The following is a 57,671-nucleotide window of genomic DNA, read 5'->3' as shown; positions in this document are numbered from 1 at the left end:
AGAGCCCTTAAAATGGGCTGACTATCCCCCTTGACCGGATTAATCACAATCACATTTACTTTTTGAGCGCAAAAATCATCGATCTGCTGGCTCTGCCTTTTTTCGTCCAATTCTGGATCTCGAACAGATACAAGAGCTCCTTTCTCATCAGCAATTCGACTAATTTCCGAATGAATACTTTTATAGAACTCATTGTTCATGGTCATATAGGTGACACCGATCTTGGTCTGTCCCTTCATGCTACTGGTTTGACAAACAGCATAGATCCACAAGAGGATGCAGGCCACTGGAATCACCAGTAGAACCCGTTTTATCAGCCATTTTAACAGTTCTTTTCTTTCTTCTTTCCTCTTCAAACTCCGTTCCTTTTCTGAAAATTTTGAATATATATTACTTTATTTTACTACTTTTTCAAGAAAAGTGCTGGCTTTTATTGTACAGATGCATATTTTTGATTTATTTTTAAAAGACTTGTTCCTGAATGAAATCCCTAGCAAGTATCAAAAAAGCTGGTCTATAAACGAACCAGCTTTCTTTTTTGATCCTAAAAGGGAAGATCTTCTTCTTCTAAGATGATATCGGCTAAATCTCCCGTTCCACCATTTTCACGCATCGCTCGCTGAGCGCGGCTCTCTAGCAACTGAAAACTTTGGCAGAGGACCTCTGTCACATACTGCATGACCCCATTTTTCTCGTAGCGGCGCGTCCGAATCTCTCCATCCAAAGAGATCAGGCTCCCTTTGCTGGCATAACTAGCCATGGTTTCAGCCAATTTCCCCCAGACAACGACATTGACAAAATCAGTCTCTCGCTCCCCGTTTTGGTCCTTGTAGCGACGATTGACCGCAACGGTCACTCGGGCAACGGATTTGTCTGTGCTGGTTTTATGCAATTCTGGGGCCGCCACCAGGCGACCGATTAAAATAACTTTATTATACATCATTTACCTCCTATCTATTTATTCGAAAAAATTTCAAAAAATGGAGGTAGCAAATCAAAATCATCAAAAAAATCTAGGATTCAAAACATCCTAGATTCTTCTCTTTATTCGTTCCAGTGACGAGCAGGATCAAATGGTGTCCCTGCTACTTCTGCGTCATCCAATTCAATAATGCCTCGTTTTTGAGGAGCATTTGGCAAGTGCAATTCACGCGGACTGCACATCATGCCATAACTTTTTTCTCCACGAAGGGCCCCAGGGAAAATCAAGCTGCCATCCGGCATCATAGCACCTGGAAGAGCGACAATGGTCTTTAGACCCACCCGCGCATTTGGAGCGCCTGCTACGATCTGAACCGTCTTATCTGGTCCAACTGCTACTTGGCAGATATTCAAGTGGTCACTATCTGGATGGGCCACCATTTCAAGGATTTCGCCCACCACAAATTTTGGTTCCCGATCGTTGACCAAACGTTCTGCGAAGCCTTCTCTTTCCAATTCTTGGTTCAAACGATCCACTTGCTCATCTGTCAAAAAGACTTGACACTTGCCTTCGATGGCGAAGAAAGATGAGGCATCAAAGATATTCCAGGCAACGGTTTCTTGGTTGTCCTCACGGTAAACGCGAGCCACTTTTCCTTTTCTCTCCACCGCGAGCTTTGCATCTCCACTATTTTTCAAGGTCAGCATCAAGACATCGCCGACTTGTTCTTTGTTGTATGTTACAATCATGATTTTCTCCTATTTTAATCCTGCTAAGAATGCTGTAATCTGCGCTTTGGTTTTCCGATCCCGATTGACAAACCGACCGATTTCCTTATCCTTTTCCAGAACCACCAAACTAGGGATCCCATAAACATCCCAGACTTTCGCCAGATCCATATAGGCATCTCTGTCAATCAAGATAAAGGTAAATTCAGGATTTTCAGTCTCAATCTCCGGCAAAAAAGGCTTGAGGTAACGACAATCCCCACACCAATCTGCTGAAAAGACAAACACTTTCTTGCCCTCTTGCTCTACATATGAAGCAATTTCTTCTATAGAACTCGGTATAATCATAGTTTTTCCTCTTCATAATGCAAGAGACCATCCTCATAGACAAAGCGGTAATGGCGCTCATCTTCAAAAATGACACCACCTACTAAGCGCTCTTCACTCGACTCGTAGAGTTCCACGTACAGGGTCGCAATCCTTCCCATGGCTTCCATTTGCTCCCGTACTTCTGCTACCAATTCTTCTTGGGTACGGAGACGCTTTTGATCTTTGGCAATTTTATAAACACCGGCCGCAAGGGCTCCTGCACTTGCTACAGCCAGACTAGACAAAATAATTTTTTTAGCTTTCATAGTGCCTATTGTAACACAAAATAAGCAGAGGGACAACGGTCTAGGCTGGATCTCTCCCTCCGCTTTTAGAGACTGATTTCCATAATAACGCTACCATCCTTGTAGAAAAAGTGATAAAATAGCATCAGAAAGAAGGTAACCTATGACTGATTTATTTTCTAAAATCAAAGAAGTAACTGAAATCCCTGCTATCTCAGGTCATGAAGCTCCTGTACGGGATTATTTACGCCAACAATTGACCCCTCATGTGGACGAAATCGTAACAGATGGTCTCGGTGGGATCTTTGGTGTCAAACACTCAACAGCTGCCGATGCTCCTCGTATCTTAGTAGCTGCTCACATGGACGAAGTTGGTTTTATGATTAGCGAAATCAAAGCTGACGGAACTTTCCGCGTTGTCCCAATCGGAGGTTGGAACCCGATGGTCGTCAGCAGCCAACGCTTCAAACTCTTTACACGTGACGGACGTGAATACCCTGCTATTTCAGGATCTGTTCCTCCTCATTTGACACGTGGAACAGGTGGACCAACCGTACCTGCCATTAGCGACATCGTCTTTGATGCTGGCTTTAGCTCTAAAGCCGAAGCTGAAAGCTATGGGGTCCGTCCTGGAGATACTTTGGTCCCAGATAGCTCTGCGATTCTCACTGCTAATGGTAAAAACGTCATCTCAAAAGCATGGGATAACCGCTACGGCGTCTTGATGGTCAGTGAATTGGCCAAGAACCTTTCTGGACAAGCCTTAAACAACGAACTGTATGTAGGGGCCAACGTTCAAGAAGAAGTGGGATTGCGTGGAGCTCACACTTCAACCACTAAATTTGATCCTGAAATCTTCCTTGCTGTAGACTGTTCGCCAGCAGCTGATGTCTTTGGAGACCAAGGTGCGATTGGGGAAGGAACACTGCTTCGCTTCTACGATCCAGGTCACATCATGCTACCAAATATGAAAGATTTCTTGCTCACTACTGCTGAAGAAGCGGGCATCAAATTCCAATACTATTGTGCCAAAGGTGGTACCGATGCAGGTGCAGCACACTTGAAGAATGGTGGAGTCCCATCAACCACCATTGGTGTCTGTGCACGTTACATCCACTCTCACCAAACCCTCTATGCCATGGATGATTTCTTGCAAGCGCAAGCCTTCTTACAAGCATTGGTTAAGAAATTGGATCGCTCTACAGTTGATTTGATCAAACACTATTAAGTAGCATCGATCTGAAGCCCCGTAAGGGGCTTTTTTAGGGGGGAAACAAGGTTCTCTTTGAAACTTTCCAGCGTGAGTCACCATTGAGTCCCTTGGCATCCACACTCCCCTTAGGAAAGTATCTTAGAATATTTTATCTTCCATCTGTTTTCTGATATAATATGAAAGAATGAAATGGTAGGGAACGGGACACTCATCCTTGGATTCGTATGGCAGCCCCTTCCCTTATATACAGGAGTTTTACATGAAAAAACAAGCTTTTAGTTCTGAAAAGTATTTGAACTTGCAACGTGACCACATTATTGAGCGGATCAACCAATTCGATGGCAAGCTCTACCTTGAATTTGGTGGTAAGATGTTAGAAGACTTTCACGCTGCTCGTGTCCTCCCTGGATACGAACCAGACAATAAGATCAAGCTGCTCCAAGAATTGCGCGACCAGGTGGAAATTGTCATTGCCATCAACGCCAACAACATTGAGCACTCAAAAGCCCGTGGGGACCTAGGGATTTCTTATGACCAAGAAGTACTGCGTTTGATCGACAAATTCAATGAATTGGGGATTTTTGTAGGCTCTGTCGTCATCACCCAATATGCTGGACAAGCTGCAGCAGATGCCTTTCGCAAACAACTGGACAAGAGCGGGATTGCCTCTTATCTCCACTATCCGATCAAGGGCTATCCGACTGATATGGACCACATCATCTCTCCTGAAGGAATGGGGAAAAATGACTACATCAAAACTAGCCGCAATTTGGTCGTTGTGACAGCTCCTGGACCTGGTTCTGGTAAGCTGGCAACGTGTATGTCCAATATGTACCATGACCAATTAAATGGGATCAAATCCGGTTATGCTAAGTTTGAAACCTTCCCAGTATGGAATCTTCCTTTGCACCACCCAGTTAACTTGGCTTATGAAGCAGCGACTGCAGATCTAGACGATGTCAATATGATCGATCCTTTCCACCTCCAAACCTACGGGGAAACAACGGTCAATTACAACCGCGATATCGAAATCTTCCCTGTCTTGAAGCGCATGTTGGAACGCATCTTAGGAACCTCTCCTTACGCTTCTCCAACAGACATGGGCGTCAACATGGTTGGCTTTGCCATTGTGGACAATGACGCTGCGATTGAAGCTTCCCAACAAGAAATCATCCGTCGCTATTACCAAACCATTTTGGATGTTAAAGCAGAGCGTGTCGGTGAAGGAGCTGTCAAGAAGATCGAGCTCTTGATGAATGATTTGGGGATTACTCCAAATGATCGGAAAGTGACCGTGCTTGCCCGCCAAAAAGAAGAAGAAACAGGTGAGCCAGCCTTGGCCCTTGAATTACCAAACGGCGAGATGGTAACCGGAAAAACCTCTGATCTATTTGGCCCAACCGCAGCCCTCTTGATCAATGCGATCAAGAAATTGGCACATATTGATAAAGAAACCAAATTAATCGAGCCAGAATACGTCCAACCTATCCAAGGCTTGAAGATCAATCATTTGGGTAGCCGTAACCCTCGTCTTCACTCAAACGAGATCCTCATTGCCCTAGCCATTACAGCTATGACCAATGAAGACGCTAAGCTTGCTATGCAAGAATTAGGCAAGTTGAAAGGCAGTGAAGCCCACTCAACCGTGATGCTAACAGACGAAGACAAGAATGTCCTTCGCAAGCTCGGTATCAACGTCACTATGGACCCTGTCTACCAATACGATCGCTTGTATCGTAAATAAACTCAGACAAACAAAAACAATCCCTGCTCGAGGGATTGTTTTTTTATGATGCAAAGAAGAAAGATTATTTGACGGCATCCCATAATTGGCGAATGGGCTTTCTTTGAACAGGGTCCACAAAATGAGGAGCAATTTCATTCAAAGATTCTAGGACAAAGGCACGTTCTGCCACATAAGGATGTGGCAAGATCAAGCTCGGACTGTAACAAATGGTGTCCTCCATATAGAGCAGATCTAAATCAATCACACGTGGTCCCCACTTGACCTCACGGATACGTCCCATTTCCTGCTCAATGGCAAGTAAAGCCTCTAATAAATCCTCTGGGGTCATCCAGGTTTCAACTTCTGCCACTTGATTCAAAAAGGTGTCCTGCTCCACTCCTCCCCAAGGTTCTGTTTCAATCCTTGTGGATGTCTGAAGAAGGCGAATGCCTCGATCCTTGATTTTTTCTAGCGCCGTCTCTAGTTGCAGTTGTTTATCTCCCATATTGGTGCCAAGCCCAATAAAGGCCCGTTTTTTCTCCCGTTCGATTGTCACCGAACAAGTCTCTAGTGGCAAGGAAACAGGAGCCCAAGGTTTTTTCAACTCCAGACGAACTTTTTTTACAAAGGCATAGCTTTCAAAAATCTTTTGCACCAACTGAAAGGCCACCGTTTCAATCAGATCGATCTTTTCTGCCTGCATCCACTCGGTCAACTGTTCCGCCAAGATCCCATAATGGATCGAAGCTTCCAAATCACCTGTGCGGGCAGCACGGGTCATCTCATAATCTACCCATAGGTCTAGGACAAAGCGTTGTCCTAATTCTTTTTCTGCTGGAAAAACACCGTGATAGGCGTATACCTCTAAGTCCTTGATCCGTAATTGATCCACTCTCTTCACCTCTTATAGCCAGCCATTAGTGGCCCATGAGTTTATAAGCTTCATTTTTTAAGTCTTTATCTGTCGCAAGCAGTCCACGCGCAGCAGTTGTCACTGTAGCGGTCCCAGGTTTACGGACACCACGCATGTTCATACACATATGCTCTGCTTCTACCCAGACAAGTGCTCCTTGTGCTCCAAGATATTCCATCAAGGCATCTGCAATTTCTACCGTCAAACGTTCCTGAATCTGTGGTTTTTTAGCGTAAACTTCAACCGTACGAGCCAGTTTGGAAAGCCCAGCCACACGGCCATTTGGAATGTAGGCAATGTGCAGTTTTCCATAAAATGGTAAAAAGTGATGCTCACACATGGAATGGAAGAAGATATCCTTCTCGACCACCATATTGTTATCAATGATTTCAAATGATTTAGACAGGTGCTCCTCTGCTGTCTGCCCTAGTCCTGCAAATATTTCTTGGTACATCTTGGCAATGCGGGTCGGCGTTTCCTGAAGTCCCTCACGGTTCTCATCTTCACCGACTGCCTCGATGATCATTTTCACTGCTTCTTCAATTTTCTTTGTATCCATATCATCTCCTAGTTGGATTTTTCTGTTTTTAATAAATAAGGTCGTACCTGGCTAAGGAAGTAGAGCGACCCCGTTACAATGAGGAGCTCATCGCCTTTTGCTTGCCAGTTTTGTAGAAACTCTTGCCAGTTGACTTCCTCAAGCTGATGGTTTTTCGCAGCAGCTGTCATCTCTTCTTGAGAATAAGCTCTTGGATCTTCAAAGCTCGTGAGGATCAAGCGACTATTTTCTAGCTCCTGCCACTGAATGAGCATCTCTTCTAAGGCTTTGGTCCGGATGCAGGTAAAAAGAATAGTCTTTTTTTGACTTGGAAAAAGTTCCCGAAGGCTTGCGATCAAAGGCGCAACGGCGTGGGGGTTATGGGCCCCATCAAGCAAGAGCATGGGATTTTGCGAGACCACTTCCATCCGGCCAGGCCAGACGACTTGATGCAAGGCCTCATCCACTAACTCTCTTGACAAGAGTTCACGCCCTTCTCTTTCAAAAAGTACATCACAGATACTGATCGCAAGAGCTGCATTTCTGGCCTGGTGATGACCTAAGAGCGCTACTTGATAAGAGGCTTTTTCTCTTTTAGAACTGTGATAAGAAAAGGATTGGCCTGATAGACAAGAGGCCTCTAGCTCAACTTGGTAATCTCTGTCATAGGCTGTTATCGGTACCTGCTTCTGAATCGCAATACCTTCAATGACTTGGCTGGCTTCTGCTTCTAATTTCCCTAGAACCAGAGGAATTCCTGGCTTAATGATACCAGCCTTTTCACGGGCGATGGAAGCCAGATCTGGCCCCAAAAGGGCGACATGATCCAAGCCAATCGAAGTGATCGCGGTCAGAACAGGCTGACAGACATTAGTACTGTCAAGTCGTCCCCCCATACCGACTTCCATGATCACATAATCCAGCTCCTCATGAGCAAAATAATCATAGGCAATCGCCGTCATCACTTCAAATTCCGTCAACCCTTGAAAGACGGCCTTTGATTGTTTAGCTTGCAGGAGCTGCTGGTAACTATCCAGGTAGGTTTGCAGGTCTTGATCCAAAATGGCTTCGCCATTAATGGTGATTTGGTCATTGTAATGGATCAGATAAGGAGAGGTAAAGACTCCAACCCGTAAACCTGCCTGCCTCAAGAGTTGGGACAAGGTAGCAATGGTAGAGCCTTTGCCATTGGTCCCCGCAACATGAATAACCCGACAGTCTAGGTGAGGATTTCCTCTCAAAGCTAAGAGAGCTTCCATGCGCTCCAAACCGAAATGAGGATCTTGGGAACGATAGGCTTCTAGCCAACGAAGATCCAACTGATGTTCTTTTGTCTTCATTTACTTGTATTGTTTTAAATTGGTATCTGCTGCCTCTTGGGCTTGGAAAATGGCTTGGCCCAGACTAGCTGCCATCTTGTGAAGGGGAATATCATGCACCCGCACCACTTCGACTCCTTGACTGGCTGCAATACTCGTCAAATGGCTCGAAGCCAGGTCCCGATTCCAAAAACCAGTCTCCGTTGCAGGATCTGTCTCAAATCCAGCTTCCTCAATAATGTTGACCACAAAGCGTTTGCGGGAGACCCCTAGAAAGATCGGATACCCCTTTTGGTGAATCGTCTCGAGTTCTTGTAATAAGAGTAAGTTCTCTCGCTTGGTCAAACCAAAACCGATCCCAGGATCCAGCATAATACGATCTGTCTGGACACCGGCTGCTTTCGCTACCTCAAGCGAGCGGTCAAAGAAGGCCCACATCAAGTCTTGAATCGGTTCTTGAACCATCTGTTGAAGCTCTTGCTCTGAAAAGACTGGTTCAAAACCAAAACTTGGAAAGATAGTGGAACTTGGATGATGCGGTCTTGCCATCACTGGATTAAACATGAGAACTGCGCTCGCTTCATGCTCCGCAACCACAGCAGCCATCTTAGGATCTCCAAGAAAACCAGTAATATCGTTGACAATATCAGCTCCAGCTTCAAGCGCTGCGGCTGCCACCTGGGACTTCCAGGTATCCACTGAAATCAAGACATCACTTTCTTGCCGAATGGCTTTAATCACCGGAACCACGCGGTCAATCTCTTCTTGGATCTCCACATAATGACTTCCTGGTCTGGTTGATTCTCCTCCGACATCGAGGATCTGAGCTCCTTCTTGGATCAGTTTTCTCGCCTGCTGCAAGGCTGCATCCACACTCGTATACTTACCGCCATCAGAAAATGAATCCGGAGTGACATTTAAGATCCCACAAAGAAGGGTCCCTTGGCCACTCAGCCATTTTTTATCAATCATTTTCGTTCTCCTTTGATTCCCTTACTACAGCATGATTGCGAACAAAAGAGGCTAGAACAAGTGTTCTAAACCCCTGAGTCTACTCTCCATACGGATTTCTGATTTTATCTGACCTTCTGTAGGATGGTTCTGCATCAAAACTCATTGGTACCTACCATTTTATCATAATTTATCATGGAAGAAAACTCTCCATACTGGCAATAAACAAAGGAGTATGACCACCGGATAATAATAAGCCAGCGCATTCAAGGTCATGTGAAGGTAAATGCTATATTCGATCCGCTTGTAGCGATAAGCCACCCAAGTTAAGATCAAGGACATGCCTCCGTAAGCTACCCATTCCCCTAGGGTACTCGGTCCATGCAAGTACGTAAAAAAGAGAGCACCGGCTAGATAACCGATCGGTTCTGCCCCTCGAAAGATCAAATGAGGGATAATGGCCCGACAGAGCAGCTCTTCTAGAATCGGAGCAACAAGGATCACGACCATGCCCATAGCGAGAAAAGGAGCATGAGATTGCAGTTCATTCAGAGCCGCTTGGTTTGCCGTCGTACCACCTGCCTCTTGTTTCAACAAGGGATAGGCGAGCAGGTTATTAGCCATCAATAAGAGAAGAAAAAGAAAATTTCTCCCCAGAGCCGGCCAGGTTATGACCCGAACATCTAAGTTCTCCAGAGGGCTCATCTTAATGACCTTATAAAAAACAAAGAGCACCGCCACTGTCACCAAGAGAGTGAGGATAGTGATCCACCTTGCATCCATTCCTTCTTGAAGGGAATAAACCATAGTGATGAGGGGGAATTGTGAGAGAAAGAACAAGGGCACAAAAATAAGGAGCCAGAGGGCATTCTTACATAATGGGTGCTTTCGAACAAAAGACTGTATATTTTTCAATGGACAACCTCTTTCTTGTATAAAATAAGAAGACTGGGGCTTTCGCCTCTAGCCTTCTCACTTTATTTCAGTTTACTGATTTTTGAAACGTTCAACGTCACGCGCAATCACCAACTCTTCATCAGTTGGAATCACCAATACCTTCACACGGGAATCATCTGTGGAAATGTCTCCGACAACTCCAAAGACGTTCTTTTCAGGATCGACCTTGCAGCCAAACCAGCTGATTCCATTGATAATAGAAGAACGAACGTTTACTGCATTTTCACCGATTCCTGCTGTAAAGATGATGGCATCTGCACCATTCAAAACAGCCAAGTATTGACCGATGTATTTTTGCAAACGATCGATAAAGATATCGTAAGCCAATTTGGCTTTTTCGTCTCCATTATGCATCGCTGTATGAATATCCCGCATGTCGCTAGAAGATCCAGAAACACCCAGAAGACCTGATTCACGATTGAGGATACGGCTAATATCTTCAGGCTTATTGAAATCCTCTGTATGCTCCATCAAGTAAGGAATAATCGCTGGATCGAGATCCCCTGTACGGGTTCCCATCATGACTCCACCTAGAGGGGTGAAGCCCATTGAGGTATCCACAGAGATTCCCTTGTCAACCGCTGTAACAGATACACCATTTCCAACGTGGCAGGTGATCAATTTCAATTCTTCTAATGGTTTTCCAAGAAGTTTAGCAGCTTCACCAGCTACATACTGATGACTGGTTCCATGAGCGCCGTACTTACGGACCTTATTTTCTGTGTAATATTTAGTTGGAAGAGGGTAACGATAAGCTTTTTCCGGCATGGTTGTATGGAAAGAAGTATCAAATACCACAACACTGGTAATATTTGGACAAATCTCTCTAAAGGCACGAATTCCGGCTGCATTTGCAGGATTATGAAGAGGTGCTAACAAAGACAATTCTTCTACTTTTCGAAGGACTTCGTCATCTACCAAGGCAGAATCCTTGAAGTATTCTCCACCAGCAACGACGCGGTGGCCCACACCTGTAATCTCATCGTAAGATTTGATAATATCAAAACGAATCAAATCATCCAACAAAATTTTTACAGCTTGTGTATGGTCCTGGATATCTAATACTTGTTTTTCAGAGCGTCCATCAAATTTAACAGTTGAAATAGAATCCTTCAAACCGATCCGTTCAATCAACCCTTTTGCAAGAACAGTTTCCTCTGGCATTTGGTACAATTGCCATTTCAAACTAGAGCTTCCTGCATTAATAGAAATTGTTTTCGACATATATTCACCTCATTAAGCGTTTTCACTTCCTCTATTATATCAGATCTTTGATCAAATTTCACTATCCTTTAACCAGTTTTGGAAACTTTCCATAAAGTGAACCACCTGGTCTTGATCCTGGAGATCGGTAAACGGATAGACAAAGGGCTGAACAGACTCTTCTTCTTGTTTTCGTAGGACGAAAATCGTCTTAGCATAGGCTGGATTTGAAAAAAGAGATTCTGGCAAGGTCAGCATGGCAAGGATTTGGGCTTTGTCTGTTAGCCAAGCTTTCAACAGGTCACTCTGAGGGCTTGTCAAGAGGTTATTGGGGGCTAAAAAGATAGCTACTCCTTGAGGTTTCAGGTATTTCAAAGCCTGTTCCATCATGAGATGATGGGCATAGGTATGGCCTTCGGAGCTCGCTACCTGATATCGCTGTGCAATCGCATCATCTGGATAGTAACCAATCGGAAGATCACTAACGATCAAGTCACTTTCTTTCAACACTTGCGGACGCACCGCATCTCCTTGTGCAAAGACAACGCTAGACTCCATCACATCTGCGATACTAGCAGATAAGTCAATCAAGAGATCATCCACTTCCAACCCTAAGTAATCGATCTTGAGACGGCTATTGTTGACAATAGTCTCAGCTAGATTTCCGGTCCCACTTCCCACTTCTAAGACATCCAGTTGGTCGCCTTTGGCCAACTGATCGATCAAAAATGTAATGATAAAACCAATCGCATCTGGTGTGAACTGGTGATTCGCTTGTAAAGGTTCTGTCTGAGCAGCTTTCATAAATAGGAATTGGTAGGCTCTGCGCCATTCTTCCTTACTTAAACCTAGCTCTTTTAATTTTTGGCTATTGTTTTTAACAATGTCTAAATCCGTCTTGCCCTCCAAATACATGGCATTTTGTTCAATCAAGGCGTCATAAAAGTTGGTCGACAATTCATTTTGAATACTTTGAGTGTTTTCCAATAGATAGGTATAGGCTTGTTCAATTTTTTCGAAATTCATGATTTCCTCCGCACCCTATCATACCAAAAATTAGTCTTTTTCGCTATTTTCTGATGGCTCCTTCGTCTCTTTTGACGTCTCTTCAGAAGGCTTTTCGCTCCCTGTCTTCTCTTTTTCTTTCCTCGTCTTCTTCTTTTCTTTTTGACTCTTGCTACTTTCTTTTTCTTCCCTTACTGGAAGGACAAACTCATAGCTTTCGCCATTCATCTCAGCTTGGGCATGAAGAAAACCGGTGTCCTGCTGTAGCTGAACAACTCCAGATTTTAAATGAATCTCTGATGTCTTCTCATCACTCTTTCTCTTTTCAAGAGCCAATTGCACCAACGCATAGGCCCGAAGACGCTCTTGACTCGTCTTTAAGATTCGTCTTTCCGCAACCTGACGGTGAAGGTAAAACTGAAGCAAGAGACTAAAAATCGCCGCCATCAAGAGGGCGTAGAGCAAGACCCCAGCCTTAACTTTTTTCATTTTGTATCGCTGGTACCACATGGTAGACATACTCCCTTTCTAGACCTTCTTCGAAATTCAATCGCAGATGAAGCAACTCTCCCTCCTGCCAAATCTGACTGGAGTGAACCCCTGAAATCATAGGCTGATAGCCCCTGCCCTTATCATCTGTTTTTCGGATATCATCTCCTTTAGATTGACCAATGGCAATTGGTTTTTGATCCTGAACCAAGTAGATATGGTTATTCTCCACTTTTTCAAAATGACTCCGGTCCAATTCCACCTGCAATTGTTGCTGAAAAAGTATCCATTCTTCCTGCTTTTGATGCGCCTGGTAGTCCAATTCAGCATGCAGGAGCTTGGTCAAGCCTTGAAAGACCAACACACCCCCACTGAGCACCAAGAGAGCGACCAAGGCTTCGAGCAGGGTAAAGGCCTTGACCTTTCCTTTATTCCACATGCAGTACCACCTTCCCTTGATGATAGACCGTGAGCTGATCGGCATCTTTTTCGACTTGAACTTGAATACCATTGGCCTCTAGATGATTTTGCCCTGTCTGAAGCGCCATTTGAGCGACAGATAAGACCTCTACCTCTTTGAAATCCGCTAGTCGCTCCTTGCGCGAACGCCGGATCTCCCCTAACAATAAGGTCGTAATCATGGCAAATAAACCCAAGGCAACTAAGGATTCTATGAGAATACTAGCGGGAACGGATGCTTTTTTTAATTTTCCCATTTCCAAGCGACAGTTGATAGGTCACCACTCCTCTCTGTGTCTGAAAGTGAACATTGGCCAGGGATGAATTGCCACCTGCACGGTCTAAACGAATAGTTTTAGGATCTTGCAAAATGACAGAATCAGGAATCTCCACCGTCTGGTAGGGCGTTTGAATCTTCCTTGCAGTCACTTCAACATCCAATTCCGTTTGCCTTGCCAAGGCTATCTTTTGGCTTTCTTGATAGAGGTGTTCAAACTCTGCAAAAAATACTTTTTCTTCCACCTGCTGAAAGCTCGTCTTGATCGATCCCGATAAGCCCAGATAGATAAAACTGACGATCATCAAGGTCAGAAGGGTCTCCACCAAGGTGAAGGCCTTAATCTGCAACCGCACGAGTTTCTCCACTATTTTTCGCATAATAGGCACGATAAGATTCTGCTTGTTTGTTGGTAATATTTCCATCAGCAATTAGCTTTGATAGAGTGGCTTGGTCATTGGTATGATTGAGCTCGTACAATTCAGCCTGACTTTCGACCACCTTCACAACCGCTGCATTTCCTGTCTCTTTCACGGAGTCTTTTTGCTTGGTCAAATTCGGCACAAAGAGCAATAAGAGCACACTGATGATCAATAAGACCACCAACATTTCAATAAGTGTAAAAGCTTTAACCTTATAAGTTTTTAATTTTTTCATAAATGAACCTCCATATTTTGATAAATCGGCAGCAACATGGTTGCATAGAGTAACACAATCACAAGAGCTACAAAGACAAACACCAAGGGTTGTATCACATTCATGGCCTTGTGAACCCGACGAAAGAAATCTTCCCATGTTTTTTCAGCGTAGATCTCTAGCTCACTTCCGAGCTTTGATTTGACTTCACCATATTCAATCATAAGGGGCAATTCTTTTTTGAAAAAAGGATACCCCCTGACCGTCTCTGAAAAGGACTGGCCACGATCTAAAGAAAGAGCTAAGTCCCTTCCAATTTCTTGAAAAAGCTGGGATTTTTGCTCCTGCATCATGGAAAAAATCTGAGACAATTCCAAACCTTGCCCAATCAGATTGCCCCATTCTCTGGCATAATAGGCTGTCAAATAAGCTTGAATCATGCCTTTTCCGAAAGGCAGATGAGACAAGGTTCTAAAAACCTTGATCTTGCCTGACTGTCGATAATAGAGAAAGCCGAGTAAGAAGAAGGTCACCAGTCCCGCTCCTAAGGCCAAAAAGAGTTGGGGAAAGGAACTGATCAATTGCGTCCCAATATTTTGAGCATCCATTTGAGGGAGCAAGTAATTGCGCAAGCCAAGCATAATTAGAACTAAAAATCCAAGCAAGATAAGAGGATAGGTGCTCACCTCAATCAGCTTTTTCTTGACCTTGCGCATGTTTTCTAGGTAAGCACTGATTTTCTCCAAGCTCAATGCAAGATTGCCATGAAGCTCAGCGAGAGACAGCTGTGTCGTGACCGTATCTGAAAAACCGATCCCCGCCATCATCTCTGAAAAACTCCGCCCCCGCGAGAGATCCTCTCGCATCTGGGAAACCAAACGACTCTCCACTAGGTGAGAGCGATCCAGAAAATCGACAATCTCAGATAGGTGAAAACCACTCGAATAAAGATTCAAAAACAATTCGATGATTTGCTTTTGTTTAGCGGTAGATAATTTTTTCGGCTTGGGCCTGAGCCAGCTGGATATATCCCGATTGAGCCAAGAGATCCATTTGTTGGTTCCAGCGGCTGGCTGAGTGCTCTTGGTAGTTTTCCGTCGCAAAATCGACCACACCTCCTCCTGCAATTAATCGTTGGTAGCAAATACCTTGTAAAACAATTTTGAGCTCTTCCTCACTCACTCCAAGTTCTAAGAGCCTCTCATAAACACCTCGAACGCTCTTGGCATGAATCGTAGAGAAGACGGTGACTCCTGTCAAACTAGCTCGTACGACTGCACGAGCTGTTTCCTTATCTCGGATCTCTCCAATAATGAGAAGGTCCGGCCGATGGCGCAAGGAGAGTTTGATCAGGTTGTCATAGGTCATGCCAATCTGGTCATTCAGCTGAAGCTGAAGCATATTATCCTGCTTGATCTCGACAGGATCTTCAATAGACATGACTTGCTGATCTGCAAAGCGCTCTTGCGCTAAAGCATGCATGAGAGTGGTCTTTCCCGAACCAACAGGACCCGCAAAAAGATAAAGCCCACGACCAGCCAATTTCTTCTTCAACTCAGGTAGTTGATCAAACCAAAACCGTAATTCGCGTTCCTCATCATGCAAGAGCCGAATAACCAAGCTTTCATAGCCACGATAATCTCCCACCGTCGACAAGCGAATCGAAACCACTCCATTCTCCAAAGGGTAATCACACGATCCTAGCTGGCTGCGCCTTTTTTCTCCCACATTCATCCCTGCTACGAACTTAAAGTGGCTGATCATAGCCGTCATCTCCTCAAAAGGAAAGGACTGCACAAAGCGCCTATCGTCTCCCACCCTCATAAAAACTTGGTACTCCTCCTTCCGAGGAATGAAGTAAAGATCCTGAGCTTCTTCCTTTTTCCCCATACGGATCAGTTTTTTTGCAATTTCTTGAACCATAGTTCCTCCTCTCACTTATACTATTCGAAAAAGAAGACAAAAAAAGAAGACTTTCTAGATCACTCTAGAAAATCTTCCGAATGTCTCTTATAACAGGGTTGTCCCCTTTTTTGAATCGAGTGTATATTGACAAGAACGGTGCTTGCGACTGCCTTTTTCCTTTTCGTAGCCTGGGCGGAGCTTGCTTTTAGGGATCTTGTGCTCGTCTTCTAAGAGGACAATCGAGTGGAAAAGCTGCACATCTTCACTGCAGTCCTCACACCACTCTTGCTCCTTGTTATCCCAAAATATCGTCATGAGGTCACTCCGACTCTTATAACTTGGAAAATGCTCATTTAACTCCAACCATTTCTGCTTGTAGTATTTCAAAGCCTGGTAATAGTCTTCAAACTTCCGACTACTCACGATATCATCTTCCCAACCTTCTAAAAACCACCAGGGTTCACAGTCCCCGTACATTTCAATCACTCGATACATAAACTCTTCCATCCTTTGTATCCTCTATTATATAGAAAATCCTTTGAGAATAAAAGTTTTCTGCTCAGAGCATGATTTTTCAGGTAGTTTTCAGGCGATTTTCACCATTATTTTTCAAAAATAGACTGCCTAATTGCTATTGGGTCCTTTTTTCAAAAAAAGCCGGAACTTGTAGTTCCGACTTTTTTTCTTATTCTTCTACGACTTCAGCTGTTTGAACTTCATCGACTGTTCCATCTGTTAATGGCACTTCTTCGATGATTTCAACTTCATTAATCGCTTGTGGTTCCAAGTTACGGTAACGAGCCATACCTGTACCTGCAGGAATAATCTTACCAATGATAACATTTTCCTTAAGTCCAAGGAGATGGTCTTTCTTACCACGGATCGCTGCGTCAGTAAGGACACGAGTTGTTTCCTGGAAGGAAGCCGCTGACAAGAAACTGTTGGTTTCAAGAGAGGCTTTGGTAATTCCCATAAGGACTGGACGAGCAGTTGCAGGAACTCCACCAGAGATAAGGACATCCTTGTTGGCATCTGTAAAGTCTGTAATGTCCATCAGAGTACCCATGAGAAGGTCTGTATCTCCTGGATCCATGACACGTACTTTACGGATCATTTGACGCACCATTACCTCGATGTGTTTGTCGCCGATTTCTACCCCTTGGCTACGGTATACTTTTTGTACTTCCGCAAGAAGGTAAGTTTCAACAGACAAGACATCACGAACGGCAAGGAGACGTTTTGGTTGGATAGACCCTTCTGTCAGAGCCGCACCACGAGAGACTTGATCTCCCACTTCGACTTTCATGCGAGCAGTGTAAGGGACAACATATTCGCCTTCACCAGTTGCTCCGCTAACAAAGACTTTCTTGGTCCGAGTAGAAGCATCTTCTTCAATGGCTGTGACTTCCCCTTTGACCTCAGTGATGACCGCTTCCCCTTTTGGATTGCGGGCTTCAAAGATTTCTTGGACACGAGGAAGACCTTGCGTGATATCGGTATTTGAGGCAACCCCACCCGTGTGGAAGGTACGCATGGTCAACTGTGTACCAGGTTCCCCGATAGATTGGGCTGCGATGGTTCCGACTGCTTCACCCACTTCAACCGCATCACCAGTCGCCAAGTTGATACCATAACAGTGACGGCAGACACCATGGCGGGTGTTACACGTAAAGACAGAGCGGATAGTGACTTCTTCCACACCAGCTTTGACAATTTCACGTGCTAGGTCTTCTGAAATCAAGGTATCTGGACCAACGATGACTTCACCTGTTTCAGGATGTTTAACAGATTTCTTGGTATAACGACCAGTCAAGCGTTCTTCGAGTGGCTCGATCATTTCCTTACCATCAGTAATGGCACGAATCACAAGTCCACGGTCTGTTCCACAGTCGTCTTCACGGATAATCACGTCTTGGGCCACGTCAACCAAACGACGAGTCAAGTAACCTGAGTCGGCGGTCTTCAAGGCCGTATCGGTCATCCCTTTACGGGCACCGTGAGTTGAGAAGAACATTTCGAGTACTGACAAACCTTCGCGGAAGTTTGACAGGATTGGCAATTCCATGATCCGTCCGTTTGGAGCGGCCATCAAACCACGCATACCGGCAAGTTGCGAGAAGTTTGAGATGTTACCACGGGCTCCAGAGTCCATCATCATAACGATTGGGTTCTTCGGATCTTGGTTATCTACCAAGCGTTTTTCCAATTTCTCACGGGCTGCACGCCATTCAGCTGTAACGGCATTGTAGCGTTCGTCATCTGTGATCAAACCACGACGGAATTGTTTGGTGATTTGTTCCACACGTTTGTGAGATTCTTCAATGATTTCTGCCTTGTCTTCAACGACCGGAATATCAGCAATCCCCACTGTCAAACCAGCAAGGGTTGAATGATGGTAACCCAAGTCTTTCAAGCGGTCCAAGAAAGCAGACGTTTCAGTTGTACGGAAGCGTTTGAAGATTTCTGCGATGATATTTCCAAGATTTTTCTTCTTGAATGGAACATTTAATTCCAATTTCTCAATCGCTGCTTTGACATCTTGACCAGGCTCCAAGAAATACTTAGCTGGAACGCCTTCTGTCAAGTTGGCATTATTTGGCTCTTGAAGGTATGGAAGTTCTGCAGGCATGATATCGTTAAAGAGGATCTTACCAACAGTTGTCAAGAGAATCTTGTGTTGTTGCGCTTCTGTCCATGGTTTGTTCAAGCTATCGGTCGCAATTCCGACACGGGTATGCAAGTGAACATAGCCATTGCGAAGAGCCATGACTGCTTCATCACGGTCTTTAAAGACCATGCCTTCCCCTTCACGACCAGCTTCTTCCATAGTGAGGTAGTAGTTCCCCAATACCATATCCTGAGATGGGGTAACAACTGGTTTTCCGTCTTTTGGATTCAAGATGTGCTCAGCAGCCAACATCAAGATACGAGCTTCTGCTTGAGCTTCTTCTGAAAGCGGTACGTGGATGGCCATTTGGTCCCCGTCAAAGTCGGCATTGTAGGCTTCACAGACAAGTGGGTGCAAGCGAAGGGCTTTCCCGTCAATCAATACAGGTTCAAAGGCTTGGATTCCCAAACGGTGAAGGGTCGGTGCGCGGTTCAAGAGAACTGGGTGTTCTTTGATCACTTCTTCTAGGATATCCCAGATGCGTTCATCTCCACGTTCGACCAAGCGTTTTGCAGCTTTGACGTTTTGCACGATATCACGCGCAACGATTTCACGCATGACGAATGGTTTGAAGAGCTCGATCGCCATTTCACGTGGCACACCACATTGGTACATCTTCAGAGTTGGACCAACGGCGATAACAGAACGTCCTGAGAAGTCCACCCGTTTACCGAGCAAGTTTTGACGGAAGCGTCCTTGTTTCCCTTTGAGCATGTGGCTCAATGATTTCAATGGACGGCTACCTGGTCCTGTGATCGGACGACCACGACGACCGTTATCGATCAAAGCATCAACGGCTTCTTGGAGCATCCGTTTTTCGTTTTGTACGATGATACCAGGGGCATTCAACTCAAGCAAACGTGCCAAACGGTTGTTCCGGTTGATCACACGGCGGTAAAGGTCGTTCAAGTCAGAGGCAGCAAAACGGCCACCATCCAATTGGACCATCGGACGAAGATCTGGTGGAATAACCGGAAGGATGTTGAGGACCATCCATTCTGGCTTGTTGCCAGATTTGTAGAAGGCATCCAAGACATCCAAACGACGCACAGCCTTCACACGTTTTTGACCAGTTGCAGTCTTCAATTCTTCTTTCAAGAGAGCAATTTCAGCTTCCAGATCCACTTGTTTCAAGAGGTCTTGGATCGCTTCCGCACCCATCTTAGCTACAAAGGAACCTGGTCCGTATTCACGCAAGCGTTCACGGTATTCACGTTCTGTCATGATGGATTTATGCTCAAGTGGTGTATCTTTTGGATCGATCACCACGTAAGCTGCGAAGTAGATAACTTCTTCAAGGGCACGAGGGCTCATATCTAAGGTCAATCCCATACGAGAAGGGATGCCTTTGAAGTACCAGATGTGTGATACAGGCGCTTTCAACTCGATGTGCCCCATGCGTTCACGACGAACTTTCGCACGTGTTACTTCAACCCCACAGCGGTCACAAACGATCCCTTTGTAACGGATCCGTTTGTATTTCCCACACGCACATTCCCAGTCTTTTGTAGGTCCAAAGATGACTTCATCAAAGAGACCTTCACGTTCTGGTTTCAATGTACGGTAGTTGATTGTTTCAGGTTTCTTGACCTCTCCATAAGACCATGAACGGACCTTGCTTGGAGAAGCTAGGGTGATTTGCATACTTTTAAAACGATTTACATCAACCACTATTTCTTACCTTTCCTTGTTTTCATACTTGTTTCATTTGGATACAGCTTAGGTGGGGAAAGAAAGAAAACTTTCTTGCCACCTCCTTGTGGTCTGTATCTTGTTATCGAATCATCCTGTCAGAAGCATTGGTTTCTCACAAGACAATCATTTTTACTGATTATTTTTCTGATTCTTCAGCATCAAAGGCTGCTTTTGCTTCCTTGGCTGCTTTTTCACGTGCTTTTTCAAGGTCGTCCACATGAATCACATCATCGTCTTCCCCTTCATCGAGGTCACGAAGTTCTACTTCTTGATCATCTTCGTCCAAGACACGCATGTCAAGACCAAGAGATTGCAATTCTTTGACAAGAACGCGGAAGGATTCTGGTACACCTGGTTTTGGAATTGGTTTACCTTTGGTAATCGCTTCATAAGCTTTCAAACGTCCGTTGACATCATCTGACTTGTAAGTCAAGATTTCTTGAAGGACATTTGATGCACCATAAGCCTCAAGGGCCCACACTTCCATTTCCCCGAAACGTTGTCCACCAAACTGAGCTTTCCCTCCGAGTGGTTGTTGGGTAACCATTGAGTACGGTCCGACTGAACGGGCATGGAGTTTATCATCAACCATGTGGTGAAGCTTGATCATGTACATGACACCGACAGAAACACGGTTGTCAAACGGCTCACCTGTACGTCCATCGTAAAGGATGGTCTTGGCATCGCTATCCATACCAGCTTCTTTCACAGTATCCCAGAGGTCTTCTGAGCTTGCTCCATCAAAGACTGGTGTTGCGATGTGGATACCCAAGTTACGAGCCGCCATACCAAGGTGAAGTTCCATAACCTGACCGATATTCATACGTGATGGCACCCCAAGAGGGTTCAACATGATATCAACTGGTGTACCGTCTGGAAGGTAAGGCATGTCTTCAACTGGAACAATACGAGACACAACCCCTTTGTTTCCGTGACGACCGGCCATCTTATCTCCGACGCGGATCTTGCGTTTTTGTGCGATGTAAACACGAACCAACATGTTGACACCAGATTGCAATTCATCTCCGTTTGCACGCGTAAAGATCTTAACATCACGAACGACTCCATCTCCACCGTGAGGTACACGAAGTGATGTATCACGCACTTCACGAGATTTATCTCCAAAGATCGCGTGCAGGAGACGTTCTTCAGCAGAAAGGTCTTTTTCACCCTTCGGTGTGACCTTACCGACAAGGATATCTCCTTCTTTTACTTCCGCACCAATACGGATAATACCTGTTTCATCCAAGTCACGAAGAGCATCTTCCCCAACGTTTGGAATTTCACGGGTTATTTCTTCAGGGCCTAACTTGGTATCGCGTGTTTCTGATTCGAATTCTTCCAAGTGAACAGATGTGTAGACATCTTCTTTCACCAAGCGTTCGCTCATGATAACGGCATCCTCGAAGTTATACCCTTCCCAAGTCATGTAAGCGACGATTGGGTTTTGACCAAGGGCCATTTCCCCTTTTTCCATCGATGGTCCGTCAGCGATAAAGTCGCCTTTTTCAACAACATCGCCAACTTTTACAAGGGTACGTTGGTTGTAAGCCGTACCTGAGTTTGAACGACGGAATTTTTGGATATGGTAAACATCCAAAGAACCATCTTCCCGACGAACTTCTACCTTGTCTGCATCTGCATAAGTAACTTTACCATCGTGTTGAGCAATGACTGCAGCTCCTGAGTCATGGGCTGCTTGGTATTCCATACCAGTACCCACGTAAGGGGCTTTTGGATCGATCAATGGCACAGCCTGACGTTGCATGTTGGCACCCATGAGGGCACGGTTGGAGTCATCGTTTTCCAAGAAAGGAATACATGCTGTCGCAACGGCCACTACTTGTTTTGGAGATACGTCCATGTAGTCGACTTGATCAGATGGGAATTCTTGGTTGTTACCACGGTGACGTCCCATGACGATTGGCTCAGCAAAGCCACCTTTTTCGTTCAACTTAGAGTTGGCCTGAGCGACGATGTACTCATCTTCTTCATCGGCTGTCAACCAAACGATTTCGTTGGTGACTACACCTTTTTCACGGTCCACTTTACGGTATGGCGTTTGAATGAAACCATATTTGTTCAAGTGTCCATAAGATGACAAGTTGTTGATCAAACCGATGTTTGGTCCTTCAGGTGTTTCGATCGGACACATACGACCATAGTGGGTATAGTGTACGTCACGCACTTCATATCCGGCACGGTCACGTGTCAAACCACCAGGCCCTAAGGCAGACAAACGACGTTTGTGAGACAACTCAGAAAGTGGGTTGTGTTGGTCCATGAACTGTGACAACTGTGAAGATCCAAAGAATTCTTTAATTGCTGCAGTTACTGGACGGATGTTGATGATTTGTTGTGGTGTCAAGACATCGTTATCTTGTACAGACATCCGTTCGCGAACGTTTCGTTCCATCCGTGAAAGTCCAAGACGCACTTGGTTGGCAAGCAATTCACCAACGGCACGAATCCGACGGTTTCCAAGGTGGTCGATATCATCCACGCGACCAATACCTTCTGCAAGGTTCAAGAAATAGCTCATTTCTGCCAAGATATCAGCTGGAGTTACGATGCGCACTTTGTCAGATGGGTTGGCATTTCCGATGATGGTAACAACGCGGTCTGGATCTGTTGGAGCGACAACTTTGAATTTTTGCAATTCTACTGGTTCTGTCAAAACAGCAGCATCATTTGGAATGTAGGTAATTTTGTTCAAACCGTTATCCAATTGTTCTGAGATGCTGTCGATCACATCGCGCGTCATGACAGTACCAGCTTCTACAAGGATTTCCCCTGTTTCAGCATCTACCAATGGTTCTGCGATTGTTTGGTTCAACAAGCGGTTCTTGATATTGAGTTTCTTGTTGATCTTGTAGCGACCAACTGGTGCCAAGTCATAACGACGTGGATCAAAGAAACGAGCCACCAACAAGCTACGTGAGCTTTCCGCTGTTTTTGGTTCACCTGGACGAAGACGCTCGTAGATTTCTTTGAGGGCTTCATCTGTCCGTGAATCCATTGGATTTTTGTGGATATCTTTTTCAATGGTATTGCGAACCAATTCGCTGTCCCCAAAGATATCGATGATTTCATCATCTCCAGAGAATCCAAGAGCACGCACAAGGGTTGTAAATGGAATCTTACGTGTGCGGTCGATACGTGTGTAAGCAATGTCTTTTGAGTCGGTTTCAAGCTCTAACCAAGCCCCACGGTTAGGGATAACAGTTGATCCATAACCAACCTTCCCATTCTTGTCCACCTTATCATTGAAGTAGACACCTGGTGAGCGGACCAACTGAGATACGATAATCCGTTCTCCACCATTGATGATGAAAGTTCCCATTTCAGTCATGATTGGGAAATCACCAAAGAAAACTTCTTGGGTCTTGATTTCACCTGTTTCTTTGTTGACCAAACGGAAGGTCACAAAGATTGGTGCTGAGTAGCTGGCATCGTGGATGCGTGCTTCTTCAAGCGAATACTTAGGTTCGCGGATTTCATAACCCACAAATTCCAATTCCATTGTATCCGTGAAGTTTGAGATGGGAAGCACATCTTCAAATACTTCCTTCAAGCCATGATCCAAGAAATCTTTGAATGAGTCTGTCTGGATTTCAATCAAGTTTGGTAAATCAAGAACCTCTTTGATTCTTGAAAAACTACGACGGGTCCGATGTTTCCCGTATTGAACGTCATGTCCTGCCAAAGTTTTTAGCTCCTTTTTCTATACTAGGATAGCTTGGTAACATCACACCTACCACCTATCCGGTTTTAACTACAATTGTGTGATTTGCATCACGTGAAGAGCTGTCTCTTCACCTTATTCGTCGCTTTTTGTAATTTTTAGAAAAATTAAATTTGTGTAACAAACTAGGGTTTTCCTGAAAAATAGGCACAAAAAGAGCAGCTAAATCGACTTATTCAAGTAAGATTTAACTGCTGTAAGCTCTTATTTGGACAATATTTCAAATAAAGCACACGACAAATTAGTTATCACTATTATATCGTTTTTTGCTCCAAAAATCAAGGCTTTCTCTAGGTTTTCTACTGGATCAGACTAGCGTCGATTGCCGCGATTGGAACTATTTCGATTTGAATTATTGCTTGATGAACTATTGGTTGTCGAATTGTTCTTATTATTCGACTGATTGCCACTGGTATTGCCGAGAATTGCTGCCCAAGCACTTTGATAATCGCTATCCGATCCCCCGATGGCAAAGCGGTATTGAGTGGTTGGCGCTCCGTTTTTAGCCCAAAGACTGGTTACCGTTTGACCGCTCACATCGATATCCCGGCCATTGACATTGACGCGGCCCGGTCTTTCACCAGTCGATTTGAGCACTTCAGAGCGGATCACACTCTTATCGAGAGTGAATTTATCCTGAATCCCAAAGAGACTTGGATCTGCTTGGTAGATCGCATTCGCCAACTGCGCCATGTATTGGGCATTGTTGTTGTATCCAGTCAAGGTCTGCATAGAAGCATTGTTGTCATGGCCAATCCAACCTCCTAAAGAAACATTAGGGGTGGACAGCATGAGCCACATATCTCCATTTGAGTTGGTCGTACCGGTTTTTCCAATCCAGTCAGCACCCGCCAGTGTTGGATTGATTTGGCTAATCCGTGACTTAAAGGTCGTTGTAGCACCAGACGTAATAACCCCGCGCAAGAGATCCTGCATAATCGTTGCCGTTGCTGGAGAGTAAACACGAACAGGATCTGCCTCGTGCTTGTAGACTACGTCCCCATCTCGATCAATGATTTGCTCTACCATATAGCGTTTGAGGTAGTTCCCATTGTTAGCAATGGTTTGGAAACCATTGGTATGTTGGGCAACAGTGACCTCAATTCCTCCCCCCATTGGCAGGCTTTCAATGCCATATTCAGGGATATCATAGCCCATTTTCTTCATGTAGGATGGGACATCCACACCCTTTTCACGAAGAGTCCGGTAAGTCCAGTAAGCTGGAATATTCCATGAGGTATTGAGGGCCTCACGGAGATCCATCATGGCTGTTCCTCGGCTATCCACGTGCATGATTGGCTCACCACTTGAGAAATTAGTCGGATAGTTAGAAAGGATGCTATTGCTTCCCATCAAGCCTTGGTCGATGGCAATCCCATAGGCCAACAGTGGTTTGATAGTAGACCCTGGGGAACGTTCTGTATCAAAGGCATGGTTGTTTTGGTTGCCGTCAAAATTCCGTCCGCCGATAAATCCTAAAACGGCACCCGTTCGGTTGTCCATAAGGACATTCCCAACTTCTACAAAACCTGTCCCATCATCCAAGACGCTTCCAAAGTTTGCTACTGCGGCCTGCATCGCATTGTGAACCGGTTTGTTAATCGTGGTTTGAATGGTGTAGCCACCTTCGCGCAACTCGCTCTCAGCTAATTCTTGGTAAGCCTTGACGGTTTCATTATTTTTCAAGTCTTGCTTGGTGACATTGTCTCGCTTGATCAAGTAATCATACATGGCCTCTTTTGCTTCTGCCATGGCTTGGAAGTAGAGGTAGTCATGCGGTGTTTTCTCGATGCCATCTGGAGCGATGAAGTCTTTGGTCAAGTCGTACTGAGCATAGGTCTCGTAGTCTTTTTTCGACAAGGCTCCCGTCCGGTACATATTGAACAAAACGTCTTTGGCACGCGCCAAACCTAACTCGAGGTTTTCTTTGCTCTTTAGGCTACCGTCTGCAGCATAAGGAGAGTAGACAATCGGACTTTGTGGCAAGCCAGCGATAAAGGCCGCTTGTGGAACAGACAAGTCTTTTGCAGAGACGCCAAAGATCCCTTGAGCCGCAGCTTCCACACCCGCAATATTTTGTCCCCGATTGTTTCGTCCAAAAGGCGAAACATTTAAGTAGGTGGTTAGGATTTCATTTTTATTCATTCCCCGCTCTAAAGTCAAGGCATCGACAATCTCTGTCGCCTTACGAGTAAAGGTCGGAGCGTCTCCCACAACTTGCTGTTTGATCAACTGCTGGGTTAAGGTCGATCCCCCACTAGAGGAACCCACACCGGCTACGGATCCAAGTGTTGCCCGAAGAACGGCTTTAGGGACAACCCCCTTGTGGCTTTCAAAATTCTCATCCTCAGTAGCGATCACAGCCTTCTTGACATTGTCTGAAATGGCATCTCCAGCTACCGGCGTGCGGATCAAATCGCTGTTCACTTCTGCAATCAAGCTCTTATCGGAATAGGTCAGGTTTGAAACACTGCTGACGTCGCGAACCTGCTGGACCAATTCTTCTGTCTTTGGAACCTTGACGTTGCTAAAGAGGCTCGCCGCATAACCAATCCCAATCCCTGCGCCAAATAAAAAGAGGCACACGAACAGGGCGATCATCACATCCCACAAGAGTTTGAGGGTTCGTAAAAAGGTCGCAAAAATATCACCGACAGACCAGCTACTTTCCTCATTTTTTTCCTTATTCGGAGTTTCTGTATACATATTTGCAAAGAATTTTTGGACTTTCTTCCAAAACTCTTGCAGCTTCTCTTTTAATTGATTCACTGATTCTTTCTCCTTGTTCCCTATATTATAGCAGATTAGGCCCTTTGTTTTCAATCACAAGAGCGTAGAAATCGTCACTCATTCTTCCTGGGTAAGGATAAGAAAATGATGGAAAGCATTGCCATTTCCGTGGTTTATGGTAGAATAGAGAAATGAATAAACTTATAAAGGAGAAAAGACACATGCACATTTTTGATGAGCTAAAAGAGCGTGGTTTGGTATTTCAAACGACGGATGAAGAAGCCTTGCGCAAAGCACTGGAAGAAGGTCAGGTTTCTTATTATACTGGTTATGATCCAACTGCTGACAGCCTTCACCTTGGTCACTTGGTTGCCATCTTAACGAGCCGTCGCCTTCAACTAGCAGGCCACAAACCTTACGCGCTCGTTGGCGGTGCGACTGGTCTCATTGGAGATCCGTCCTTCAAAGATGCTGAGCGTAGTCTCCAAACAAAAGAAACTGTTCAAGAATGGGTTCGCTCCATTCAAGGGCAATTGTCTCGTTTCCTCGATTTTGAAAATGGTGACAACAAAGCCGAAATGGTCAACAACTACGATTGGTTCGGAAGCATTAGCTTTATTGACTTCCTTCGAGATGTTGGAAAATACTTTACGGTCAATGCTATGATGAGTAAAGAATCTGTTAAAAAACGGATTGAGACAGGGATTTCTTACACAGAGTTTGCCTACCAAATCATGCAAGGCTACGACTTCTACGTCCTCAACCAAGAACACAATGTCACCCTTCAAATCGGTGGATCTGACCAATGGGGAAACATGACAGCTGGTACTGAGTTGATGCGTCGTAAGGCAGATAAAACTGGTCATGTTATGACTGTGCCTTTGATCACAGATGCAACTGGTAAGAAATTCGGTAAATCAGAAGGCAATGCCGTCTGGCTCAATGCAGACAAAACATCTCCATACGAAATGTACCAATTCTGGATGAATGTGATGGACGCCGACGCTGTGCGCTTCTTGAAGATCTTCACTTTCTTGTCACTGGACGAGATCGAAGAGATCCGTAAGCAGTTTGAGGCTGCTCCTCATGAACGTTTGGCTCAAAAGATCTTGGCGCGTGAAGTGGTCACCCTCGTTCACGGTGAAGAAGCTTACAAGGAAGCCCTCAACATCACGGAACAACTCTTTGCAGGAAACATCAAAAACCTTTCTGTCAAAGAACTCAAACAAGGCCTTCGTGGTGTGCCAAACTACCAGGTCCAAGCAGAAGACAACCTCAACATTGTAGAACTCTTGGTCACAGCTGGTGTAGTGAATTCTAAACGCCAAGCCCGCGAAGATGTTCAAAATGGAGCGATCTACGTCAATGGCGAACGCATCCAAGACCTTGACTATGTCTTGAGCGATAGCGATAAATTAGAAAATGAATTGACCGTTATCCGTCGCGGTAAGAAAAAATACTTTGTTTTGACTTATTAAGAAAGTAAAACCACGAAGTTTCGTATGAACTTCGTGGTTTTCTTATACACTTTTTTCTGAGACTATTTCCCTTTTCTGCGATGCAACAAAGCTTGGTTGATTCGTTGAGTTTTTTTATGGAGTTGCCAAATCTGGTACAGCCAGATCAGGCCGTAAATGGCTAGAAAGATCAACCAAGGAATCGGGCTCCGTAAGGCTGTCCCCCAGCCAAAAAACAAGTAGGTTAATGCTAAGATGGCAGCTGTCACAACTAAATGCAAAGCCACACGCAAACTATAGGTCAAAAACTCTTCTTCCTCAAGAATGAAGGTCAAGATGCCCATTGTCCCACTCATCAAAAATATCGCTAGGATGTTGCGGACATTTACAGCGGGATAGACGATGTTGGGATAGACATGGGATAATAACACCAAACACAAATAAAAGAAGGATCCTGTCCTCATACCAGATACAAAATAAGCTATAACTCGTTTCATCACTTTCTCCTATACCCCTAAATAATCCATCAAGGATTTGACATATTTCCGACTGACACTTGATTTTACTCCACGTGTCAGTTTAGCCATCATATTGCCTGAAAAACTATCCGATAGCGATTCTAAATGGTCGATATTCATCACAGCGTGGCGTGATATCTGTAAAAAATTACGACGATTAATCCGATGTTGAAAATTTATCAAAGTATCTCTGATGGTGAACGTTTTGTCTGTCGTATAAATGGTGAGCTGATTCTTATCAATCTCAGCTAGAATAATGTCATCAATTTTCACCATGATCAAATGATCATCTGTTTTGATAGGGATCACTACTTGATTCACTGTCGAAAATTGTTCGAGATACTCCATCACCTCTCGTGCTTGATCAGATAATTGCTTGGCTTGAATGACCACACAGGGGTCGTTTTCTGGGATATCTTGTTTTTCCTCAAAACGAATCTTCATTCCTACTCCAATTCTCACTTACTTTCTTTTACTCGATCTTTTTGCCAAGGAAATCCAAATCCCCAAAGCTAGAAGAATACCTCCTAACACTATAAGGTATGTTTGTTCCTTTGTCAATAAAGTTTGCCATTTGAGCTGAACACCCATTTTTTCTTGAAACTCTTGAAGAAGCTTATCTTGACCTTTAAAGGTCTCACTTAATGCTTCTTTCATGAGGACTTGTCGATAAAGTGCAGCAATATAAGTAGCTGGGGTACATTTCATTAGTAGTTGAGCAAAATTAGGTAGAACCCCCAAAGGAACATAAGTCCCTACCAAAAAACCAGAAGCTGTACCCACTATGGTCGAAAACTTCCCAAGACTGTCTACTGATTGGAAAAAATAAACAAAAATGACGTTCACTAAGCTAGAAAGTAGGCTACTAAGGAGCATAATGAGGAGCACTTCAGGTAATAGAGATAAGGTTGGAACTTCTCTAAAATAGCCACACATCAGCACATACATAAGGATCTGCATGGAAAAAGAAATGATGATTGCACTCGTTAGATACGAAAATGCTAACCGCCACTTTCCTTGATCCGATAAATAAAGATCCTGATCTACTTGATGTTCACGGTCCTTTACTAACTGAGTCAGGGCAGCCAGACTTGTCGTAATCCCTGTCACAGCCAGCGTCCCACTCATTAACCAATTATTTAACATAGGAGCACTATTGGGAAGCTGAGCCCAGGCATCTGTTAGATTTTTTTGAAGAAAAATAATATAGAGAATAAAGGAAATCAAGGCTCCCAACAAGGAGAAGAAAACACCTGAACGATTCCTAAAATACAATAAAAAATTTCGCTTTAGTAAGGCTAGCATTAGCGAACCTCCCTTCCTGTTAGTGCAATAAAGGCATCATCCATAGTCCCTGGACGAAACTCAAAATGGGCTAATTTATCTCTAACTTGTACCAGGTAATCAATGGCTTCCCTTTCACTCTCGGGTTGAAGAACATACTCCAATTGACTTTGTTGCTCTACTGACATTCCCGAAGATTTGAGACTTTCTATCTGCTGTCTCTCCTTGAAACGAATCTTTAAGATATTAGTAGCATACTGGCTTTTAATATCTAGTGCCGATCCTTGAGCAATCACTTTCCCATGGTCTACAATATAAATTTGATCAGCTTCATCTGCTTCGTCAAGATAATGTGTGGTCAATACAACAGTCATTCCCTCTTCTCTCTGCAATTGATAGAGCAAATCCCAAATAGACTTCCGGGTTTGAATGTCTAAACCTGTCGTTGGCTCATCTAAGAACAGAAGATCTGGGCCGTGCAGTAGAGCACGCGCAATGTCAACCCGACGCTTTTGGCCGCCTGAAAGCGTCCCATATTTCTGCTTTTGGAAAGCTGACAGGCCTAGTCGATCAATAAGATCAGACACACGATTTGGTTTTAGGCCTTTGTACTGTCTGGCACGAATGGTCAGATTTTCCCTAACCGTCAGCATCTCATCTAAAACACTGGTTTGGAAGACCACACCAATTTTAGTACCGGGTTCATAAATAATGTCGCCTTGCGTTGGTTGTTTCAAACCAATCAACATGGAAATCGTCGTTGATTTCCCCGCCCCATTTGGTCCTAGAATCGCATTAAAGGTTCCCTTTTCAAACTGTAAGTGAATATTGTTTACGGCTAGATGATTTCCATACTGTTTGCTTATGTTTTTAGCTTGTAATATCATGTTCACTCTCCTTTTGATAGAACCAGTCTAGCAAAAAAGCCGCTTAAAAAACGGCTTTTGGGGATAAGTGGTCAAAATGAAGAGCTAAGTGGCGAGATAGAAGAGATTAAAATGAGGAAAAATTTATTGCATCCATTCTTTTCCCCATTGATTCAAGTCCTTTAAAATCGGCATCAGTGACTTACCTTTTTTTGTCAGCTCATATTCTGTATGGAGTGGCATAGACTCAAAATCATATTTCTCAACCAATTGGAGCCTCATTAAAGCATCGGTTGCTATCTAGAGGCTCTTTTGTTACACTACTAATATGAATACACCGATCAAACCAAAATTACAACGATTTCAAACAGCCACTGCTTTTGCCTGTCCCATCTGTCAACTGGACCTAGAACTTGTGGGGACCAGTTTTAAATGTCCCAAGAGCCATTCTTTTGATTTGGCGAAATTTGGCTATGTCAATCTGGCTCCCCAGATCAAACAATCAAAGGACTATGACAAAGAAAATTTCCAGAATCGCCAGCTGATCTTAGAAGCGGGATTTTATGAGCCGATTCTAACAGCGATCGGACAAAAGATTCCGACCAGTGATGCCAGAATTCTAGATATCGGTTGCGGAGAAGGCTATTACTCCCGAAAACTACAAGAAGCCTATCCCGAAGCTACTTTCTATGCATTTGATCTTTCCAAGGAATCTGTGCAGCTAGCTGCCAAGAGTGACGCTAGCTGGAAGGTCAATTGGTTTGTAGGAGACTTGGCTCATTTACCCATTCAATCTAAGAGTATGGAGGTCATTTTGGACATCTTCTCCCCAGCTAATTACGCTGAATTCGAGCGTGTCTTAAAGGCAGGAGGGGTCATCATTAAGGTCGTCCCAACCTCTTCTCATCTGAAAGAAATTCGTCAGTTGGCTCAAGATCAATTGACCAAGCAATCCTACTCCAACCAGGAAATTTTGGAGCACTTTGAAGACCACTGCCAGATCCTCTCATCCGAAACGGTCAGCCTCACCAAGAGTTTAACTCCTGAAGAACGCCAATCGCTCCTCGCCATGACCCCTCTTCTATTTCACGTTGACCAAGAAAAAATCGACTGGACCCAACTCACAGAAATCACCATTGAAGCTGAGCTGCTGCTTGGGAAAATCAAGATACAAAGGACGTAGTGGATAAAGTCAAAAATAGGGTATTCGACGCAGAATCATTAGATTCTAGGAGGATACCCTATTTTTGACACCATCCGCAGTTCGTGTTCATTTCAATCAAGATACAGAGGACTTAAAATGAAAAGCTAAAAGGCTGAGACCACCGTCTCAGCCTTTTACTCATCTTCTGCCTGCTCTGTCATGACTTGTAAGCGATAGGTTTTAGGCGATTTTCCACAGAGTTTACGGAAAACCTTGTAGAAATAGCCTACATTACTGTAACCGACTTTATAGCAGATATCTTCAATGCTGTCATTGGTCGATAAGAGGAGCTGCTGGGCAGCCTTAATCCGCTGTTTGTTGAGGAGTTCTGCGAAAGTCGCATTGGTTTCTCGTTTAATCAATTGGCCTAAATAGACTGGATTGATAAAGAGAGCCTGACTGATGTCCTTGAGTGACAGCTCTTTTTGGTAATCACGGCTAATCACTTGGAGGACACTCGCTACATTTTCATTCATCCGATAGTGGGATAAGAAACGGGACAACTCTTCCTGGATAAAGCCAATCATCTCGCTAAAGGTGGCAGCATCATGGACTTTCTTAACCACATCGGCCAAATCATCTCCTTGCAGGTATTCAAACAAATGAAAGACATCCATCAAAAATTGGATAAAGAGCTGCTTGGTCAGTGAAACCTTAGGTGTCTTCTCAAGGATCATTTTTTCTAACCAGTCCAGTTCTTCTAAGATCTGTTGGATATTTCCTTGCATGATCACCCGGTAGGCCGGTTCGTAGTAATGGAAGACCTCTTCATCTTGATTGAGAGGGAACGCCCCATAAAAGAGGCTCCGCTCTACTAGATCCTTAAATTGATGAAAGTGCTCCTTATAAGGAGGTTCAAAGACCTTCTCAATCATGGCATCTTCTTTTTGATCCGAGATAAAGAGTTGAAGATTTTGCCCAAGAACTTGATAAGACGAGCTGATAAAGCCTTTTTTTCCCTTAGCAATCCCAATCCACAGTGAATTCCGACCTGCGATATACCGACAAAACTCTTCCTCAGAGATATCATCGTGAATCAAACGGTTGGCCAACTCTTGGCTTGGTTGCTGGATTTGGTTCCGAATTTTTTCTAGGATATTGCCCATCTCCACCTTATTGACAGGTTTGAGCAGGTAGTCTGCCACGCGCAAATTGAGGGCTGTTTTGACATATTCAAAATCCTGATAGCCTGACATAATGATAAAAGCAACATCTGGCATCAAATCCTTCATCTCTGCAATCATCTGAAGTCCGGTCTTGCCAGGCATATTGACATCCGTGATCACCACATCCACCGGATGCTCTCGCACATAATCAAGAGCCTGGTCTGCATCTTCAGCAGTTGCGACCACTTCCATATTCCAGTGGTCAAAGGGGATTAATTTTTTTAATCCTTCTGTAATCATATACTCATCGTCTACTAATAAGACTTTGTACATTCTGTCTCCTTTATTCATCTTGAATGGTTATCGTATAAGTCACTCCATGGTGAGGTTGGGAGAAGGCTTGGATATGGTAGCGATCTCCAAAATAGAGTAGCATGCGTTCATGGACATTGACAATTCCGATGGACTGCCGGCCACTCTTTTCTTCGATTTCTGAGCGTGGATTGCGATTGGCTAGTATCTCTTGAATTTTTTCTAGCTGTTCTTCTTCCATCCCACGCCCATTATCACTAACCAGGATCATGACTTGCCCTTCTCCTTGCAAGACTTTGACACTAATCACATTGTCCTTGCGTTTGTGGTCCACCCCATGTGCAAAATAGTTCTCAACCAAAGGCTGGATAGTAAATTTTGGAATCTTCATTTTTTCCAAGCCTGGATCGATCTTAAAGCCATAGGCAATCGATTTTGGATAACGCACCATACAGAGGTAGCTGTATTTGCGGCAAAATTCGAGCTCATTTTCAACTGTCGTCACTCGCTCATCTGAGATATTATTGCGCAGGAGACTACTAAACTCATAGATAATATCACCCAATTCATCCTGCTCTTGCATGACGGCGTACATCCGGATAAATTCCAGTGTATTGTACATGAAGTGGGGATTGATCTGGGCTTGTAGTGCCCGCATATTGGCATCTTTTTGGCTGAGCTGCAGCTGGTAGATATCCCGAATATTCTTATCCATATTGTCTAACATGGTATTGATCATATTACCAATAACCAGCAGTTCTTGGTCCTTGGTCGAGGTATCAATCCGTCGTTCACTATCGCCTTGACTGATCAGATTCATGGTATCGACCAAATCGAGGACTTGACGCCGGTAATTTTTGAAAATCTGACCTAATAACAAGTAAAGGATCAAGAAAATTAGGAAAGCAATAGAGAGAAAAGTGGTCAGGTTAGCTAGACCCTTTTTGACCAGATAACTTTCAGAAACAGCTACATCCACCTTGTAGCCATAGATCGTGCTACGGGTTTGCCATTTAATATCCTTCGATTGTCCCTTATCCCCTTCATGGTACATCTCTTTCCCAAAGGGCGTAAAGATCCGCACAGCGATTGGAAGATCGCCTCTGGCATTATCAATCGTTGCCGTCAAAATTTCCTGGTCCAAAGTCATATAAGCAATCCCAACTCCGGCTCCCGTTGTCGGGTCTGTCAAAGGAACTGGAATAGCTGTCACAGGAGCCTTGTAATGATCCGCCGAGACCTGCTTACCTCCCTTCGATTGCCGTGTGGAGACAAATACCGTCTTGTAATCAGACAAGGTGACATCGATGCCCTCGATATTTTTATTGCTCAAATAGAGGCTATCAATATTCTTATGTAGAGACAACTGGATATAAGAAGGGAGTTGGGCATTCAATCGCCAAGTCTCATACTCGGATGGTGACAAGGTAAAATAGCGATAAACTCCTTCTAATTTTGCAGGGTTTTCAACGAGGCTACGGCCTTCTTGTGTGACCCGCTGATAAGAGGTCTCGAGATCCGTCACCACTTCGGTCAATACCCGTTGGGCGATTCGGTCGGCTTCAGCTTGTTGGTTTTTCCAAGAGATCCCCGCGACGACCAGACCCATAATGGTCAAAATGACCACCATGACATAGGCGTAGAATTTTAAAAGCGTACTTAACCAGATTCTTTTCATCGTTAGGATACCAATTTTTCGTGGATGTTTTGATAGACAGGGTCAAAAATATCATTGACAAAGAAATGCCATACACCGATCAAGACGAAAAAGAGAAGGGCTGGCATATAGTAGCTAATGACGCCAAGTAGCGCGGTTCCAAGGATGAGCTTCAGAACTGGACGAATGTCCAGCAACATTCCGATCAAACTGAGCTTGATACTATTGGCATAAGAGAGATCGAAATGAACTTGCAATTTCAAATAAACGGCGTAAGCTAGAGGCGCAACCAAGAGGAAAACCAGATTAAACAAGAGAACCAAAATTTGGAAGAAATTCAAGTGAGGAATCTGGATCATGAGATACATGCCATAGAGGAGAACCCCTTCAATCGCAAAGAAGGTGTAAAAGACTTGATTGGCTGGGACCAGATTTTCTTTGAAGAGTTCCCAAGCGCGTGACCAGTGATAGTCTTTGTAAGACATGCCATTTTCTGCATAGAGGCTCATAACTGTGGTGCCGGCTGGTCCTACTCCTAGCAGAACACCCCCACAGATCGTCAAAACCCAAAAAATCCCTGTTACCAGCATAGCAACATAGACTCTCGTAAAAATGAACTCAATGATTTTTCCCATGTTTCAGCCTCTTTTCCAATTAGTCATTCTATTATATCATAAAAATAAAACGCTTTCCTCAAATTTGCATTCTTCTATTGAAATCTCAATTTTCATTTCCAAGATCTGTTTTCATAGAGGAGTGAAAAGGCCTTGGAGACAGCCCCAAAGCCTTTTCGCACTACCTGTTCTTATTTTTTAGAAGCAAGGAATTCGTCGTATTGTTTTTGCATTTCATCAAGTACTTTTTGGTAAGCACCTTCTGATTTCAATTTTTCAAGCATCTTAGGAACTTCTACTTCAGGATCCACAGTACCAGTATTGATCGCACCTGCAAATTGGTTCAAAGTATTTGTAAGAGCAGTGATTTCTGATTTCACTTTATCTGTGTTAAAGATGAAGCCAAGTGCTGGGGATTCTTTTGCAGTTTCCAAATCTTTCTTAGATTGTGCAATTTGTTCATCTGTTACGTTTTCGTTGATGTAAAGAATCCAGTTGTTACCAGTGTTCCATCCAGACATGTGAGTGTTTCCGTTGTAGCCATCCAAGACTTTGACACGGTTTTCTTTGCCGGCAACTTTTTCCCAGTTCTTGCCTTCTGGTCCATAAACAAGGCCGTTCAAAAGTTCTGGATCAGTGTTCAAGAGGTTCAACACTTCCATGGCTTTTTCTTTGTTCTTAGAGTTGTTTGAGATAACAAAGTTAGCTACTTGAGTAGTGTTGTTCTTCTTGTAAAGTTCAGTAAATGGTTTGATTTCGATCTTACGGTTTGCTACACGAGTAAGCAAGCTGTTACCGTAGTCAGCTGGTCCTACTGTTTCTTCACGAACCAACCATGTATCTTGAGAAAGATCATAACCAGTGTCGCTAGTTGCTACGTCTTTTGGAATGTATCCTGCTTCGTAGTATTTGTGAAGAGTCTTCAAGTTTTCTACATAACGTGGAATTGTATAACGGTCAACGATCTTAGTGGTGTCACCTTTCAAGTCAACTACGAATGGAAGTCCATCAACAGCCACATAGTCGAAGTCATCTGAAGGTCCACCGTAGCTCTTGTTCATTGCAAATGGAACAACGTTTGGATCTTTTTCTTTGATGGCTTTCAAGACTGGTTCAAGGGAAGCATAGTCTTTCACGTTTGAAACGTCGATACCATATTTTTCAAGAAGTGGTCCGTTGAAGGCAAAGTTTTGAGAAGATGCAACGTTAGCTGCTACTGGAACAGCATAGATCTTGCCGTTTACAGTATTCCCTTTGATGTAAGCTGGGTCAAGTGCTTTGTAAAGGTCTTTCCCTTCTTTCTTGTACAATTCTGTCAAGTCAGCATAAGCACCTTTTTGAGCGTTGATCACGTAGTTATTAGCAAAGGCGATATCATAGTTTTCACCAGATGAGATGATAACGTTCATTTTTTGTGCGTAGTCACCCCAACCAAGGTATTGGATATCCAATTTTGCGCCGACTTTCTTTTCAATGATCTTGTTGGCATTTTCTAACAAGGTATCCAAGTTATCTGGTTTGTCACCGATTTGGTACATCTTAATGATTGGTTTCCCGTCTTCAGTTGTTGCAGATTTCTTGTTGTTACCTGTAAGGCTTCCACAAGCAGCAAGAGTAGCTCCAAGAGCGATGACACTAGCAGATGCTAACGCGTATTTTTTCCAATTTTTCATAAGAAAAATCTCCTTTAAGTTATTTTCTTTTTAGACTAAGTTATGAGTTGAAAATCCTGCTGATTTTCAATGAACGATGTTATTCTTTCACACCACCGATGGTCAAGCCTTTTACAAAGTAGCGTTGGAAGAATGGATAGAGAATGGCGATTGGCACTGTTGCCACAACCACCATGGCCATACGTCCTGTTTCCCGTGGGATGGATTGTACAGCTCCTGCCAATTGGCCGGATACCCCGACGTTTTTAGCGATGTAATCCATATTGTTTTGGATTTGCATCAAGAGGTATTGCAATGGGTAAAGGTTGTCACTCTTAATATAGAGGAGGGCATTGAACCAGTCGTTCCAGAACCCTAAAGCAGTGAACAAACTGATAGTCGCAATCCCTGGTAGAGACAATGGCAAGCAGATTTGGAAGAAGATCCGTGTTTCACTTGCCCCATCGATCCGAGCGGATTCAAGGATGGCTTCTGGAATGGTCCGTTTAAAGAAGGTCCGCATCAAGATGATGTTAAATGGACTGAGCAACATTGGGATAATCAAAGCCCCGATGGTATCACCTAACTGCAAGAGTTGAGTGGTCACAATGTAGCTTGGAACCAACCCTGCACTAAAGAGCATACTAAGGAGTGAAAATACGGTAAAGAACTTGCGGTATTTAAAGGTACTCCGTGAGATAGCGTAAGCATAGGTCGTTGTGATAAAGACATTACATGCTGTTCCCACAATGGTCACAAACAAGGTGATGAAGAGGGCTTGCAAGATTTTGTCTTTGAATTGTACCAAGAAGAGGTAACCATCAAATCCAAATTTTGCTGGCCAGAATTGGAATCCATGAACCGCCAAACTTTGTTCGTCTGTCAAAGAGATCATGACAACGAAGATGAAGGGAAGCACACAGGTCAAGCCGACCAAGGTCAACAACAAGGTAAAGAAGAAGTTGCTCTTCTTACTGAAAGAATGGATCCCGACATTATCAATTTTTTCTTTTTGAATGGTTGATTTTTTCATACGATCCTCCTTTCTAGAAGAGAGCGGAATTCTTATCAATGCGGCGAGCAAAGATATTTGAGATCAAAACAAGAATTAAACCGACAACCGATTGGTAAAGACCGGCTGCTGCTGTCATCCCGATATCCCCTGACTTGGTCAAACCGTTGTAGACATAAACATCAATAACGTTGGTCACGCTATAGAGCGCTCCAGCATTATGCGGGATTTGGTAGAAAAGACCGAAGTCTGCGCGGAAGATATTTCCGACTGCAAGAATGGTCAAAACTGTAATCAAGGAAGACAACTGAGGAATGGTGATGTTGCGAATGCGTTGCCACTTAGACGCACCATCCACGGTCGCTGCTTCATAGAAGGTTGGATCGATTCCCATGATGGTTGCATAGTACATGACACTGCTATAACCAAAGCCTTTCCAGATTCCTAAGAAGAGGAGAAGCGCTGGCCAGATCCACAATTCCGAATAGAAATTGATGGCTTTCATACCAAATGAAGCTAAGATGTGGTTGACCAATCCTTTGTCCACATTAAGGAAGGCATCGGTGAAGAAGCTGATGATAACCCATGATAAGAAGTATGGGAAGAGCATGGAGGTTTGAAGCACCTTGACCACTCTTTTTGATCTCAACTCACTAAAGATGATGGCAATCCCTACGGAAACAATCAATCCTAAGAAGATAAATCCTAAGTTGTACAATACCGTGTTTCTTGTAATAATGTAAGCATCTTTGGAACTAAAGAGGAACTTGAAGTTGTCAAAGCCAACCCATTTACTCTTCATGACACTGTCGATGAAGCCCTCTCCCGTAATATGATAGTCCTTAAATGCTACGATATTCCCAAAAACCGGAATATAGAAGAATAAGATTAACCACGCTGCACCAGGTAAGACCATTAAAAGAAAAATGAAATTTTCTCTCAGAGTCCTTACAAACTTTTTCATCTAACTCCCCCCTTTGAGCCTTGAGCGTGTTTTTCGCTTTGGTAGCGTTTACATCACCTATTATAAGATAGCCCGTTTACATTTTCAAACTCCTAATTATAGAAAAAATTCTACAAATTTATGACATAGTTTTAAAAAAGAGTAGAAAAGGGTGGTCGTAAGTACAAACCCTCTTCTACTCCTATCGACCGTGGATGAGATATCTGTCATCCAACTTGGCTTTTTTTACGTTGTATAAATGGTTGAGGCAGTCGCAATAGTATGCCACTGGTTAGCCGTTGTGGCTGCGAAGTCCTGATCCCTGTAGAAATCATTGAATGGCAAGATCTCTACTTCTAGTTCATCGATACGTGTGATGGAACCGGCTAGATAGTCTTCAATCCGACTTTCTGCTCGCTTGATCCGTTGCAAGAGTCCACCCATCCGGATATCTACGGTATCCAAACCAAAGACCTTGTTTTCTTTCAACCATTGGTGGCTAAAGAGAGAATGGAAGGCTTCTATCTCGCTTCTGAGTTTTGGCAATTCTTCTCTAGCAATTTGTCGCAAACTCTCTTTATCACCTGCGTGATAGGCCTCACGGATGCGTCGACCTACATCCACTTTACTACTTAAAATAGCATTCAACTGAGCCTGGGTCTCAAAGAGATAGGCGTAGACGCCCGCTTTTTCTTTGATAGCAGTAAGAGTCTCAGTTGCCTTGGCAAAGTGTGGCTTGTCCTGTTCAGGTGTCATGTGTTTGTCCAGAATCGGACAAAGAACATCCTGATAAAAGACATAGCGGTTGGGGTTGATACCATGTATATTACCTGGTAGGTCTGGCAAGAGGTTGGCTAGATCCAGCTGCATGAAGTCCTCAACTGAGAGGCCTGTATTGGTCTTGAAATGAGTAGATAAACGCTCTAAATCATTGCGGTAGCTGAGTTCCGCCCAGATTTGCAGACTTGGTAGAATAGAGAACTGGGCTGTTTCCCCACCATTATCTGCCCATCCCGTCACGATGACTTCCTTGATCTGGTTGGCACGGCAGGCTTTATTGGCTTCAATAGCTACTAAGCGACTAAATTGGTTGTGGGGCGTAAAACCAATCCACTTCCAGGCACCACCAGCAAAGGCAATATCCTGACTAATCTTATGGTGATTACGGAAGTTTCGGTTGTATTTTTCCTCGCTATCTTGATAATAATCCCAGTAAACCAAGGTCACACGGTCTTTGAGACGGTCAAGGTAAACACGCGTTTCTTCTGGAATTTCCACCTCACGGTCGTACTGGCCATCTGCTGACATGAGCTTGAAGAACATATCGCTCCACATCTGGCAGTGGAAACCGTACTTGTCCGCAATATCCAGCACGCGCTCCAAGTGTTGACACATAAGGAGACTACGGTCCACAATACCGTTCAAGATAAGGTAGCGTCCCAAACCAACCAAGTGGGCTTCATCCATCCCGATGTTGACCTTGCGAGTTTGTAGTTTAGATAACGTCGCAAACATACCGTCAATCAGGTCGTAGACTTTTTCTTCACCGATGAGGAGGATATCTTCTACATCGCGGAGTTGCTGCACTTCCTTGACACCCCATTTGACAAAGGCTGATAAGTGAGCCAAGGTTTGGATGCAGGGGACAAAAGTCATGTCAAACTGTTGGGCGTAGCTTTCGATTTCCTGTAACTCTTCAGCAGAATAAGCTCCACGGAAATAACCAAAGTAAGGTTGCCCCTCGATTTGATAGGTGTCTTCCATGTAAAGCTCAAAGGTTGAGTAGCCCATGAGAGCTAGAACTTCGATCATCTGCTTGGCTGATGCGACATTGATCACGGCATTGCGCGAACAGTCCGCCATATAGGCTAAATCTTCATAGGCCGCCTGCTCTTCAATCTCTACCTTGTCCCCTTCTGCTAAAGCTGTTGCTAGCACAGATAAAGCACGGTAGAGTTGATGAGGTTTACGGTAGGTCAGTTGATACTGCCCCTTCTCACCCTTGATAGAGATAGAAGCTTGGTCAGACTGAGCAACCGACACTTCTACATCTGGTAGAGAAATGTGATTGTTTAATACTTCGATAGCTTGCGCTTGTTTGGGACTGAGTCCTGTAAAACTTACCATTGGTTTTCCTCCTGTAACCAGTTGACAAGGGCACCGTAGAGATTGGCATCTGCCTGATAGGTGCAAGCTTGAATCACTGGAGCGATAGTATATTCTTCATATCTGTCCACAAAAGCGTCTACTGCTTTTTGAACCCCTTTGATAAAATCTGGATTCTGACTGATAGAGCCACCTAGGCTAATCACATCTGGGTCGATTAGGTACTGGATATTGAGCAGCCCTTGAGCAAGGTTACGATTCATGCGCTCAATGGCTTCTTGGCAAAGGGCATTGCCTGCTGCAGCCTCTTGGTAAATCTTTCGTCCATCCCAGTCAGACTGACCAGATTTTTCAATGACGTAGCGCACCATACTTCCCGTAGAAGCGAGTTGTGACCAGTTGTTGAGCTTTTCTGCCGGCTCGATGGTTGTCATATAGCCAAACTCACCGCCCAAACCATGACGTCCACGGTGAAGCTTGCCATTGATAATCATGGCTCCACCGATTCCTGTACCAATCACGACACAGGCTGCATTTTCAATCTCAGGATGCGCCAGCAATTCACTCAGTCCAACACAGTTGGCATCATTTTCTAGATGGACAGGTAGCTTGTGATGAGAAAGAGCCTCATACCATGAAAAACCATGGATATAAGGAATGGCACTGATCCCCTCAATCACCCCGGTTTCTTGATGAACGGCACCTGGCACACTCATGGCAATCCCACGGTAGTCACGTTCTGACAAGCGTTGATCCAACCAAGCCAACAAATCTTCTAGAGTTTTTGGCGTTGGGGTGCTGGCCTTATCTAAAATCTTTCCATCCGGAGTGAGACTAGCAAACTTAATCCCAGTCCCTCCGATATCAATCGTTGCAATGGTCATTGCTTTTACCTGTAAAAAGGAGCGAGTCAGCAGTCGGTCCTTACTTTTTTCGCTCCTCCTTTCCTTTTATTGTTTCTTCAGCTGCAAACAGCTATACTTCTTCTTTTTTAATCCATTCTGTCCGGATTTCTTGCGGTGCCAATAAACCTGTATGAACCGGATACGGTTGTTCCAGAAGATCGACAACCGTTTGTTGTCCTTCTGACACGCGCACATTTTCTTGACTCATGTTGTAATAGCGAAGGATGTAACCTTCTTCATTTTCCGCTACCTTAAAGGCTGTTGGACAAACCTGAGGATGTGTCAAAGCTGTATGCTTGAGTAAGCTACCAGACGCTGCTACACTTCCTTCTTGTTTTTCAACTTGAAGGCTGGTCATCGGTGTCTGCAAAGCTTTCGCTCGGCGATAAGCGGAGAAGCGCCCCTGAGCTTGATGGCATTCTACTGCATATTCAACCTCAAAGTCCCGCAAACATTGTGCTTCTGGTGTTGGGAAATAGCCCCAGTCACCAAGTTCACCGGAAGCACGGAGAAGGGTTACAGCTATCGTATCGTCTCCAAGGATTTCGTATTCATGTAATCCTTTATTGGCCACTGTTACCCCTTTGACGTCATCATACAAGCTGACGAAGGCTTGTTGGTGTTGGGGATTTTCAGGATTTTCCCAAGAAGCAGCCGGTTTATTTGGCCGTGTGACCACCTCATAGATACTTTCAGAATCATTGCTTGGACGTGTATTGTGAGTCTTGACCAGGAGACGGATACGGTGATCCTTGGCAGTATTGGTGAAGCGCGTCTTGAAGCGAATTTGCGGATCATCTACAAAGATGGTCATCTCCGTTTCAAGAGGGATGGTTGTCAGCTCTTCTGAGCGACTTGCCTTGCGGTTCATAAACTCGATAATGCCTCTTTGCTCCGCATCCAATTGTTCATCCGCGCTGACCGGGATCGTCAAGTCATGCTTGAGCAAGATTTTGGCATAGCGAGCATTGTTTTCCAAGACCTCATAAGCTGTTAACTCCGCATAGATCGGCTCTGTTCCTTTTGGTTGGAAGTAGATATATTCATTTCCAATATCCCCACGATCTTCAAAGCGAAGGAAATCCTCATAAGCCTCATTGGTCGTTTTATCATAGAGGGTCAAGCCATCATCGATACTAAGGGTTACAAATGGCGTATCGATCACCCCATTTTGGAACAGACCATCATGATGAGGCGCTTTGCCTTCTAAGAGCTGGAAGGTTGTCCAAGACAAGGCTGCCAAATGAACTGGAACCGTCACGCGCACTTGACGCGCAATATAGGGTTGGCGGAATTTATCCTTAGGCAGGGTATAGCCAAAGCTTGCCCCCAAGTCTTCAATCTCTGCTTCTACAAGATGCCCATCTAAATCTTCTACGTGGTAGTCTGGCAAGCTCAAAGCGGCCATTTTCTTGAAGCCCTCTGTCGGGTGCAATTCCTTAAATGGACAAACTACTACATCGACAATCGTGCTGACGGTATCCACCTTATTATGCAAGCCAGTATTGATGACCGTAAAGAGGTGCTCACTCTGGGCTTTTTGAGTTGCTAGTTTACCCTTCCATTCGTTCAGAAGGTTAGTCTTGACAAAGTTTCCAACTTGGTTGACCTTGGCAAAACGAACTTCCATTTCACGGTGAACATCATCTACGCTACATCCACAAATACTATCGTGTGGCGCATTTTGTAAGAGTGTCTTCCAGGCATAGGTCAATTGATCCTTATGGTTATGCCCACCAGTAATGATGGTCAAAGGTTCCACCACTTGCTCGAGCAAGTTGCTATTCTCTTGGAAGGCTTGCTTGAGATAAATCCGAGAGGAAGACGTATTTGCCAGTGTGTACCAACCATCGGTTTCCTGACTGGTCAATTCTCCCGTAACCGTAGATAATTGTTCAGGAAGCGCACTTTCCACTGCTTGAACATATTCATCAAAGGAGCTATGAATAAAGGTCACGTCAGGGAAAAGTTCGTTAGCCACGCGAATAGCTTCACTCAAGTTTCGTTGAACCGGTTGGTGGTCGCAGCCGTTCATCATCAACCATTGGTTGGTTGAGGCATAGTCGCGAACATCTGCCAATTTTTGTTTCCAGAAAGCCAAAGCTTCATCTTTATCCACTGGAATTTCGTTCCCGTTACTGTACCAGTTGGCAAAGAGAATACCCAGCACACGGCTACCATCCGCCCCTTGCCAGTACATTTCAGAAAATTGAGAGGTAAATTGCTCATCTTCGAGGACTTGGTTGTCAAAGCCGATTGGTTTGACACCACGCCCAAAAGCTGCTACGTGAATGCCTGATTTTTGAAGGATTTGAGGAGCTTGTCCCATATTTCCAAAGGTATCCGGGAAATAACCAATCTGAGTAGATTTGCCCCATTTAGCGCATTCAGCCTGTCCGATCAAGGTATTGCGGACATTGGCTTCGCTGGAGATCAAGTAGTCATCCTGCAAGATGTAGAAGGGACCAATCTTGAGCTTGCCCTCGTCGATATAACGCTGCACCTTTTCACGGTTTTCAGGGCGAATTTCTAAATAGTCGTCAAGGACAATGGTTTGGCCATCCAAGTGGAAACTTTTGAACTCAGGATCATTTTCAAAAAGATCAAACAGATTGTCAAACAGTTCCACCAATTGCATCCGGTGGCTTTCAAAAGGTAGATACCACTCACGATCCCAGTGGCTATGAGAGATGATATGTACAACAACATTTTCCATGAGTAAAACCTCATTCTAACTTAAATTTAAAGATATATTTGTGATTCTTTACAAGAATCTGTTAAGCGACAGCTCATTAGCGAATATCCAAGTAATCCAAGACCAATTCGCAGAACATCATGTTGGCCCAAGAGAACCATTCACGCGAGTATTTAGTTGGATCATCTACATGGAAACTTTCGTGCATGACGCCCGTGCCTCCATCGCAGGCAACCAACTGGTCCAGCAACTGTTTTTTCTCAGCTTTATCTGTCGTTGTCAATCCTTGAATGGATAAAGCAATCGGCCAGATATAGCGATAAAACGTATGAGAACTTCCTAGTCCACTTGCGTACTTCCCTTCATAGAAGTAGGGATTTTCAGGGCTCAAAATCGTCCGACGAGTAGCTTGGTAGACCTCATCGTCAATGGCGCAGTAGCCCAGATAAGGAGCTGCCAACAAGCTTGGCACGTTTGGATCATCCATGATGCTAGCATTTCCCAAACCGTCTACTTCAAAAGCATAGATCTTCTCGCCCTTACTGTTAGTCGTGTAGGCGTAGTTTTCGATCCCTTCTTGAATCTCCGCTTGCAGGCGTTTGGCATCTGCAATGATGCTTTCACTATCGGCTAGATTCAAGTCTGCAAAGATTTCTTGCACATAACCCAAGACAACCACTGCGAACATATTGGACGGAATCAAGTAGCTATACTGACAGCAGTCATCACTTGGACGAAAGGCTGACCAGGTCATCCCTGTCACGGAGAAATCTGGCCCAAAGCCGTCATTCACCAGCGTGTCTTCCTTACGATCTGTATCCCGAACAAAGCGATAAGGGGAATTCTTGTGGTCTTGTTCAACTGTCCAGAGATGAAGGATTTCCTTGGTCGCTGTAACAAAAGTTTCATCAAATTGGCTAGTCTCACCTGTTTCCTTCCACAGGAGATAAGCCAACTGCAAGGGATAGCAAAGCGAATCCACTTCATACTTGCGCTCCCAAATCCAGCCATTCAAATCGGTATGGTCGGTCTCGTGGTGACCCTTCCAGTTCTCCTCAATATTAAAAGAGTTGGCATAAGGATCCTTGAGAATCAAGGTCATCTGACGTTTGACCAAACCAGCAATGGTCTGGCGCAATTGGGGATCTCTTTTAGCCACATGAAGATAAGGCCTCAATTGAGCCGTTGAGTCACGCAACCACATAGCTGGGATGTCCCCTGTTAACACAAAGGTTGAACCGTCTTCTAAAATTTCAACTGTATTATCTAAAGTGTCTGTATAACAACGTTCAAAGACATCCACCCACTCAGGGTACTCCTTAGCTCGCTCAGCCACCTGATCCAACCATTCTCGCACAATTTCTTTTGAATAGGTCATTTATTTTCCTCACACGTATCGATTCTTTCCTATTCAGTATAAAAGATTTCAAAGGGGAAATACATACGCAAACTATAGCCCTTTTTCTACAAAATTTTCCATTTGATAAAAACGCTATCATATTTGACAACGCTTTGATACAATTGAAGAAAATACCACTGCGTGTTCAAAGAAAAACACAGATCATTTAAGGTTGATGAAGAAAAAGGAGACAAGATGCGCACACATTGCCAGACCATCGATACCCGCTGGGGAAGCGATAATCATCCCCACTATTCCCACGGAAATACCCTTCCTTATACCGGAGTCCCTTTTGGAATGAACTACTTCCTTCCCCAGACAACACACGAACAAGGAGCTTGGTTTTTCAACCCCAATCTCCCTATTTTTCAGGGATTTCGCCTTACCCACCAGCCTAGTCCTTGGATAGGAGACTACGCTTGGTGCCTCATCACGCCCATCACAAGAGAAGTTACAAGTTCCGACCTCTTCCGTCGCCAAAGTAGCTATTCGATGAAAGAAGCCGTTTTCCAGCCCCACTACCTTCGGATTTTTTCGGAACGTTATCAGATTCAAAGCGAGCTAGTTCCAAGCTGCTACGGGGCTGTCATGCGCTTTCGAGCACCAGAAAAGCTGACACTCTGCTTTCATGCAGCAAAGGAACTAGAGGACTTGAGCCTTACAGACCAAACCTGCCACTTCCGCATTCTGGATCAGGCCCATACCTCAGATACTTCCTACTCTTTCTATCTCCAGTGGCAATTTAGCCAGCCGATCGAGAATGTCACTCACATCGATCAAGATCTTTTTCTTACCTTTTCTAGCAATGAAGTGACCGTCCAATTAGGAACTTCTTATCTGTCTCAAGACATGGCTCACAGCCATCTTCCCAACCTTTCCCTAGAGGAAGCTAAAAAAGAAGCAGCCGATCAATGGAATCAGCTACTAAAACGAATTGAAGTAAAAGATGCCGGAGGGCGTGACCAAGCCTTTTTCGATCATTGCCTTTACCGACTCCTCCTTTTCCCTCAAACCTTTTATGAAACAGACAGCACGGGGAATGACTGGCACCTGGATGTCACCCATCAGGAAATCAAACCAGGAAAAGCTTATACGAATGTCGGTTTTTGGGATCTCTTTCGGACCTCTTTTCCGCTCTTTAGCCTTGTCTATCCCGATTACTACCGTCACTTTCTCGAAGGATTTTTAAATACTTACCAGGATACTGGTTTTCTACCAAAATGGTTGGCCCCAGATGAACGAGGGATGATGCCAGGTACCCTCATCGATGGGGTCTTTGCGGATGCTGTCACCAAAGGGATCGCACCAGACCTACATGAAAACATGCTGACAGCTATGCTCCAGACGGCCCAAAAAACAGACCCCACTCAACATTTTGGTCGCCATGGCAATGAAAGCTACAAGGCCCTTGGCTACCTACCCGATGATTTTCACGAAAGTGTGAGCCATAGCCTAGATTATGCCTATAGTGATTTTTGCATTGCTACCGTTGCCAAGCAATTGGGTCAGACAGAAACAGCCGCTCACTATGCTGCTTCCAGTCTCTCCTACCGAACATTGTACGATGCCCAAACAGGCTTCATGAGGGCGCGATCCACCAATGGAACCTTTAAAGAACCCTTCTCTCCTACCAGCTGGGGAGGAGATTATGCAGAATGCTCTGCAACCCAGGCTACTTTTGGAGCCTTACACGACCTCTCCGACCTGATAGAGCTAATGGGCGGTAAAAAAGCCTTCACCCAACGACTGCTGGATCTGGCCAATCAAAGACCTCAATTTGATGTAAGAGGATATGGCTATGAAATCCACGAAATGAGTGAAATGGCCCAAGCCCCATTTGGGCAGATTGCCATCTCCAATCAACCCAGCTTTCACATTCCCTACCTCTTCCGTCACAGCCTTCATCCCGAATACACCAATCTCCTGATCCACCAGATCCGTTCCCAAGCTTTCCATCAAGATTTCCAAGCCTATCCAGGTGATGAGGACAATGGTAGTCTATCTGCTTGGTACCTCTGGTCAGCCCTTGGGCTCTATCCAACCTGTCCAGGAAAACCAATCTATGATCTGGGCCTCCCTCTCTTTAAAGAAGTCCTTCTCCATCTTCCCAAGCAAGAGCTCAAAATTTGCGCCAACTCACATACTGCAGGCGCCTATTTCATCCAAAAAGCCCTATTAGATGGCAAAGAGAAACAAGAGGTTTCCCATCAAGATCTCCTTGAAGCCCAATTGCTCCAATTTGAGCTTTCTTGGCTCCCACCACATGCATAAGAAAAAGAGAGTGGGACAGAAATCGGTAATTCGTTAGAATTCGATTTCGTCGTCCCACCTCCGCACAGTTGAGTAGGGCTGTAAAAGCTGATGAAATCAGCGTAGTAGAGCCCACTCAACCACTGCGTCTTGCTTGACAATCCAAAAATAATTGAGAGGCTAGGACTTTTGTCCCAGCCTCTTTTTTCCATTATTCATCTCCTACATGATAGTAGATCGAGCCTTGTTCCCCAAAACTAGCGATACCAACACCAGACCACAAACGGTTTTTAGAGGCATCTGATGTGTCCTTAAAAACGACTTGTCCTTGATCATCGACCTGATCACCAATAGTTACTCCAGCAGGAATATACTCCAACAAGAAGCCCCCATCACGACCACCATAAATGCCTTCTGAGGCGGTTCCATAATCCGTCAAAGAAGCTCCATAGCCCTCTAACTCTTGTGAAACCAAACCTTTGTCGTTAAAGACCAGCTTATTTCCTTTATCATCTTGCCAGACACCAGCAATACTGCTGTAATCTCCATTGGCAATCGCTTCAAGATCCATTTTCTTCACTTCTTTTTTCTCTTCTTTTTTTTCTTTCTCCTTCACTTCCGAACTAGACGCATCCGTCTTTTTGACCTCAGAAGAGGTCGTCGTTTGACTAGAGGAGGCGGTTGATTTTTTGCTCGCTCCCTGTTGCGAACAAGCTATCAACAGGACCACACTGAGAAGACTCACAAGAATTGCACCAACTTTTTTCATTTAAAATTCCTCATACATTTTTTAGTTTAAAGCCCTTTCATTGTAACGTATTTTCAAGCATTTGACAAGCTTCACTCCTCATTTTTAGTCAAAAAGAGACCGGGATAATCAGTCCTAGTCTCTCTTTTGATACAGCTCTTAATGAGCCAGCATTTCCTGTGCCACTTCTAAACCAGATAAGTTCGAAGGATAATAAGTTGGCCAATTTTCTAACTCATCATAAAGCGCCTCTTGACTCTTTCCTCCATGGAAAATGTGGAAGTGAGCTGCCTTTACCGGAGTAATTTCATGGTCACTAAATTGAACATATTTGAAGTCTCCCGCATCGCTCTCTTTCGCTTCAAAGAGATAACGAACACCACGATTCCCCTTCTTATAAGTCAAAATGTGCTTACCTACGTATTTATAAGTATATTTCTTAGAAGATCCTTTTTGATAAAACTCCATTGAATCCTTATCAATCTTAATCCGATCAATATCTGTTTGGTAACCCTTGGTATAATATTCCTTATACTCAGCAGCCGTCATGGTTGGATTTAATTTTGCCTTATAATCAAAGACCTGATCCAAAGTTCCATCTTGCAAGTATGGATAAACTGATTTCCAATCGCCCGCATAATTTGCTAAGCTACGATCCTTCACTTGACTATCCTCGAAATAGCCCTTTTGAACCGTCTTAGAATCTTCCTCATGTTCCGGTTGAATATCCTTACCAGCTTGTGACGTTGTTTTCTCTAGCGCCTTCAGATTCTCCTTCATAACAGACACGTAGTCTTCGCCATCTTTCATTTCTTGATCCGTCAGGCTTTCCAAAGGATTTAAGACAGCCAACTCAACACCAGCTTCAGAAGACAAGGTTTTCGCCAAGGACTTAGAAGCATTTTCCTCAAAGTAAATCACCTTAATCTCATTTTTCTTGATATACTCTGTCAATTCACGCAATCGTGCAGCAGAAGGCTCACTATCAGGCGAAATCCCTGAAATGGCCACCTGGTTCAAGCCATAATCCAAGGCCAAGTAACGGAAAGCCGCGTGTTGGGTCACGAAATTCTTTTGTTTCGCATCTTTCAACCCATCCTGATAAGCTTGATCCAAGGCCTGTAATTTCTTCAGATAGGCTTGGGCATTTTTCTCAAACGTCTTTTTCTTATCTGGATAAGCTGCGACCAACTGATCACGAATCGACTCTACCATCTTCATGGCACGATGTGGAGAGAGCCAAAGGTGAGGATCATATTCATGATGGTGTTCTTCGCCCCCTTCGTGTTCATGTTCCTCTTCCAATCCAGGAAGCAAGACCATGCCCTTGGTGGCATCGATCACTTTAGTTTTCTTATCCTTCATTGATTTCAAAAGATTTGGAACCCACGTTTCCATGTTTTCATTCTCATAGACGAAAACATCCGAATCTTGAATCATAGCCCGCCCCTTAGCAGACAATTCATATTCATGAGGCTCTGATCCCGCTCCAATGAGCAGGTCTACCGTTCCTTCATCTCCGACAATATTTTTTGTAAAATCATAAACAGGATAGAAAGTGGTCATCACTTTTAATTTCCCATTTTGACTCTGACTTTTGCCACAAGCTGTCAAAACAAGGGTCAAAGCCACTAACAATAACCAACCAAATTTTTTAAAGTTCATATCTACTTCCTCAAACGTGATCCAAGATTCACAAGCAAGAACAAGGCCACAAATAAAAGCGTGATGCTGGCACTCGCCGGTGTATCTGCAATATAAGACAAAATCAACCCACTAAACATCCCGATAAAACCAATGATAACCGCAATCAGCATGACCCCACGGAAGTTCTTCCCTAATTTCAGCGCAATACTAGCCGGTAAGACCATGATGGTTGAAACCAATAACGATCCTGCTGCAGGAATCATTAAGGCGATAGCAACCCCTGTCACCACATTAAATAAGATAGACATGGTCCTAACCGGAAGGCCATCTACAAAGGCCGTATCTTCATCAAAAGTCAAAATATACATAGGCCGCAAGAATAAGGCCGTTAACACTAATACAACGAAAGCAATCACAAATAAGGCGATCACCTGTTCATCCGTAATGGTTAGGGTAGAACCAAACAAATACTGATCCAAACTCATCGAGCTCTTTCCACCACCACGCATCAGTACTAAAGCTAGGGCAAGACCTGTGGACATTAAAATTGCCGTTCCGATCTCCATAAAGTCCTTAAATAAGGTCCGCAGATACTCAAGAAAGACCGCAGCTATAATGACAATGATCATAGTCGAGAGCGTTGGAGAGATTCCAAGGAAAAGCCCAAAAGCGACACCCGCAAGAGAAACGTGACTCAGCGTATCACTCATCAGACTCTGCCGTCTTAAAATCAAGAAAATCCCTAATACAGGAGAAAAAAGACTCATGGCAACCATAGCCAACAAGGCCCGTTGCATAAAATCATACTGGAATAAATCAAGCATGGTCACCCTCCCCTTCATTATCATGGACATTAAAACATCTCCAAGGAGAGCTTTGGTCACGAACCAAATGAATATTCCGATCCGCAAATTGATTAACCTCTTCAGGATCATGCGTAATCATCAAAACAGATTTTTGATGGTGATGCGCACTGTGATGCATTAACTCATAAAAATCACTCTTTGTCGTCGCATCCATCCCTGTCGTCGGTTCATCTAAAACAAAGATATCCGGATCTGAAGCAAACATCCGAGCAATGACAGCCCGCTGTTTCTGACCACCAGACAAAGAACCAATCGCCCGATCCTTGAATTCCAGCATTCCAACAGATTCTAAACTCTTCAGAATATGTTTTTCATCGTGCTCATTCAACTTTCGAAACCATCCTTTACGAGGATACCGACCTGACTTCACAAATTCATAGACCGTACTGGGAAACCCTGCATTAAAACTAGCAATCTGTTGTGGCAAATAAGCAATCCTTAACTTCTTTCCCTTAACATTCGTCTTTGAAATCTCAACTGTCCCGACCTTGGGCTGTAAAATGCCAAGACTAGCCTTAATCAAGGTTGACTTAGCAGCTCCATTCTCACCAGTCAGCGTAACAAATTCTCCACTATCTAAGTAGTAATTGATCCCTTCCAGAACCGGTTCTCGATCATAATAGAACGATAAATTTGAAACCGTAATATACCTCAAACTATAACTCCTCTTCCAATAAATCTAAAAACCGCGAAATGACCCCTTGCTCATTCTTAGTAAACTTCGACAAAACATCCTCATAAGTGTGAAGGGTATGCTGATGGTGGTGCTGATGCTCTAATGCAATCGGCTTACCAATTTCAGTTAAGCGATAATAGAGAACCCGAGCATCATTTTCATCGCGATAAGTCTCCAGCATCCCCTGACTCAATAAGGGCTTCACAGCCTTCGTGATCGCTGCCTGACTAACATTCAATTTCTTAGCTAAGACAGAATTGGTTAGAGCTTCATCAGCAACTAACATCAGGATATGTTCCTGAGTGTTGGTTAATGAAACACCACTTGTGCAAGAACCAACTAAAATCTCATGCTGATTCTCAGATAATAATAAAATAGAATTTAAAAATCGATCGATTTTATTTGCAACTTCAGACAAAATAAACTCCTTCTAATTCACTAGCAGAAACTTTACCGGTTAATTATATCACAAAAAAGATAAAATTAAAACAAAAAAAGAGTAAAACTTCTTTATAATCTCTAAAGACAGCCGGGGCGAACCGGCACATCCTAATAGACACTGAAGTTTTAGTTCCATGAATACATTTTTTGAAACTTATAACCTAGATTTAATAAGGTTTTGGAACTTTTGAACCTCGCAAAATAGACTCATTTTTCAAATTTCTGTAACTTTTTGGGAACTCCGTTAAAGACACGGACTCATACCCCAGATAAAGACAATTCAAGTAAGATTACGTCTATCTATTTACTTACCTTTTATTTGCTTTAAGTCCTTTATCTCTTTTAGAATACTAAAAATATAGAAACTAAATAGAACTATACCTAAAAAAGATAAAACAAAGAAACCAGACGTAAGTTTTTCGCCTCTAACAGCTAGTACTCCAAGTGAAAAAATACCGATAGCCATTATGGAAATTATGAGGATAAACCACAAGTAAATCATGTAAAACTTATAAAGATAGCAAAAGGACTTATTTTTTTGTTTAGGCTTATCCTTCCAGTTTAAATAAAAGAAATAAGGTATATAAATAATTAAAATAAATAGAAATTCCATTTCTAACACAACCTCTCATCTTATCTCCCTTAATCAAATACATGATTTATAGCATATTAAAACTTTTTATTTAAGCAAACTAATGACAAAATCTAAATGCAAAATCATCGATTAATCAATTCCTCAATTTCCTTTCCCCCTTCAAACTCTCCAACACTTTCGAAAAGTTCTATAGCTCGTTTGAAATGTCTATTGGATAATTCCGTATCTTTCAAGGCTAAATAGATTTCCCCTAACCCTCTATAGCTACAAGCTTGAGAAATCACATCATCTGTCTCTAAAGATTGTTCCAGTGACAGATTCATGAATATAAGAGCTTCATCAAGGTTGTTTAATTTAAATCTCACATAGCCTTGTTCGTAGTTATTCACAGCTTTCTTTAGATTATCATTTGGAAAATGCTCTTCAACTATCTTCTCTTCATCTTCAATGAGTTTTAAAGCCTTATGAAAATCACCCTGATCTCTGTAGATCATCGCTAATTGATGTAATCCAATGTGTTCATGTTCTTTATCTTCATTTTGTTGAGCTAATAAAATGTATTTCTCAAAGATCTGGGTACACGAGGCATAGTCTTTTTCTGCCAATAATAAATACCCCATCAGATTTAAAAGGCTAAAATCTGTACAGGTATCAATAAAAAAATCTTGTTCAACTAACTTTTTAGCTTCTAATATATTTCCTTCTAGGAACAAGTCCCAAGCTACATCGATTTTAGAGACCATCTATTTCCCCCTTCAACTATAAATAACCTTCATAAAATAAAATCACTCAACAAGAAGATGCTAAACACTACCTTTACAGATTTAATCCACTAAACTAAAGTATAGCAAAAAGCCCAAATAACTACTATTTGGGCAAAATGTTACTTAGTTTCTTTTTAAACGAGCAATGAGTAACTTAATAAGATAAGCTAGAACTACAAGTGCTACTACGCGTGATAATAGATAGAAAATAGAATAAACAAAATAGATTTGCATGTCTGACACCTCCCAAATAAAAGAGATAAACCATCTTGCCCTCAAAATTATTGTACTCTCGTTCGAAAGCGATGTCAAGAATTGTGACAAATAGTATTAACATCTAGAATGAAGTTAAAGCCTATAAAAAGCAAAATAAAGCGATCTGTTCCATTTTGAAATCCTTTAACGATTGTAAAATATATTCTATTTTAAAAGTTGTACGTGAGAAGGTATCAATTTAGATATTGTCAAAGCAAGAGAGAAATATAATGAGTAAACATAAATAAAATATTTTTTACATTTTTTATTATACTTTTATTAGTATAATTGGTAAAATCTTAATTAACAAAAATTATGGTCTATCTAATATTCCAATTACCTTACAACACAGGTTGATTGAATAGGACTAGATAACCGAATCAATGTTGACACGAATGGAGGGGATTAATATTAAGAATTTAATAACTGATCAAATGTCTAATAGACAAATCATCAAAGACTTTATTAGTAGTTTGATTAGTTCTTTAAGTGGAAAAGCTTTTAATTTTGCTTTAGGATTAATGTTACTGGACCAAACAAAATCGGCTATGAGTTTTGGAATCAATATGATCATCTATCCTTTCGTTAGTTTGATTTTCTTGGTCCCAATCGGTAATTTAGTAGACCACTATCGTCATAAAAAGATCTTAATTTATAATTTTATCTTTAGGCTTATAATCTTTCTTCTGTTTTATGCTTTATTTTTTTTAACGAATTCGTCTACTATCTTATACCTCGTAATCCCGTTTGTCGTACTCCACTCTATTACAGTCAACATCAATGATACTTGTTATTCAGCCTCTATCCACGAGTTAGTAAATGATAAAAAAATTCAACGATTAAGTTCTGTTACACAAACCGCCATTGCTATCGCAACCATGCTTTCCCCAGCAATTGGAGTCATTCTTTATAATTGCTTAGGCTTCTCAGGCTTTATTCTAATAGAAATCATTGCAAATATCCTTTCTTTAGGCGTCTTACTTACCATGAAATTCTTCTATGAACACGAAGAGCAAGAAGCTAAGTTTAAACAGATTGAAAAGCATCAACACGGGGTCAAAGAAATTATCCAATTCTTAAAAGAAAATCAGATTGTCAAATATATTATTCTTGTTAGTGTTGTACTGAATTTTTTCTATACTTCCATTAGCATTGGAGTACCATTTGTAGTCAAAGAGCAACTCTTATTAGATAATGCAACAGTAGGTATCCTAGAAACTATGTCTGCGGTTGGAATGTTATTAGCCAGTGTATCTATGTCACTATTGCCAGACAAAAAAGAAAATAACACACTTCTCTCTAATAGAATTCGCATTCCACTTTTTCTTCTAACCATCGCTATCGTTGGTTTGGGAATTACATTTGAAACTAGTAACACCCAAGTGATTATTTCTTCCGTTGGCGGTTTATTTATGGGAATTATCGCATTCACTCTTGTTATTTTAAATATTGTCGTCATGACCTATCTTCAAAGTAGTATTGAAACAAATTATTTAGGAAGAGTAATGAGTACTTTGTTCACACTAAATACGTCTATCATGCCGATAGGTACCATTGTATTTACTTATCTATTTCAAAAAGAAATAAACGGAGGTCTGATATTCATATTTGGAGGAATTTCTCTCCTGCTCTATACGATGATAATGTTACCTCGAATCTATAGAATACTCCAAAAAGAACACACTTATTGAAAATGAAATAAAAAGTAATTCGAAAACAAAAAAGACAAGATTGAAAAATCTTGTCTTTTAATCTATACCGGCGGCCGGGGTCGAACCGGCACGTCCTTGCGGACACTGGATTTTGAGTCCAGCGCGTCTGCCAATTCCGCCACGCCGGCATAAATTAAACTGGGGTAGCTGGATTCGAACCAACGCATGAGGGAGTCAAAGTCCCTTGCCTTACCGCTTGGCTATACCCCAATAATAGAAATAATAAATAGGCGAGTGATGGGGATCGAACCCACGCATGCCAGAGCCACAATCTGGTGTGTTAACCACTTCACCACACCCGCCATAATTATTAACACGGGCAGTAGGAATTGAACCCACACTGAAGGTTTTGGAGACCTTAGTTCTACCTTTAAACTATGCCCGTAAAGGATGGAAGGGGAGGGATTCGAACCCCCGAACCCGAAGGAGCGGATTTACAGTCCGCCGCGTTTAGCCTCTTCGCTACCCTTCCGAATTATTGAATTGATGGCGCGAGACGGAATCGAACCGCCGACACATGGAGCTTCAATCCATTGCTCTACCAACTGAGCTACCGAGCCAAATTGCGGGAGCAGGATTTGAACCTACGACCTTCGGGTTATGAGCCCGACGAGCTACCGAGCTGCTCCATCCCGCGTTAATTAAAAAGGAGGATGTGGGATTCGAACCCACGCACGCTTTTACACGCCTGACGGTTTTCAAGACCGTTCCCTTCAGCCGGACTTGGGTAATCCTCCAAAAATATAGTCCGTACGGGATTCGAACCCGTGTTACCGCCGTGAAAAGGCGGTGTCTTAACCCCTTGACCAACGGACCATACTATTAATGGGCACGAGTGGACTCGAACCACCGACCTCACGCTTATCAGGCGTGCGCTCTAACCACCTGAGCTACGCGCCCAAGTTAAACAACTTGGTAAAAAATGAACAATTGTTCAAAGCGGGTGACGAGAATCGAACTCGCGACAACAGCTTGGAAGGCTGTAGTTTTACCACTAAACTACACCCGCTTAAATGGGAGTTAACGGGATCGAACCGCTGACCCTCTGCTTGTAAGGCAGATGCTCTCCCAGCTGAGCTAAACTCCCAAATGAGCCTAGATCATCTAGGCTCAATCTCTTGCTAAGCGACTTCCTTATCTCACAGGGGGCAACCCCCAACTACTTCCGGCGTTCTAGGGCTTAACTGCTGTGTTCGGCATGGGTACAGGTGTATCTCCTAGGCTATCGTCACTTAACTCTGAATGGTTAAACATTCAAAATTGAATATCTATATTCTAACAAACTAAACCTAAC

General features: G+C 43.5%; 49 protein-coding genes, 12 tRNA genes, 1 rRNA gene and 1 pseudogene (1 of these 63 running past the window's edge). 6 read left to right on the top strand and 57 right to left on the bottom strand.

Annotated elements, in window-relative coordinates:
- From O3605_RS07780 to O3605_RS07760, 5 genes are all read right to left on the bottom strand, one after another.
- On the bottom strand, positions 1–356 hold the 5' portion of the coding sequence (locus O3605_RS07780; protein ID WP_049496876.1) for a substrate-binding domain-containing protein. 628 nt of this gene lie to the left of the window's left edge; the window shows 356 of its 984 coding nt (coding positions 1–356); it begins with the start codon at positions 354–356; its stop codon lies off the left edge, out of view.
- Between the two features lie 188 nt (positions 357–544).
- A complete protein-coding gene (locus tag O3605_RS07775) occupies positions 545–940 on the bottom strand; it encodes a single-stranded DNA-binding protein (RefSeq protein ID WP_003004675.1) in 396 nt (131 codons plus the stop codon).
- Positions 941–1,044: 104 nt separating this feature from the next.
- Entirely contained in the window at positions 1,045–1,671 is a 627-nt protein-coding gene (ytpR, locus tag O3605_RS07770; RefSeq protein ID WP_049496873.1) for a YtpR family tRNA-binding protein, read from the bottom strand.
- Positions 1,672–1,680: 9 nt separating this feature from the next.
- Positions 1,681–1,998 carry a thioredoxin family protein gene (locus tag O3605_RS07765; protein ID WP_049496871.1) on the bottom strand — a complete coding sequence of 106 codons (318 nt, stop codon included), beginning with the start codon at positions 1,996–1,998 and terminating at the stop codon, positions 1,681–1,683.
- Complete coding sequence (locus tag O3605_RS07760) at positions 1,995–2,285, bottom strand: DUF4651 domain-containing protein (RefSeq protein ID WP_049472862.1); 291 nt, start codon at positions 2,283–2,285, stop codon at positions 1,995–1,997. The genes O3605_RS07765 and O3605_RS07760 overlap by 4 nt, the downstream gene beginning before the upstream one ends.
- 142 nt (positions 2,286–2,427) lie before the next feature.
- Between O3605_RS07760 and pepA the strand changes: the two genes are divergently transcribed.
- Entirely contained in the window at positions 2,428–3,492 is a 1,065-nt protein-coding gene (gene pepA / locus O3605_RS07755) for a glutamyl aminopeptidase (RefSeq protein WP_049496867.1), read from the top strand.
- 244 nt (positions 3,493–3,736) lie between these two features.
- On the top strand, positions 3,737–5,221 hold the full coding sequence (locus O3605_RS07750; RefSeq protein ID WP_021154294.1) for a DUF1846 domain-containing protein: 1,485 nt from the start codon (positions 3,737–3,739) through the stop codon (positions 5,219–5,221).
- A 64-nt stretch (positions 5,222–5,285) separates the two neighbouring features.
- Here the strand turns inward: O3605_RS07750 and folK are convergent, their stop codons facing one another.
- The 18 genes from folK to pbp1b all read right to left on the bottom strand — a co-directional run bounded on the left by folK (position 5,286) and on the right by pbp1b (position 26,732).
- Positions 5,286–6,095, bottom strand: coding sequence for a 2-amino-4-hydroxy-6-hydroxymethyldihydropteridine diphosphokinase (gene folK, locus O3605_RS07745; protein WP_049496863.1), 810 nt, complete (start codon positions 6,093–6,095; stop codon positions 5,286–5,288).
- A 25-nt stretch (positions 6,096–6,120) separates the two neighbouring features.
- Positions 6,121–6,675 (bottom strand): GTP cyclohydrolase I FolE, encoded by a 555-nt coding sequence (gene folE / locus O3605_RS07740; RefSeq protein ID WP_371585776.1) that lies wholly within the window; start codon positions 6,673–6,675, stop codon positions 6,121–6,123.
- An 8-nt stretch (positions 6,676–6,683) separates the two neighbouring features.
- A complete protein-coding gene (locus tag O3605_RS07735; RefSeq protein WP_371585774.1) occupies positions 6,684–7,994 on the bottom strand; it encodes a bifunctional folylpolyglutamate synthase/dihydrofolate synthase in 1,311 nt (436 codons plus the stop codon).
- Positions 7,995–8,945: a dihydropteroate synthase gene (gene folP / locus O3605_RS07730; protein ID WP_371585773.1), complete on the bottom strand. Its 951-nt coding sequence runs from the start codon at positions 8,943–8,945 to the stop codon at positions 7,995–7,997.
- 162 nt (positions 8,946–9,107) lie between these two features.
- Positions 9,108–9,839 carry a CPBP family intramembrane glutamic endopeptidase gene (locus O3605_RS07725; RefSeq protein ID WP_371585771.1) on the bottom strand — a complete coding sequence of 244 codons (732 nt, stop codon included), beginning with the start codon at positions 9,837–9,839 and terminating at the stop codon, positions 9,108–9,110.
- 72 nt (positions 9,840–9,911) lie between these two features.
- Entirely contained in the window at positions 9,912–11,105 is a 1,194-nt protein-coding gene (locus tag O3605_RS07720; protein WP_023919646.1) for an acetate kinase, read from the bottom strand.
- A 51-nt stretch (positions 11,106–11,156) separates the two neighbouring features.
- Positions 11,157–12,110 (bottom strand): class I SAM-dependent methyltransferase, encoded by a 954-nt coding sequence (locus O3605_RS07715; RefSeq protein ID WP_371585769.1) that lies wholly within the window; start codon positions 12,108–12,110, stop codon positions 11,157–11,159.
- Between the two features lie 30 nt (positions 12,111–12,140).
- Positions 12,141–12,599 (bottom strand): competence type IV pilus minor pilin ComGG, encoded by a 459-nt coding sequence (gene comGG / locus O3605_RS07710; RefSeq protein ID WP_499300139.1) that lies wholly within the window; start codon positions 12,597–12,599, stop codon positions 12,141–12,143.
- A complete protein-coding gene (gene comGF / locus O3605_RS07705; protein WP_371585765.1) occupies positions 12,565–13,017 on the bottom strand; it encodes a competence type IV pilus minor pilin ComGF in 453 nt (150 codons plus the stop codon). The genes comGG and comGF overlap by 35 nt, the downstream gene beginning before the upstream one ends.
- Positions 13,007–13,294, bottom strand: a complete 288-nt coding sequence (gene comGE / locus O3605_RS07700) for a competence type IV pilus minor pilin ComGE (protein WP_003004353.1) — start codon at positions 13,292–13,294, stop codon at positions 13,007–13,009. The genes comGF and comGE overlap by 11 nt, the downstream gene beginning before the upstream one ends.
- Complete coding sequence (gene comGD / locus O3605_RS07695; RefSeq protein ID WP_003004513.1) at positions 13,260–13,664, bottom strand: competence type IV pilus minor pilin ComGD; 405 nt, start codon at positions 13,662–13,664, stop codon at positions 13,260–13,262. The genes comGE and comGD overlap by 35 nt, the downstream gene beginning before the upstream one ends.
- Complete coding sequence (comGC, locus tag O3605_RS07690) at positions 13,654–13,971, bottom strand: competence type IV pilus major pilin ComGC (protein WP_023919650.1); 318 nt, start codon at positions 13,969–13,971, stop codon at positions 13,654–13,656. The genes comGD and comGC overlap by 11 nt, the downstream gene beginning before the upstream one ends.
- Complete coding sequence (gene comGB, locus O3605_RS07685) at positions 13,968–14,999, bottom strand: competence type IV pilus assembly protein ComGB (protein WP_371585792.1); 1,032 nt, start codon at positions 14,997–14,999, stop codon at positions 13,968–13,970. The genes comGC and comGB overlap by 4 nt, the downstream gene beginning before the upstream one ends.
- Positions 14,932–15,873, bottom strand: a complete 942-nt coding sequence (gene comGA, locus O3605_RS07680) for a competence type IV pilus ATPase ComGA (RefSeq protein ID WP_371585763.1) — start codon at positions 15,871–15,873, stop codon at positions 14,932–14,934. Before comGA ends, comGB begins: the two co-directional genes overlap by 68 nt.
- Before the next feature lie 87 nt (positions 15,874–15,960).
- Complete coding sequence (locus O3605_RS07675; protein ID WP_371585791.1) at positions 15,961–16,350, bottom strand: DUF1033 family protein; 390 nt, start codon at positions 16,348–16,350, stop codon at positions 15,961–15,963.
- A 190-nt stretch (positions 16,351–16,540) separates the two neighbouring features.
- Positions 16,541–20,194, bottom strand: a complete 3,654-nt coding sequence (gene rpoC, locus O3605_RS07670) for a DNA-directed RNA polymerase subunit beta' (RefSeq protein ID WP_049492130.1) — start codon at positions 20,192–20,194, stop codon at positions 16,541–16,543.
- Positions 20,195–20,354: 160 nt separating this feature from the next.
- Positions 20,355–23,924 carry a DNA-directed RNA polymerase subunit beta gene (gene rpoB, locus O3605_RS07665; RefSeq protein ID WP_023919659.1) on the bottom strand — a complete coding sequence of 1,190 codons (3,570 nt, stop codon included), beginning with the start codon at positions 23,922–23,924 and terminating at the stop codon, positions 20,355–20,357.
- Positions 23,925–24,275: 351 nt separating this feature from the next.
- Complete coding sequence (gene pbp1b / locus O3605_RS07660) at positions 24,276–26,732, bottom strand: penicillin-binding protein PBP1B (protein WP_371585761.1); 2,457 nt, start codon at positions 26,730–26,732, stop codon at positions 24,276–24,278.
- 182 nt (positions 26,733–26,914) lie between these two features.
- On the opposite strand from pbp1b, the gene tyrS reads away from it, so the two are divergent.
- Complete coding sequence (gene tyrS / locus O3605_RS07655) at positions 26,915–28,171, top strand: tyrosine--tRNA ligase (RefSeq protein WP_003004779.1); 1,257 nt, start codon at positions 26,915–26,917, stop codon at positions 28,169–28,171.
- A gap of 62 nt (positions 28,172–28,233) precedes the next feature.
- On the opposite strand, the gene O3605_RS07650 is transcribed toward tyrS, so the two are convergent.
- The 5 genes and pseudogenes from O3605_RS07650 to O3605_RS07630 all read right to left on the bottom strand — a co-directional run.
- The gene (locus O3605_RS07650) at positions 28,234–28,647 is read right to left on the bottom strand and encodes a DUF3021 domain-containing protein (protein WP_129824442.1); all 414 of its coding nucleotides are present in this window, start codon (positions 28,645–28,647) and stop codon (positions 28,234–28,236) included.
- Positions 28,648–28,656: 9 nt separating this feature from the next.
- Positions 28,657–29,112 (bottom strand): LytTR family DNA-binding domain-containing protein, encoded by a 456-nt coding sequence (locus O3605_RS07645; protein ID WP_049513831.1) that lies wholly within the window; start codon positions 29,110–29,112, stop codon positions 28,657–28,659.
- Positions 29,113–29,130: 18 nt separating this feature from the next.
- Positions 29,131–29,973 carry an ABC transporter permease gene (locus tag O3605_RS07640; protein ID WP_129824441.1) on the bottom strand — a complete coding sequence of 281 codons (843 nt, stop codon included), beginning with the start codon at positions 29,971–29,973 and terminating at the stop codon, positions 29,131–29,133.
- The gene (locus O3605_RS07635) at positions 29,973–30,839 is read right to left on the bottom strand and encodes an ABC transporter ATP-binding protein (RefSeq protein WP_371585757.1); all 867 of its coding nucleotides are present in this window, start codon (positions 30,837–30,839) and stop codon (positions 29,973–29,975) included. Before O3605_RS07635 ends, O3605_RS07640 begins: the two co-directional genes overlap by 1 nt.
- A 123-nt stretch (positions 30,840–30,962) precedes the next feature.
- Positions 30,963–31,109 (bottom strand): annotated as a pseudogene (locus tag O3605_RS07630) (winged helix-turn-helix transcriptional regulator); the annotation flags it as partial.
- Positions 31,110–31,146: 37 nt separating this feature from the next.
- On the opposite strand from O3605_RS07630, the gene O3605_RS07625 reads away from it, so the two are divergent.
- Positions 31,147–32,001: a methyltransferase domain-containing protein gene (locus tag O3605_RS07625; protein WP_371585756.1), complete on the top strand. Its 855-nt coding sequence runs from the start codon at positions 31,147–31,149 to the stop codon at positions 31,999–32,001.
- A 155-nt stretch (positions 32,002–32,156) separates the two neighbouring features.
- Here O3605_RS07625 and O3605_RS07620 read toward each other — a convergent pair whose 3' ends face one another.
- The 10 genes from O3605_RS07620 to O3605_RS07575 all read right to left on the bottom strand — a co-directional run bounded on the left by O3605_RS07620 (position 32,157) and on the right by O3605_RS07575 (position 46,402).
- Positions 32,157–33,461 carry a response regulator transcription factor gene (locus tag O3605_RS07620; protein WP_215194788.1) on the bottom strand — a complete coding sequence of 435 codons (1,305 nt, stop codon included), beginning with the start codon at positions 33,459–33,461 and terminating at the stop codon, positions 32,157–32,159.
- 10 nt (positions 33,462–33,471) lie between these two features.
- On the bottom strand, positions 33,472–35,118 hold the full coding sequence (locus O3605_RS07615; protein ID WP_371585754.1) for a sensor histidine kinase: 1,647 nt from the start codon (positions 35,116–35,118) through the stop codon (positions 33,472–33,474).
- Between the two features lie 2 nt (positions 35,119–35,120).
- A complete protein-coding gene (locus tag O3605_RS07610; protein ID WP_003019096.1) occupies positions 35,121–35,732 on the bottom strand; it encodes a YesL family protein in 612 nt (203 codons plus the stop codon).
- A 170-nt stretch (positions 35,733–35,902) separates the two neighbouring features.
- Complete coding sequence (locus tag O3605_RS07605; RefSeq protein WP_049489144.1) at positions 35,903–37,384, bottom strand: ABC transporter substrate-binding protein; 1,482 nt, start codon at positions 37,382–37,384, stop codon at positions 35,903–35,905.
- A gap of 79 nt (positions 37,385–37,463) precedes the next feature.
- A complete protein-coding gene (locus tag O3605_RS07600; protein ID WP_003004100.1) occupies positions 37,464–38,396 on the bottom strand; it encodes a carbohydrate ABC transporter permease in 933 nt (310 codons plus the stop codon).
- A 13-nt stretch (positions 38,397–38,409) separates the two neighbouring features.
- Positions 38,410–39,339 (bottom strand): ABC transporter permease, encoded by a 930-nt coding sequence (locus tag O3605_RS07595; protein WP_003019179.1) that lies wholly within the window; start codon positions 39,337–39,339, stop codon positions 38,410–38,412.
- 225 nt (positions 39,340–39,564) lie between these two features.
- Positions 39,565–41,445: a beta-N-acetylhexosaminidase gene (locus O3605_RS07590; RefSeq protein WP_371585752.1), complete on the bottom strand. Its 1,881-nt coding sequence runs from the start codon at positions 41,443–41,445 to the stop codon at positions 39,565–39,567.
- Positions 41,439–42,308, bottom strand: a complete 870-nt coding sequence (locus tag O3605_RS07585; protein WP_371585750.1) for an ROK family protein — start codon at positions 42,306–42,308, stop codon at positions 41,439–41,441. Before O3605_RS07585 ends, O3605_RS07590 begins: the two co-directional genes overlap by 7 nt.
- Before the next feature lie 91 nt (positions 42,309–42,399).
- On the bottom strand, positions 42,400–45,045 hold the full coding sequence (locus tag O3605_RS07580; protein WP_371585748.1) for an alpha-mannosidase: 2,646 nt from the start codon (positions 45,043–45,045) through the stop codon (positions 42,400–42,402).
- A 76-nt stretch (positions 45,046–45,121) separates the two neighbouring features.
- Positions 45,122–46,402, bottom strand: a complete 1,281-nt coding sequence (locus O3605_RS07575) for a glycoside hydrolase family 125 protein (protein ID WP_371585747.1) — start codon at positions 46,400–46,402, stop codon at positions 45,122–45,124.
- A gap of 216 nt (positions 46,403–46,618) precedes the next feature.
- Between O3605_RS07575 and O3605_RS07570 the strand changes: the two genes are divergently transcribed.
- Positions 46,619–48,694 (top strand): GH92 family glycosyl hydrolase, encoded by a 2,076-nt coding sequence (locus tag O3605_RS07570; RefSeq protein ID WP_371585745.1) that lies wholly within the window; start codon positions 46,619–46,621, stop codon positions 48,692–48,694.
- A 190-nt stretch (positions 48,695–48,884) separates the two neighbouring features.
- Here the strand turns inward: O3605_RS07570 and O3605_RS07565 are convergent, their stop codons facing one another.
- The 6 genes from O3605_RS07565 to O3605_RS07540 all read right to left on the bottom strand — a co-directional run bounded on the left by O3605_RS07565 (position 48,885) and on the right by O3605_RS07540 (position 54,389).
- Complete coding sequence (locus tag O3605_RS07565; RefSeq protein ID WP_003018180.1) at positions 48,885–49,442, bottom strand: DUF6287 domain-containing protein; 558 nt, start codon at positions 49,440–49,442, stop codon at positions 48,885–48,887.
- A gap of 138 nt (positions 49,443–49,580) precedes the next feature.
- A complete protein-coding gene (locus tag O3605_RS07560; RefSeq protein WP_155200276.1) occupies positions 49,581–51,086 on the bottom strand; it encodes a zinc ABC transporter substrate-binding protein AdcA in 1,506 nt (501 codons plus the stop codon).
- Between the two features lie 2 nt (positions 51,087–51,088).
- On the bottom strand, positions 51,089–51,892 hold the full coding sequence (locus O3605_RS07555) for a metal ABC transporter permease (RefSeq protein WP_003009676.1): 804 nt from the start codon (positions 51,890–51,892) through the stop codon (positions 51,089–51,091).
- Positions 51,885–52,589, bottom strand: a complete 705-nt coding sequence (locus O3605_RS07550; protein WP_049489137.1) for a metal ABC transporter ATP-binding protein — start codon at positions 52,587–52,589, stop codon at positions 51,885–51,887. Before O3605_RS07550 ends, O3605_RS07555 begins: the two co-directional genes overlap by 8 nt.
- A gap of 1 nt (position 52,590) precedes the next feature.
- Positions 52,591–53,028: a zinc-dependent MarR family transcriptional regulator gene (locus tag O3605_RS07545; RefSeq protein ID WP_003004547.1), complete on the bottom strand. Its 438-nt coding sequence runs from the start codon at positions 53,026–53,028 to the stop codon at positions 52,591–52,593.
- Positions 53,029–53,768: 740 nt separating this feature from the next.
- Positions 53,769–54,389, bottom strand: coding sequence for a tetratricopeptide repeat protein (locus O3605_RS07540; protein WP_215194797.1), 621 nt, complete (start codon positions 54,387–54,389; stop codon positions 53,769–53,771).
- A 659-nt stretch (positions 54,390–55,048) separates the two neighbouring features.
- Between O3605_RS07540 and O3605_RS07535 the strand changes: the two genes are divergently transcribed.
- The gene (locus tag O3605_RS07535; protein WP_215194798.1) at positions 55,049–56,356 is read left to right on the top strand and encodes an MFS transporter; all 1,308 of its coding nucleotides are present in this window, start codon (positions 55,049–55,051) and stop codon (positions 56,354–56,356) included.
- Between the two features lie 65 nt (positions 56,357–56,421).
- On the opposite strand, the gene O3605_RS07530 is transcribed toward O3605_RS07535, so the two are convergent.
- The 13 genes from O3605_RS07530 to rrf all read right to left on the bottom strand — a co-directional run bounded on the left by O3605_RS07530 (position 56,422) and on the right by rrf (position 57,613).
- Positions 56,422–56,505, bottom strand: a tRNA-Leu gene (locus tag O3605_RS07530).
- Positions 56,506–56,515: 10 nt separating this feature from the next.
- Positions 56,516–56,587: transfer RNA gene (locus tag O3605_RS07525), tRNA-Gln, on the bottom strand.
- A gap of 19 nt (positions 56,588–56,606) precedes the next feature.
- A tRNA-His gene (locus O3605_RS07520) sits at positions 56,607–56,679 on the bottom strand.
- Positions 56,680–56,691: 12 nt separating this feature from the next.
- A tRNA-Trp gene (locus O3605_RS07515) sits at positions 56,692–56,762 on the bottom strand.
- Positions 56,763–56,768: 6 nt separating this feature from the next.
- Positions 56,769–56,849, bottom strand: a tRNA-Tyr gene (locus O3605_RS07510).
- A gap of 15 nt (positions 56,850–56,864) precedes the next feature.
- Positions 56,865–56,937, bottom strand: a tRNA-Phe gene (locus tag O3605_RS07505).
- Positions 56,938–56,940: 3 nt separating this feature from the next.
- Positions 56,941–57,014: transfer RNA gene (locus tag O3605_RS07500), tRNA-Met, on the bottom strand.
- Positions 57,015–57,024: 10 nt separating this feature from the next.
- A tRNA-Ser gene (locus tag O3605_RS07495) sits at positions 57,025–57,114 on the bottom strand.
- A gap of 7 nt (positions 57,115–57,121) precedes the next feature.
- Positions 57,122–57,193 (bottom strand) — tRNA-Glu (locus O3605_RS07490).
- A gap of 10 nt (positions 57,194–57,203) precedes the next feature.
- Positions 57,204–57,277 (bottom strand) — tRNA-Ile (locus tag O3605_RS07485).
- Between the two features lie 38 nt (positions 57,278–57,315).
- Positions 57,316–57,386 (bottom strand) — tRNA-Gly (locus O3605_RS07480).
- Positions 57,387–57,391: 5 nt separating this feature from the next.
- Positions 57,392–57,464: transfer RNA gene (locus O3605_RS07475), tRNA-Val, on the bottom strand.
- Positions 57,465–57,497: 33 nt separating this feature from the next.
- Positions 57,498–57,613, bottom strand: a 5S ribosomal RNA gene (gene rrf / locus O3605_RS07470).
- Between the last annotated feature and the right edge of the window lie 58 nt (positions 57,614–57,671).

The organism is Streptococcus sp. 27098_8_99 (assembly GCF_041431935.1).
Taxonomy (GTDB): Bacteria; Bacillota; Bacilli; order Lactobacillales; family Streptococcaceae; genus Streptococcus; species Streptococcus parasanguinis_D.
The sequence above is the reverse complement of the archived record's forward strand: the minus strand, read 5'-3'. Positions and strand labels throughout refer to the sequence as shown.

What these genes read in the sequence shown, in the direction of transcription:
- O3605_RS07775 (WP_003004675.1), bottom strand. Translation starts at nt 940, where the DNA reads ATGTATAATAAAGTTATTTTAATCGGTCGCCTGGTGGCGGCCCCAGAA.
- ytpR (WP_049496873.1), bottom strand. Translation starts at nt 1,671, where the DNA reads ATGATTGTAACATACAACAAAGAACAAGTCGGCGATGTCTTGATGCTG.
- O3605_RS07765 (WP_049496871.1), bottom strand. Translation starts at nt 1,998, where the DNA reads ATGATTATACCGAGTTCTATAGAAGAAATTGCTTCATATGTAGAGCAA.
- O3605_RS07760 (WP_049472862.1), bottom strand. Translation starts at nt 2,285, where the DNA reads ATGAAAGCTAAAAAAATTATTTTGTCTAGTCTGGCTGTAGCAAGTGCA.
- pepA (WP_049496867.1), top strand. Translation starts at nt 2,428, where the DNA reads ATGACTGATTTATTTTCTAAAATCAAAGAAGTAACTGAAATCCCTGCT.
- O3605_RS07750 (WP_021154294.1), top strand. Translation starts at nt 3,737, where the DNA reads ATGAAAAAACAAGCTTTTAGTTCTGAAAAGTATTTGAACTTGCAACGT.
- folE (WP_371585776.1), bottom strand. Translation starts at nt 6,675, where the DNA reads ATGGATACAAAGAAAATTGAAGAAGCAGTGAAAATGATCATCGAGGCA.
- O3605_RS07735 (WP_371585774.1), bottom strand. Translation starts at nt 7,994, where the DNA reads ATGAAGACAAAAGAACATCAGTTGGATCTTCGTTGGCTAGAAGCCTAT.
- folP (WP_371585773.1), bottom strand. Translation starts at nt 8,945, where the DNA reads ATGATTGATAAAAAATGGCTGAGTGGCCAAGGGACCCTTCTTTGTGGG.
- O3605_RS07720 (WP_023919646.1), bottom strand. Translation starts at nt 11,105, where the DNA reads ATGTCGAAAACAATTTCTATTAATGCAGGAAGCTCTAGTTTGAAATGG.
- O3605_RS07715 (WP_371585769.1), bottom strand. Translation starts at nt 12,110, where the DNA reads ATGAATTTCGAAAAAATTGAACAAGCCTATACCTATCTATTGGAAAAC.
- comGG (WP_499300139.1), bottom strand. Translation starts at nt 12,599, where the DNA reads ATGTGGTACCAGCGATACAAAATGAAAAAAGTTAAGGCTGGGGTCTTG.
- comGF (WP_371585765.1), bottom strand. Translation starts at nt 13,017, where the DNA reads ATGTGGAATAAAGGAAAGGTCAAGGCCTTTACCCTGCTCGAAGCCTTG.
- comGE (WP_003004353.1), bottom strand. Translation starts at nt 13,294, where the DNA reads ATGGGAAAATTAAAAAAAGCATCCGTTCCCGCTAGTATTCTCATAGAA.
- comGC (WP_023919650.1), bottom strand. Translation starts at nt 13,971, where the DNA reads ATGAAAAAATTAAAAACTTATAAGGTTAAAGCTTTTACACTTATTGAA.
- comGA (WP_371585763.1), bottom strand. Translation starts at nt 15,873, where the DNA reads ATGGTTCAAGAAATTGCAAAAAAACTGATCCGTATGGGGAAAAAGGAA.
- O3605_RS07675 (WP_371585791.1), bottom strand. Translation starts at nt 16,350, where the DNA reads ATGTATCGAGTGATTGAAATGTACGGGGACTGTGAACCCTGGTGGTTT.
- tyrS (WP_003004779.1), top strand. Translation starts at nt 26,915, where the DNA reads ATGCACATTTTTGATGAGCTAAAAGAGCGTGGTTTGGTATTTCAAACG.
- O3605_RS07650 (WP_129824442.1), bottom strand. Translation starts at nt 28,647, where the DNA reads ATGAAACGAGTTATAGCTTATTTTGTATCTGGTATGAGGACAGGATCC.
- O3605_RS07645 (WP_049513831.1), bottom strand. Translation starts at nt 29,112, where the DNA reads ATGAAGATTCGTTTTGAGGAAAAACAAGATATCCCAGAAAACGACCCC.
- O3605_RS07640 (WP_129824441.1), bottom strand. Translation starts at nt 29,973, where the DNA reads ATGCTAGCCTTACTAAAGCGAAATTTTTTATTGTATTTTAGGAATCGT.
- O3605_RS07635 (WP_371585757.1), bottom strand. Translation starts at nt 30,839, where the DNA reads ATGATATTACAAGCTAAAAACATAAGCAAACAGTATGGAAATCATCTA.
- O3605_RS07625 (WP_371585756.1), top strand. Translation starts at nt 31,147, where the DNA reads ATGAATACACCGATCAAACCAAAATTACAACGATTTCAAACAGCCACT.
- O3605_RS07620 (WP_215194788.1), bottom strand. Translation starts at nt 33,461, where the DNA reads ATGTACAAAGTCTTATTAGTAGACGATGAGTATATGATTACAGAAGGA.
- O3605_RS07615 (WP_371585754.1), bottom strand. Translation starts at nt 35,118, where the DNA reads ATGAAAAGAATCTGGTTAAGTACGCTTTTAAAATTCTACGCCTATGTC.
- O3605_RS07610 (WP_003019096.1), bottom strand. Translation starts at nt 35,732, where the DNA reads ATGGGAAAAATCATTGAGTTCATTTTTACGAGAGTCTATGTTGCTATG.
- O3605_RS07605 (WP_049489144.1), bottom strand. Translation starts at nt 37,384, where the DNA reads ATGAAAAATTGGAAAAAATACGCGTTAGCATCTGCTAGTGTCATCGCT.
- O3605_RS07600 (WP_003004100.1), bottom strand. Translation starts at nt 38,396, where the DNA reads ATGAAAAAATCAACCATTCAAAAAGAAAAAATTGATAATGTCGGGATC.
- O3605_RS07595 (WP_003019179.1), bottom strand. Translation starts at nt 39,339, where the DNA reads ATGAAAAAGTTTGTAAGGACTCTGAGAGAAAATTTCATTTTTCTTTTA.
- O3605_RS07590 (WP_371585752.1), bottom strand. Translation starts at nt 41,445, where the DNA reads ATGGTAAGTTTTACAGGACTCAGTCCCAAACAAGCGCAAGCTATCGAA.
- O3605_RS07585 (WP_371585750.1), bottom strand. Translation starts at nt 42,308, where the DNA reads ATGACCATTGCAACGATTGATATCGGAGGGACTGGGATTAAGTTTGCT.
- O3605_RS07580 (WP_371585748.1), bottom strand. Translation starts at nt 45,045, where the DNA reads ATGGAAAATGTTGTTGTACATATCATCTCTCATAGCCACTGGGATCGT.
- O3605_RS07575 (WP_371585747.1), bottom strand. Translation starts at nt 46,402, where the DNA reads ATGACCTATTCAAAAGAAATTGTGCGAGAATGGTTGGATCAGGTGGCT.
- O3605_RS07570 (WP_371585745.1), top strand. Translation starts at nt 46,619, where the DNA reads ATGCGCACACATTGCCAGACCATCGATACCCGCTGGGGAAGCGATAAT.
- O3605_RS07565 (WP_003018180.1), bottom strand. Translation starts at nt 49,442, where the DNA reads ATGAAAAAAGTTGGTGCAATTCTTGTGAGTCTTCTCAGTGTGGTCCTG.
- O3605_RS07560 (WP_155200276.1), bottom strand. Translation starts at nt 51,086, where the DNA reads ATGAACTTTAAAAAATTTGGTTGGTTATTGTTAGTGGCTTTGACCCTT.
- O3605_RS07555 (WP_003009676.1), bottom strand. Translation starts at nt 51,892, where the DNA reads ATGCTTGATTTATTCCAGTATGATTTTATGCAACGGGCCTTGTTGGCT.
- O3605_RS07540 (WP_215194797.1), bottom strand. Translation starts at nt 54,389, where the DNA reads ATGGTCTCTAAAATCGATGTAGCTTGGGACTTGTTCCTAGAAGGAAAT.
- O3605_RS07535 (WP_215194798.1), top strand. Translation starts at nt 55,049, where the DNA reads ATGTTGACACGAATGGAGGGGATTAATATTAAGAATTTAATAACTGAT.